This is a genomic window from Solimonas fluminis, from assembly GCF_002930645.1.
In the GTDB taxonomy this organism is placed as follows: domain Bacteria; phylum Pseudomonadota; class Gammaproteobacteria; order Nevskiales; family Nevskiaceae; genus Solimonas_A; species Solimonas_A fluminis.
Map to the genome: position 1 here is coordinate 217,640 of NZ_PSNW01000006.1, position 54,775 is coordinate 272,414.

A 54,775-nucleotide genomic window follows, 5' to 3' on the forward strand; every position below is an offset into this window, starting at 1 on the left:
ACCTCCGGCAGTCCGGGGATGCGACGATCCGGGAACAGGGTCTGGACGGTCGCGTCAAAGCGCAGCATCACCTCCACCTGGTGTCCCCGGGCGCGCAAGGCTTGGATGACCGGCAGGTATTGCGGCAGGTAGTAGAGCTGTTCGGCGTAGAACGCGACCTGCATGTGCGGCGTCTCGTATGGCAATGGCATGACGGAGCCCTGCGGAGAGAGCTGCCTGAATCGGGGTTCTTTGCGTAAGCGACTGATTATAAAGGAGTCGAATCCCGCCGCAATAGGCAGGGGTACGCTCGGGCGATGACTTGCCGTTGCAATCTGCATTACATCGGCACGCAACATTGGCCCGCCATCCTTGTCCTAGCCATGGGATGCCGTATCCCACCGTGTGGCGTTGATGGGTGGCAGGAGCCTGCCGGGCATTTGGCTGGGGCAAGCGCCGCCGGAAGGCCGCGCGGTCGGGTGCGATCCGTAACCAAAGGAGCACACGCCGTGGAAAACCCCGCAACCCGCGCGCTGCGTCCGGATTTCGCGTTCGACGCTTCAAGCTTTGTCTTCGGCAATCGCGCACCGGCTTTCCCTGCGCGGCCGTCGGTGGCCGGCGCCCCGCGTCTTGCAGCACCGCCGGTCGCACTGCTGCTCGCATCCACCCCGCTGCACAGCTTCTGGGCGCTGGGCCTGGCCCATGGCCCACTGCGGCGGCATGACTGCGTGCTGGCCATGATCGACCAGCGCGAGGGCGACCGGGATTTCATTGCCGAAGCGGTGGCGGAGCGCGGCCTCGGGCCGATCCGCGAGGTCCTGAGATTCCCCCGTATCGGCAAGAGCCCATTGGCCAAGATCCGCGGCGCGCGGTCCGTGCTGGCGCAGGTGGCGGAGGCGTCGCGCCGCCTGCAGCCGTCCCGGGTGGTCGTGGGCAATGACCGGCGCGCCGAGTTCTATGCGGCGCTGTCGCAGGCGCCAGAGGCGGTCGGCGGCTATATCGATGACGGCATGTTCAGCTACATGCCGATGCCGAGGGGCAAGACGTCGCCCTGGCTGGAGGCGGTTTCGGGCGGCCTGCGGCGGCAACTCTACGGCTTGCCCGTGGAGCACCCGCGCTTCGTCGGCGGCGCGCGCGTGACGCGCGAGGCCTGGGTGATGCTGCCGGACCTGGTGCACGAGGGCCTGCGCGCCAAGAGCGTCAATCGCATCGAGCCGTCCTGGTTCCAGGAGGAGGGCGTGCAGCAGATCTGCGCCGATGCCGTGGCCCGCGCCGGCGTCGATCCCGCCCTGGTGCGCAGCCTGCGCCTGCTGCTGCTGTTGCCGCATGAATCCTTCCTGCGCCAGCATCCGGAGTTGGCGAGGCATATCGGCGACCTGGCACGGGCTGCCCTGGCGCGCGGCCAGAGTGTCGGCTTCAAGCGCCACCCACGCTCCACGAGCACCGACACCGGCCTGCTGCCGGAGGGTTGCATGGAGATTTCACGCCGCCTGCCGGTGGAGATACTGGCGCCGCTGTTGCAGGGGACGCTGGTGGTGGGGGCGCTGACGACCGGCCTTCTCTCTCTCAAGCACCTGGGCATGCAGATCGAGGTGCGCTCGCTGACGCAGCTGTCGGCGCAGCCGGCCTCCGCGGCGGTCTATGCCGCGGCCGGCATCGTTCCCCTGGAGGGGGCCGTGTGACGGCTTCCGCTGCGCAGGATTCGCGCCCCTCTACCGCGGTGGTGCACCACCACAGCGGGATCGGCGACCTGATCTGCCATGTTCCCTACATCCGCGCCGTCGCGGCGCAGAGCCGTGGCGGCCGCGTAACCGTCATCGCGCGTCCTTCCTGCAAGGCGCCGGACCTGCTGTCCGCGGAGACCTGCGTGGAACGGGTGATCGAGTTCGACCGCAAGCCGCGCAAGAGCGAGCGCCGGAGCGGGCGCCATGACGGGGCGGGCAGCCAGTTCGCCTTTGCCCGCCAGCTGCGCGAGTTGGGTATCCAGCGGATCTTCATCTTCTCCGGCAGGACGCGCTACGCCGTGCTGGCCCTGCTGGCGGGAATCCGCGAGCGTGCCGGCTATGGGTTCTCCGCCGGACAGCGCCTGTTCCTCAACCGGCCGCCGTACATCCGGCGTCATGAAGGGGCGGGCAACTGGGTGTATCCGGAAGCCACGCAGTTCGCCGTCGCCCAGGGGCTGGCCGACGGCCCCTTGCCGCCGCGCCTGGCAGTGCCGGCCGCGGTGGCGGAGGAGATGGAAGGCCAACTACGGCATCTGCCGCGGCCGCGCTACGCCTTTGCGATCGGCGCTTCGCTGGCGTCCAAGCTCTGGCCCGAGGAGCGCTTCGCCGCACTGGCCGAGGCATTGGCCGCCGAGGGCGCCGGCGTGGTTCTGCTGGGAGGGCCGGCCGAGGCCGACTCCGGGCATCGCATCATCGGCAGGGTGCCGGCCGGGTTGAGGGCGAGCATCCATGTGCTGGCGCAGCCCTCGATCATGGTGACGGCCGGTGCGCTGCGCAATTGCGACTACTGCGTCGGCAACGATACCGGCGCGCTCAATCTGGCGGTGGCCTGCGACAGGCCCAGCCTGGGTCTGTTCGGCGCCACCCCGCCGGCACTGGAGGATCCCCTGCTGCATGGCGTCCGCGGCGACGGCATGGCGGCAATCACCGTCGGGATGGTGCTGGAGAAGCTGCAGGCCCTGCCGCCCGGCAGAGGTTGAATTCACGCGGCGGACGGCGGCGGTGTCGCTCTCCGGCGACAGTTCGAGGTGCTGCGGAACCCCGGGAAAACCTGACAGTCCATTCAGATGACGGCTGCAAGGCCGCCATGATAAAAGCGCGCAGCCGCTACCCTTTCAGGCTATACCGGGGACGGCGCGTCAGGCCCCATGGACGGTGGCCGGACTTGTCACGGTATGGCATGGAAGCCAGATGGATCTCGGTCCTCACTCCTACGACAGTGCTGTCGATGGAGCGCCGCGCAACGCGGCGGCGTCCGGTCGCGCCCTGTTCCTGTCGTCCACCCCACTGCACACGTTCTGGTACCTCGGCCTGGCCCATGGGCCGTTCGCGGATCGCGACTGCATGCTGGCGCTGATCGACCAGCCGCCCGGCGCGCGGGATCTGCTGGCCGAGCTTCTGGCGGAGGAGAAGGATGGGCCCTTCTGTCGCGTCGTAAGCTTTCCGGAAATCCAGAGGGGTGCCGCACGCAGACAGGTGGCGCCGGGAGGAGTGCTCGATTCGATACGGGCACTGGCCCATGACTTCGACCCCGGCTACATCGCGGTCGGCAACGACCGCCGCCTGGAGTTCTACGCCGCTCTCAGCGGTTGTCCCCGCGCCGTGCCAGCCTATGTCGAGGACGGCTTGTTCAGCTACATGGCGGCGAAGAAGCCGCACCGGAACGCCGTCCAGCGCTGGTGGGCGGAACTGAAGCAACGCCGACGCAGCGAGCGCTGCGGCATGGCCGTCGAAGAGCCCCGGATGGTTGGTGGCTCCCGGGCGGTGCGCGAGGCCTGGGTGCTGATGCCCGATCGCGTCCACTCCGGCCTGGCATCCAAGCAGGTGCGGCAGATCGAGGCCTCCTGGTTCGCCCGGCCGGACGTCAGGGACATCTGTTCGCGCGTGCTGCGCGGCGCGGGCCTGGAGCCGGGGTGCCTGGCCGACACGCAGTTGCTCATCGTGTTGCCGCATCCCTGTTTCCTGGAGCAGTGGCCGGACATCCGCACGCGCCTGCAGGAGCTCGCTCAAAGCCACGTGCGCCAGGGCGGGCGGGTAGCCTACAAATGCCATCCCCGCTCGCGGGGCCTGCCGATCGACCTGCCGGCGCCGCAGTGTTTCGAGATTCCCCGGCGCCTGCCGGTGGAGATGCTGGCGCCGATGCTGTCCGACATGACGGTCGTGGGAACGTTGACCACCGCCCTGGTGTCGCTCATGCAGCTCGGGCAGAGAATCGAAGTGCGCAGCATCGTTCCCCGCAACTGCACCGATACCGCCACGATCGACATCTACGCCTCCCTCGACATCACGCCGCTGGACTGAGGCAGCCGGCGGCGGAGCGCGCTGCACTGCCTAGCGCGTCCAGACCATGTTGACCTGCCGGCTTGCGGACAACAGCTTGTCCACCGAGGTGGGCCGGATGCCGAACTGGTCGATGACGTTGGGTTTGAGCCCGGCGTCGACCAGCAGTTGGAGCAGGCCCTGGCCGTCATCACCGGAGCGGGTGAGGGACTGCGGCGAGTATTCCATCAGCAGGCAATGGCAGCGGCGCAGCGCTTGCGGCGCCCCCCGAAGCGCTTCGTACCCCTGGCCCTCGACGTCGAGCCTGATGAATCGGATCGGCTCATCGTCCAGGCCGGCCTCGGCGAGATACGAGTCCAGCACCAGCGTCGGCGCCGTGACGATGACGTCGCTGGCCTGTTCGCCGACCGGCAGCAGGGAACTCTCGCCGCGGTTCGGCGTGCTGTCCTGGTACAGGGTTGCGCTGCCCTGGCGGTTGGAGACAGCGGCTTGCACCGGCACGATGCCGGTCAGCTCGTTCAGTGCCAGGTTGTCCCGCAGGAGTCCATGCATGACCGGATCGGGTTCGAAGGCGTGAATCCTGAGTTCCGGCATGGCGCGGCTGAAGACGCAGGAATACCAGCCGAGATTCGCCCCGATGTCGAGCATCACGCTGCCGGGAAGCCCCGGTACCAGTCCGAGCAGGGCCATGGTGATGGGGGCCTCGGTGGCACCGGCCTGGGCAATGAGGCATGCATGACGGTCGCCTGCGATCGCGCGGAAGCGCAGCCCATAGAAGCGCGAAGTGGAAACGATGTGACGCAGGCGCAGGACGGAATTCAGCAGCCTGTAGCGCAGCGAACGCAGCCGGTATTCGGCCTGGCCGATCGGCCGTATCCCGCCGCCCGCGGGAAGGTCGCGGCGGCGCTCCAGCCAAGATGGCTCGTTGGCTTCCAGGCGCCAGTGCGGCTGCATGTCGCGCAAGCCGAAGCGACCGCTGCGCCGCAGCCTCATGCGCAGGTTGTCCCATAGGGACCCCAACACCTCGTGCGGCTTGGGATCGCCATGGAACTTCACGATGGTGGCCTGCTTCAGCATGGCTTCGGCCTTTGCGGGCTCATTGCGATTCAGCTTGGCGGCGCGCTTGAAGCTGATGATCTGGCCCTCGGGAAAGAGGGCCACGCGGTCGGCAAGACCCTTGGCCTGCAGGCAGGCATGGAGGAAGTCCTGGTCGCCCGGCACCTGTTGCGGATACTGCTCCCCGGCAAGGAAGGCCTCCTCGACGATCGACAGGGCTCCGGTGCGGATGCGCATGACCGAGGAGTTGTAGCCGGGGTTGTGCCAGTCGTCGATGATCACGAGGTCCTGCGGCGCACCGAAGGCGAAGTCCAGCAGGGAACCCATGTCCTGCCGTATCACCAGCGTCAGGTCGAGATACAGGAATTCCGGCGAGGGCAAGAGTGCCTTGCCGAACAGGCGCAGCTTCTTGGTGGTCTGGCGCATGCCGGGGCGCTCATAGCGCCGCCAGTCTTCCGGCAGCACCAGGTTGACCGCTTGGGGGACCGTGCGCGGGCGGTCGGAATAGCAGTGCAAGGTGAAGGGGACAGGGCAATGCCGCTGCAGCATGACCTGCAGGCGTTCAATGTACTCGTCGCCATAGGCATCGCCGACGGCAAGGCAGACGACAGCTAACTCGGCAGGCCGCATCGGTTGCCTCGGGTTTCTCGGGTGAAGGCGTCGGGGGCCTGCCGCGCCGGTGGGGTCAAGCTCTGCGCCTGGTGCCGCCACAGGCTCCCGGCCTCCAATGTATCAGAAGGGAAATTCGCAGCGGCCCGCCCGGGCGTTCAACCCGCTGTCGATGCCGCCAGCTCCCGGTACACCCGCAGGTTCCCGTCCGCCATCACCTGGGCGGAGAATTCGTCGATCACCCGCTGCTGGCCCGCCAGGCCCAGGCGGCGGCGCTCGTCGGGCGCCGCCAGCAGGCGTTCCAGGGCCAACTGCAGGGCCGGCGTGTCGCCGGGCGGCACGATCAGGCCGGAGATGCCGTCGGCGACGGCCTCCGGCATGCCGCCGGCGCGGCAGGCGATGATCGGGACGCCGGCGGCCGAAGCCTGCAGCAGCGACACGCCCAGGCCCTCCATCAGCGCCGGGTGGACCAGCAGGTCCAGGCAGCCGAGCCAGCGCGGCAGGTCCTTGCGGAAGCCTGCGAAGCGGACCTGTCCTTCCAGGCCGAGATGGCGCGCCAGTGCCTCGAGTTCCTCGCGCAGCGGTCCCTGTCCGAACACCACGAGGCTGAAGGCATGGCGGGGCTTCAGCGCCGCCAGCGCCTCGAACAGGTAGCGATGGCCCTTGCGTTCGATCAGCTGGGCGACGACGCCGAGAAGGGGGGGCTCCTGCGGCAGGCCGAACTCGGCGCAGAACGCGGCGCGCGGCTCCGGCCGGGCCCAGGGCGCGGCATCGACCGCGCTGCGCACCACGCGGACCTTGTCCGCGGGCACGCCCTCGGACAGCAGCACGTCGGCGATGCCCTGCGAGATGCAGACGACGCGATCGTAGAGGCGGTACTTGAGTTTCACCGCCAGCCGCGACTCGGGATTGTCGACGCGCCGCGAAAGGACCGCCGGCACTCCGGCCTGGCCCGCGGCCAGCCCGCCGAGCACGTCGGCGCCGCGCCGGCTGTGCAGGTGCACCAGCGCCGGCCGTTCGGCGCGCAGGATACGCTTGAGCCGGCCGATGAAGCCGAGGTCCAGGTCGCCGCCGCACGGGGTCTCGATGACCTTCACGGGGCTGCCGGCGAAGTGCTGCCCGATGGCCGCGCCCGGCGGGCAGACCAGCACGTTCTCGACACCGTGCCGCGACAGGCCGGCCAGCAGGTAGGCCACCTGCTGCGCGCCGCCGTACAGATGCATGCCGGTTTCGACGTGGACGATCTTCATGCGAGCCCCAGTAATGTGACGGCCTGCGCGGCGACGCGCGCTGGCGTCAGCTGCTTCATGCAGGTCCAGTCGCCGCCGCAAGTCGGGTGGCGCCGGCAGGGGGCGCAGGGCAGGCCGTCGTACATGACGGCCAAGGGGGAGTCCGCGCCGCGGGTATAGGGGCAGGTGGAGCCGAACAGCGCCAGCGTGGGGCGCCGCATGGCGATGCCGATATGCGTCAGGCCGGTATCCACGCCGATCACCAGCCGGGCCGGAGACAGCCAGCCTCCCAGGTCGGGAAGCCGGGTTTCGCCGGCAAGGTTGAGGCTGCCCGGCGGCAGTTGGGCGTGGATGCGTTCGGCGGCCGGCCGGTCGGCGGGGCCGCCGAAGATCACGAAGGGCCCCAGCCCCTGGGAGGCCAGCTGCCGCGCCAGTTGCGGCCAGTATTCCTCCCGCCAGTGCTTCTGCGGCCGGGTGGTGAAAGGGCAGAGCGCCACGAAGCCGGGGGCCAGGCCCAGGGCCGCCATGGCCTCGGCGATGCGCCCGGACCCTTCCGCGGTGACCACCAGGCGGGGCGGGCCGGCGGGAATCCCCGTCAGCTGCTCGGCCATGTAGCGGTACTCGGAACTGATGTCGGCCGGCTCGCCGCCCTTGGGCAGCAGATGGTGCATCAGTGCCTTGCCCGGCTCCTTGGAGGTGAAGCCGATCCGCGTGGCGCCCCCGGCCAGGCGCGCCAGCATCCGCGACTTGAGCAGGCCCTGGCAGTCGAGCACCCAGTCATAGGCCTGTTCCGTCAACTCGCGGCGCAGCGCCAGCAGGGCGGCCGGCGACTTGAGGCTTTCCTTGGGAATCCTGAGCAGTTGGTCGATGCGCGGGTCGCCCTCCAGGACCCCGGCGAACCCGGACTGGGCCAGCCAGGCGATGTGGGCCTGGGGGTAGCGGCTGCGCAGCCCGTCCAGCAGGCTGGTGGCGAAGACGATGTCACCCAGCGCCGAGAGGCGCACGATCAGGATGCGCGGCTGCGGGCCGCGGACGGGCAGGGAATCGGTCAGGGCCATTACTTGGGGTAGGGCGGGCTCTTTGGCTCCGGGACTGCCTATAATAGAGGGCTTCGGCCGCCCAACGCGGCTAACCCGACAAGATTCCTGACAGGTAAACGATCCATGAGCACGATGGCCGACCGCGACGGCTTCATCTGGTATGACGGCGAACTCAAGCCCTGGCGCGAGTGCACCACCCATGTGCTGACCTACTCGCTGCATTACGGCGTCGGCTGTTTCGAGGGCGTGCGCGCCTACAAGACCCCCAAGGGCACGGCCATCTTCCGCCTGCAGGAGCACACCCGCCGCCTGTTCAACTCCGCCAAGATCCTGGGCATGAAGATGCCCTGGTCGGAGGACGTGCTGAACGAGGCCCAGCTGGAGGTGCTGCGTGCCAACAAGCTGGATTCCGCCTACCTGCGCCCGATGGTGTTCTACGGAGCGGAGGGCATGGGCCTGCGTGCCGACAACCTCAAGACCCACGTGATCGTGGCGGCCTGGACCTGGGGCGCGTACCTGGGCGCCGAGAACATGGAGCGCGGCATCCGCGTCAAGACCAGCTCGTTCAACCGCCACCATCCGAACGCCGCCACGCTGCGCGCCAAGGCCAACGGCAACTACATCAACTCGATGATGGCGCTGAACGAAGTGCTGCGCGACGGCTACGACGAAGCGCTGACCCTGGATACCCAGGGCTACATCGCCGAGGGCAGCGCCGAGAACATCTTCCTGGTGATCCGCGGGGAACTGCACACCCCGGACCTCACCGCCTGCCTCGACGGCATCACCCGCCGCACCATCATCCAGCTGGCCGAGGACAACGGCCTGAAGGTGGTGGAGCGCCGCATCACGCGCGACGAAGTCTACGTGGCCGACGAGGCCTTCTTCACCGGCACCGCCGCCGAAGTGACCCCGATCCGCGAGGTGGACAACCGCCCGATCGGCATCGGCTCGCGCGGTCCCATCACCGAGAAGCTGCAGAAGCAGTATCTCGCGCTGGTGAAGGGCGAGAGCAGCGCCTACCCGCAGTGGCTCAGCCACGTCTGAGTGGCGGGCGGTTCCATCGAAAAAGCCCCGGCGGATGCCGGGGCTTTTTTCGTTCCTGCAGGGCGATACCTCAAGGACACGGATGTAGGAGCCAGCTTGCTGGCGACTTCCCGCCCGGGGTTTCCGGCAAGCTGGCTCCCGCGCCCTCAGGTTGCGGCGGGAAATCCCGGCGCAAAAGCCTCGCGCGGCACGCGCGTAACGTTCACCAGGTACGACACGGCGTGGTACAGCCCCGCCAGCATGGTCAGTTCGATCAGCTGGTCCCCGGCGAAGGCGGCGCGCAGTTCCGCCCACAGGGCATCGTCCACGCCGTGGCGTTCATGCAGGGCATCGGCCAGGCGCAGCACCAGCCGTTCCGGCGGGGCCCATTCAGGCGCGTCGGCGGGGTCGTGCACCGAAGCCCGCAACTGTGCCGGCGTGAAGCCGGCCTTGCCGCCGTAGATCGCCGCATGCACGCCCCATTCGTACTCGGCGCCGCAGCGCGCCGTGCTGCGCAGGATCATCAGCTCGCGCAGGCGCAGCGGGATGCTGCCGCGGTCCAGCAGGCCGCCGGCCAGCATGCGCGCCAGCACGCGGGGGTTGTGCGCCACGGTGCGGAAGATCAGCAGCGGCGGGGCGCCGCGCATCAGTTCCGACAGGGCGGACTCCAGTTCCGGGGCCAGCGGCAGGGGCAGGGCTTCGATGCGGGCCGGGGCAGGGTCGGACATGGGCGTCTCCGGAATGCTACGATAATCGAAGCGTATTGCTTCTGAATTAGTAGCGCAACATGAGCATCATCGACCGTCCCGTCCGCGGCTCCGATTCCGGCCGCCCCATCATGGCGCTGCTGGACCTGCTCGGCAGGCGCTGGACGCTGCGCGTCATCTGGGAACTGCGCGGCGGCGCGCTGTCTTTCCGGGCGCTGCAGGCGGCCTGCTCGGGCATGTCGCCCTCGGTGCTCAACCAGCGCCTGGCGGAACTGCGGGAGGCGCAGATCGTCGAGGCCGGCGGGGATGGCTATGCGCTCAGCGCCCGCGGCCGCGAGCTGCTCGAGCTGTTCGGGCCCCTGCAGCGCTGGTCCGAGGATTGGGCGAGGGCCCTGCGCGACGGGTGAATCCCCTACTGGCAGGAGAGCCGAATTTCCCATCCGCCAATGTGAAAGTCCTGCTTATGATCCCGGTCGAAAGGATTTGGCAGGAGTCGGTACATGGATGGCGGCGGGATGCGGTGGGATGTGCTGTTCCGGAATGCGCTGGTGTTCGACGGCAGCGGCGCCAGGCCGCAGTTGCAGGACGTGGCGGTGCGGGACGGCAGCATTGCCGCGATCGGCAGCGGGCTGCCGGCGCAGCAGGCCCGCGAGACGGTGGAGGTGGGCGGCCGCTGGCTGATGCCGGGCCTGCTGGACATCCACACGCATTTCGATCTGGAGGTGGAGCTGGAGCCGGGCCTGCCGGAGGCCGTGCGCCACGGCACCACCACCGTGGTGGTGGCCAACTGCAGCCTGGGCCTGGCCTACGGAGCGCAGCGCCGCGACGGCGCCGATCCGATCGTCGACTGCTTCGCCCGCGTCGAGAACGTGCCCAAGCACGTGCTGCGCAAGGTCGGCGACCGGGTCCACTGGAACGACTCGCTCGCCTACCTGGAGCACTTCCGCGACCTGCCGCTGGGTCCCAACGTGGTGCCGATGATCCCGCATTCGATGCTGCGCATCGAGGTCATGGGCCTGCAGGCCAGCATCACGCGCGAGCCCACCGCGCAGGAACTGGCGCGCATGAGCCAGCTGGTGGAGAAGGGGTTGCGCGAGGGCTATGTCGGGTTTTCCACGGACGCGCTGCCTTTCCATTTCCTGGCCAACCAGCCCAATACCCAGAAGCAGATCCCGACGCAGTTCGCCCGCTACGGCGAACTGAAGTACCTGACCAACCTGGTACGGCGCTGGGGGCGCATCTGGCAGGCCACTCCCCCCAAGGACAGCAAGATCGGCGTGCTGCGCAATTTCCTGCTGACCTCGGGCCGCTTCTTCGGCAAGCCGCTCAAGGTCACCGCGGTGGCGGCCATCGACCTGGTCACCAACAAGTCGCTGCTGCGCATGGGCCTGCTGCTGTCGCGCATCCTCAATTCGCGCTTCATCAACGGCCATTTCCGCTTCCAGGCGCTGGCGGCACCGTTCAAGCTCTGGAGCGACGGCGTGATCACGCCGATCGCCGAGGAGATTCCCGTGCTGCGCCGGCTCAACGAGCGTGATCTCGGCGACCGCGAGGGGCGCCTGCAGATCATGTCGGACCCGGCCTGGCAACAGGAATTCCGCCGCATGTGGACCCACGGCAAGACCGGCTTCAGCCTGGCCCGCCTCAAGCGCCGCCTGCGCATGGACGACAACGTGCTGACGCGCGAGCTGTCGGACATGAACGTGGAAACCTGCCCGGTCCCGGAGTGGAGCGGCGAAACGCTGCAGCAGGTCTACGAGCGCCTGCAGCGCTGGCAGGCCACGGGCGAGGGCGCCCGCGGCGAGGCCGAGCGCGAGACCTTCGCCAGCTTCCCGAAGCCGGCCGGCGACGACTGCGATTTCCTGCTGCACCTGTTGCGCCGCTTCGACACGGCGCTGCGCTGGTGGACGATCACGGCCAACCGCGACCGCGAGGTCACCAAGGCGCTGCTGTTCAATCCCAAGCTGCTGCCGGGCTTCAACGACAGCGGCGCGCACCTGACCAACATGGCGTTCTACGACGGCAACCTGCGCATGCTGAAGTTCGCGCAGGAGGACGGCATCGACAAGGTCGCCTACGCCGTGCACCGGCTGACGCAGGAGCCGGCCGCGTTCTTCGGCCTGGACGTGGGCACGCTCAAGCCCGGCGCGCAGGCGGATATCGTCGTGATGGACCCGGAAGCACTGCGCGCCTACGACTCCGACGCGGGTGTGCGCTACATCTGGCGGGACATCTTCGAGGCCAACCAGCTGGTCAACCGCTCCGACGGCGTGGTCAGCCATGTGATGATCGGCGGCCGCATGGCCTGGCGCGACGGCGCCTATACCGATCTGCACGGCCGCGAGCGTCTGGGACGCGTGCTGCTCGACCGCGAGCACGAAGCCCGGCAGGCGGCACCGCTGGCGGCCTGAACCCGGCTGGCGGGCGTTCGCCCGCCATTCGTCGTGGCAATGTGACCGGCCGCACACGCGGCACTCAAGGCGCATGCGCAGGCGCCGATAAGCGGGCGATCTCCTATCAACCGGGAACCGCCCATGTCCGCCGAAGACCGTTTCTACCGCAGTGTCGTCGATGCCCTCACGCATGACCGCCTGACGCTGCCGACGCTGCCCGAGGTGGCGCTGCGCATCAGCGACATGAGCCGGCGCGAGGATGTGTCCGTCAATCTCCTGGCGGCGGAAATCGCCAAGGATCCGGCGATGGCCGTGCGCCTGCTGCGCGTGGCCAACAGCGCCATCGCCCAGGCCGGCGGCCGGCGCATCGACAACCTCGCCCAGGCGGTGACGCGCCTCGGCCTGCAGATGACGCGGCTGCTGGTGACGGGCCTGGCGGTGGAGCACTTGTTCGTGTCCAAGTCGCCCTGGCTGCAGCAGCGCCTGCGCCGCAGCTGGACGCGCAGCACCGAGGTGGCCGCGCTGGCGCAGGTGCTGGCCAAGAACTGCACCGTGCTCAAGCCCGAGATCGCGATGCTGGCCGGCCTGGTGCACGAGATTGGCGTGCTGCCGATCTTGCGGCTGGCCGAGTCGCAGGCGGAGCTGAGCGAGTCGCCGGCCGCGCTGGACTCCGTGCTGCGCCGCCTCTCGGCGCGCGTCGGCCGCCTGGTGCTGCAGGCCTGGAACTTCCCCGAGGCGCTGATCGACGTGCCCTACTACCAGGAGGACATCTACCGCACCCACACCGGCCCCGCGGACTACCTGGACGTGGTGATCGTGGCGGTGCTGCAGCTGCAGGGCGCGCACGACCCCTCGCTGGCGCGCATCGACCGGCACGCCGTTTCCGCGTTCACGCGCGTGGACCTCTCGCCGGATCTCTCGGTGCTGGAGCTCGCCGATTATCTGGCTGAGTACGACGCCAATCGGTCCGGGCTTGCCGCATAGACGTAAGAAATACTCTACTTTGGCCGTAGGTTGTCCACTGATACCCAGTATGAATGATCTACATCACCGGCAAGAGGAGAGTCACGGGATGAAATCGGCAACCTGGGCATGCGCGCTGCTGGCCTTGACGATGAGCGCGACGGCGGCAGCCACCGACGGCAACTACACGGTGGGGCCGACCCTGATGGCGCCGAAGACCATCGGCACCGTGGTGAAGATCCACGGCAACAACCTCGTGCTGGCGGCCAAGACCGCGGCCTTCGACGTGACGCTGGAGCACAACGGCCTGGTCCGCACGTTCACGGTGGTGCGTCCCGAGCCGGCGGTGGCCGGCAGCCCGATGATGCTGGTGCTGCACGGCCGCGGCGGCAATGCCGAGGGCCAGGCCACCATCACCAACCTCTCCAAGTCAGTCGCCGCGCAGGGCTACTGGGCGGTGCTGCCGCAGTACTACGACAACACCTGGGACGACAATCCCGGCCTCAACCCGGGCCTGGACGACGTCGGCTTCGTTCGCCGCATCCTCGACATCATGCAGGAAGACTTCGGCGTCAGCGCGGCCCGAACCTACGCCGCCGGTTTCTCCAACGGCGGCTTCATGGCGCAGCGCCTGGCCTGCGAGTTGCCGGATCGCATCGCGGCCTTCGGCTTCGTCGCCACCAGCATCACCCGCGGCCTCTACAACGCCTGCGCGCCGGCAGTGGCGCGGCCGGTGATGTTCGTGCACGGCACCAGCGATCCCATCGTCCCCTGGGCCGGCAACAGCTCCCTGGCCCTGCAGTCGGTGGACAGCGCGGTGGGCCTGTGGACCGCCAAGCTGGGCTGCGGCCTCAACCCGGCCCAGCAGACGCTGGACAGCGCCAACGACGGCACCAGCATCGACCTGTTCCGCTACGGCTGCGGCACGAAGGAAGTGCGGCTGTACCGCGTCAACAACGGCGGCCATACCTGGCCGGGCGGTACGCAGTACCTGCCGGTGAACCTGATCGGCAAGACCAGCAATGACATGCAGGCCACCGATGAGATCTGGAACTTCGTGAAGGGCTACCAGCGCTGAGAGCGGCCTGAACGCCGGCCCGGCCGGGCCGGCACGACCTGTGCAGGGGATTCCGCGTCACCCGACCGGAATCCTCTTGTGCTGCCTCGCCTGCTGTTCCCCGTCTGTGCGGCCACACTGCTGTGCGCCTGCAATTCCTCCACGCCTTCCTCTTCCGCCGATCCCGGCACCGAGCCTTTCGTGCTGGAAGAGGCGACCGTCGCCGATATCCATGAGGCCTTCGCCGGCCGCCGCAGGCTGGCCGACGGCTCGCGCCTGAGCTGCGTGGCGCTGCATGACCTCTACGTCGCCCGCATCCTGGCGATCGACGACACGCCCCAGGCTGGCGGCCTGCCGGTGCAGTCGGTGCTGCGCATCAACCCGGCCGCCAGGGCGGAGGCGGCGGCGCTGGATGCGCTCTACGAACACGATCACGGCGTCGGCAAGCGCCCGCTGCATTGCGTGCCGATGCTGCTGAAGGACAACTACGACACCTACGACCACCCCTCCAGCTCGGGCTCGTACTCGATGCTGGGACACCAGTCCTCGGTGGACGCCCATTCCGTGGCGGGACTGCGCGCCGCTGGCGCACTGATCCTGGGCAAGGCCAACCAGGACGAATTCGCCTTCACGGTCGGCGGCACCAGCGGCCGCGGCCCCTTGACGCGCAATCCCTACGACACCCGCCAGAGTCCGGGCGGTTCCAGCTCCGGCACGGGCGCCGCCATCGCGTCCAACTTCGCCGCCATTGGCACCGGCACCGACACCTGCATGTCGATCCGCTTCCCCTCCTCGGTCAACGGCCTGGCCGGCATCCGCCCCAGCGTGGGCCTGGTGTCGCAGCACGGCGTGTTTCCGCTGACGCACTCGCGCGATGCGCCGGGGCCGATGGCGCGCACGCTGCACGACGCGGTGCTGGCGCTCAATGCCATGGCCGGTCCCGACCTGCGCGATCCCAAGACCCTGGAGTACGAGAATCCCGCCTTCCCGCAGCGCCCCTCCGACTACACCCGCTTCCTGGACCGCGCGCAGTACGGCCTCAAGGGCCGCAAGCTGGGCTTCGTGCGGAGCTTCGGCTCGCTGGATTCGGCCGGCAGCGGCGAGCACCTGGCGTTGATCGAGGCGGCCATCGCGCAGATGCGCGCCCTGGGAGCGGAGGTCTACGACGTGGAGTTCCCGGACTTCGTCTCGGTGGCGGCTTCGGCCATGCACTACGAGTGGAACGAATACTTCCGCCAGTTCGAGGCCGAGAACGGCCGTGCCGCGCCGCGGCGCTGCCTGACGGCGCTGAACCCCGGGGACAATACCTGCTCGCTGCTGGCGGTGGACGGCATCCTAGAGACCGGCCTGGTCAGCCCGGTGGCGCTGGTGGCGGTGGCGTCCTCGGCGCTGGAGGACTCGCGCCAGGGGCCGGACCCGGCCAAGCTGGAACAGCATCGCCTGACCCGCGATTACGTGCAGCAGCTCATGGATCACTATCCGCTGCCAGGCGGCGGCGAGGTGCGCCTCGACGCGCTGCTGATCCGGCCGGGCTCGAGTCCGCGCACCTGCGACTTCGGGTCCACCACGCAGAATCCCTCGGTGGTGGTGCCGGTGGGCATGACCGCGGACGGCGTTCCCAAGGGTATCGAGGTGCTGGCGCGCAAGTGGGACGAGCCCACCGCCATCGGCGTCGCCTACGACTACGAGCAGGCCACCCATCACCGCCGCGCACCCTCGCTGCGCAGCGATCCCCTGCAGGGCACGCGCCTGTCGGCGGAGTTCAACCGCCTGCGCGAGGGGCTGCTGCTGCCACTGCTGGACCAGGATCCCTGGTCGCTGCCGCTGGCCGAGTACCAGGCGGTGATCCGCGAGTATGTGACGGGCTTTGCCGAGGTGCCGGGGCCGTGAAGGCTATTGCACCGCGCTTTCGCGTTGCGCCGCCACCGGTGCCGGCATGAAGGAGGTATCCACGCGATAGCGCTGCGGCTTCTCCGGGTCGATGAACACCGGCACCTGGCGCATTCGCCTGAGCTTCTGCGGGTCTTCCGCCAGCGGCTCGCTCTCGTAGAAGTACTCGATGCCGCTGCGCGTGTCCTTCCACTTCGCACGCAGCACGTAGTGCAGGCCCAGCTCGCGCTGCACCATGGAGTCGAAGGGATCGCGGACCTGGCCATTGTGCGTCAGGGTGTATTTCCCGTCCTGGCTTTCCAGCGAGAAGTTGCCGACGCCGCGCGGCAGTGCCTCCAGCAGCACCTCCGGCCGCAGTTCGACCAGCTCCGCCATGATGCGCGAGCCGCCGCTGTCCAGCCGGTCGCTTCCGCCGCGCCTGCCGCCCCAGCCGCCCATGAACAGCAGCGGCAGCGCGAAGAAGCCGCCGAACACGCCCAGCAGCAGAGGGAACAGCCAGTTGTCGATGAAGATGTCCAGGCGGGCGTCCTGCGGACGGTCCGGGTTGAACCAGACGCGGATGCGGTCGCCCTCGCGGTAGTTCCTGTGCAGGTCGGAGCCCGCGCTTTCCACGCGGCGCTTCACGCCGCCGCCGGCATCGAATTCCACCACCAACGCCGGCACGTCGCCGCGGATCTCCACCACCCTGCCCACCGCTTCCTGGGCGAACTGCCGGTCCCACAGCGCGCGGCCCAGCAGCCAGGCGGCGCCGAGCAGGCAGGGCAGGGAGATGGCCAGCAGCACGAGGCGCATGCCGCGGTCCGTCTGGGCGCCAAGGGGATGTCTCATTAGCCGTCTCCCGTCATCAGGCGCCGAGCATCGCGCCGCCAGGGCCGGCGGTCAAAGATGGGGGCTGTCATCCGCTTCCCGGCCGCAACGATCGGGAAGCGGATGACCGACCCCGGCGTCACGGCCCGAACAGCTCCTTGCGCTGCTCCGGCGTCAGCTCGCGCAGCCGGCGGATGTTGGCCTCGGGGATGCCATCGATGTCCGGGTGCGCGTCCACCGCCGCCTCCACGCTGTCTTCCCGCAGCAGGTGCAGCATCGGGTAGGGCGAGCGGTTGCTGAGGTTCTCCGGATCGTCCGGTCCGGTGCCGGCGAACTGGTACTGCGGGTGGAAGCTGGCCACCTGGTAGGTGCCGTCCCACTCGAAGCTCTGCAGCAGCTCGTCGGCGCGGTCCAGGAAGTCGTTGTAGTCGAGGAAATCCGCCAGCATCTGCGGGGCGACCACGAGGGTGGTTTCCAGTTGCTCCGGCGGCGTCTCGTCCAGGCGCGCGAGTTCCAGCTGCAGGTCGGTCAGCAGGTCCAGTTCGGTGGTCGCGGCGCTGACGAACACGCGAAGCTGTCCGGCGCGCACCGGCCGGGCCGCGAAGGGGCAGAGGTTGAGGCCGATGACGACCCGGTCCAGCCATTGACGCACGGCGGATTCGATCTCATTCATGGGAGGCGGGTCTCGTGCTGCCGGGTGGATCAGGCCATTCTAAACGGCTGTGCCCCGGCTTTCCCCTGCCGGATCGTTCACAATACCGCATGAAATCCCCCAAAGCCCTGCAGCCGCTGATCGATGACGGCATCGTCGACGCGGTGCTGCGACAACTCAAGAGCGGCAAGGAAGCTTCCGTTTTCCTGGTGTCCTGCGGCGGTGCCGTCCGTTGCGCCAAGGTCTACAAGGAAGCCGAGCACCGCGGTTTCCACAAGCTGGCCGAGTACCAGGAAGGTCGGCGTGCCCGTGGCAGCCGCGATGCACGCGCCATGGGCAAGGGCAGCCGCCACGGCCGCCGGGAGCAGGAAGCCGCCTGGAAGAACGCCGAGGTAGAGGCCCTGTATCGTCTGGCCGCCGCCGGCGTGCGGGTACCCCAGCCCCATGGCTACTACGAGGGCGTGCTGCTGATGGAAGTGGTGCGCGGAGCCGACGGCGAGGTGGCGCCGCGTCTCAACGATGTCGCCCCCGAGCCGGACGTGGCGCGCGCCTGGCATGCCTTCCTGGTGCGCCAGATCGTGCGCATGCTCTGCGCCGGCCTGATCCACGGCGATCTCTCCGAGTTCAACGTGCTGCTGGCGGAGGATGGCCCGGTGATCATCGACCTGCCGCAGGCGGTGGATGCTTCCGGCAACAACAACGCCTTCCGCATGCTGCGCCGCGACGTCGACAACGTGACCGCCTACTGCGGCCGTTTTGCTCCGGAGCTGCTCGATACCGAGTACGCCTTCGAGATATGGAAGCTCTACCAGGACGCCGAGCTCAAGCCGGACAGCCCCCTGACCGGGCGCTATGTCCATGACGACACCGCTGCCGACGTCGAGGGCGTGCTGCACCAGATCGCCGAGGCGCGCGCCGAGGCGGAGGCGCGCCAGCGCGGGCGCGAGGCGGCCGAAGCCGACGATTAGGGCCGTTTGACGCTACGGACGTCGCAGCAGCGTCCATGGCATCGACAGGCCTTAGCGCGGCGGCTCCGCCGGAGCTTCGGCCGACGGCGGGGCCGGCGGCATCTGGCCGGGGTGGGCCATGGCATCGTCCAGCTTGCGGCCCAGCGAGTCCGGCGAAGCCTTCTCCTTCCGGTCCAGGCAGCGCAGGTAGCGCTCGTGGTCGCGCTTGTAGCGCGCCAGCTCCGATTCGTAGCGCTCCATGCCCCACTTGTCGTGCTCGCTGAAGGGCTCGGCGGGCTTCTCGCCGTCGATGCAGGCCAGTTCGGCCTTCTCGGGCTTCTTGCCCGCCATGGCGAGCAGGGGCAGGGCCAGCAGCAGGCAGGCCAGGGGGGTGAACAGACGCTGGGACATGATTCTCTCCATCCGCGGGGCACGCGGGACGCGCAGCCTAACCCGGCGGGTTCATCTTTGCAGTGGCGCCGGTCTTGCCGGGCGCGGGCGGGCAGACGGCCTTGGCGGTAACCCGCAGGCGCTGTTCGCGCAGCTGTTCCCAGGGATCGACGTAGGGGGCCACCGTCTCCGCCATGTCCTCGCTGGTGTACGGGAAGCAGCTCCAGTGCTGTTCCGGCGGCATCACGCCCCGCGCTTCGGCGGGCTGCGGGCCCTGCCGCAAGGCATGAGCCATCTCGAGGGGATACAGCAGGTGGCTGCGTCTGGCCCCGCCGAAGCCGAGGCGTTGCAGCCAGGATCGCGGAGGGAGGCGCGAGTAGACTGCCATGCGCATCTGCTCGGTGCCCTGGTCGATGCGGCCCGCCTCCAGCAGCGCCCAGGCATAGGTGCGCGACAGCTCGTGGGTGGACTGCCGCAGGCTGCGGCCCACCGGCGAGGCTTCGATCACGGTGACGGCATCGGCCGGGCGGCCATGGTGCATGAAGTACCAGGCCTGCGCGCGCAGCACCCGGCGCAGTTCGCAGCGGCAGTCGTCGGAGCGCTCGGCCAGATAGCGCGTTTCCGCCAGCAGGGTCTCTGCGGCCTGGGGATCGCCGTTCAGGTCCACCCATTCGGCGAGGCGCAGCCGCGCCTCGATACGGCCGGCCGGCTGCTTCGGCATCAGCGATTCCGCGCGCTGCAGGGCGGCCTGCAAGGCCGCGATGCGCTGCGGCAGCGGCGCATCCGGATGCAGGTCCTGGACGCTGCGCAGCCAGCGGCGCTGCAGGCTCTCCAGGTCATTCTGGAATCCCTCCCGGCCCTCCGCCACCAGGCTTTCCAGTTGCCGGGCCTGTTCCTCGCCCTCGGCGTCCCAGGCGAGCAGCGAGCGCAGGTCCACCCGGCGTGGGTCCTCGGGCGGCAGCGCCGCGGCGGCGGCCTGCAAGGCCTTCAGTTCGTCCGGCCCGGCGTCCTCGTCCTCGCCATAGCGGGCATAACGTTCATCGAACAGGCGCTGCTGTGCGCTGCGGCCGTCATCCTCGGGCTGCGGCGGCGCGGCAAGATGGCCGTAGGCGGCATAGCCGCCGCTACCCCAGAGTGCCAGCAGCAGACCCAGTACCAGGGCCGATTCCCAGGCGCGAGGGCGGCGGATCCGGCGGCGTTCCATCACCGCCTTGACCAGGGGGTACTGGCGCAGGAAGCCCAGCGGGCCGAACAGTTCCTGCGCCCGCCCGAACAGTTGCCGCAGCTGTTCTTCATGCGGAAGTCCGTCCTGCCAGCGGGATTCCAGGCGCGAGACACGCCACTGCTGGAGCAGGCCCACGCCCAGCAGCAGGACGAAGACGGCAAACACTGCGCTCTCCAGCCATAGCGCGAGGGCCGCCATGGCGGCGACGCTGAGGGCCGAGAACAGCAGGCGCGAGCGCGGCCAGCGGCTGAACAGCGACAGTTCCACCAGCTGGCCGCCGTCCAGCGGCGTCAGCGGCAGCAGGTTGAACAGGTTGATCAGCACGGCCATCCAGGCCGCCATCTGCCAGTCGAAGCCGCCGGCCGAGGGGATGGCGCCGCCCCACCACCACAGCAGTGCGGCGCCGAGCAGCAGCCCGGGCACGGGGCCGGCCAGCAGCACCAGGGCCTGCTTCCAGGCCGGGATGTCGCGCGGCCTTCCCGTCACCATCGCTCCCAGGAAGGGGATGAAGAACATGCTCATGTCGCGGTAGCCGAAGGCCCGCATGGCCAGCGCATGCCCGCCCTCGTGCAGCAGCAGGATGGCCAGCACGGCCAACGCACTCTGCCAGCTGAAGGCCCAGCCCCAGAGCAGCAGCGACAGCGCTGCACTCAGGACCAGGACGCTGGCCTTGAGGCTATGGCGCGAGGCGCGCCGGGCCAGTTCCGCCTCGGCCTGGATGTAGCTCTGCGTCGCATAGTCCGGCTGGTGGCTGCCCTCGGTGGCGGCGGAGACGTAGGGCACCGCCAGCTTGCGGCGTACGCCCATCCAGCGCCAAGCCAGTCCTGCGGCCGCGCGCAGGCGCGGATGCAGGACGCCGCCGGACTCCTGCAGCAGCCCCTGGCGGAGCAGCATCGGGACATAGTCGCCGTAGGAGGCTGCATACCGGCGGCAGATTTCCTCCTCCGGCAGGTCCGCCATGGCGACGCCGGCGATCCGGGCCTGGTGGACCTGCCAATGCGCGGTCGGGCTGGCGGCCCAGGCATCCACCAGCTTCTGCCCGGGCGGCTGGGCCAGCGTCAGCCAGCCGATGCGGTTCACCGTCAGCAGAAGGCTTCCGTCCTCGGCCTGGCTGAGGAAGCTGAGGGGATAGCCGGCGAAGCTGGCCGGCATCAGCAGCAGGCTGGCATAGGCCGGCTCGGACTGGTGGCGCAGCAGCAGGGCGGGGTGGCTCCGCGGTCCGTTCTCCACCAGGCCGGACGCGATGGGACGGAAGCCCAGGGCCCGCACCTCGTCGATCGCAGCCTGCTGGTCGGGCGGGAGGTCTTCCGGCAGTTCGCCGAACCGCAGCCGCTGCGGATGCAGCGACAGCCGCAGCATCTGCACCAGCATGACCAGGAAGAACAGCAGCTGGATTCCCAGCCAGGCGCCCAGGCAGATCAGCAGCAGGTTCAGCACAGCCAGGGTCGGTTCCATCCGTTGTCCATCGGGCGGCTCCGCGATCCGGAGCCTCATCGGCCGGAAGTCTGCCCGAGCACGGCGCCGCCCGCATCTTCGTACACTGTCGGCCGGGATTCCACGGAGCGGAGCATGCAGGTCTGGCTGAAGCGGGGCGGCGTACTGCTGGCGGTGCTGCTGGCGCTGGCCTTTGTGATCCATCGGGTTGTGCCGGGGATCGTCGAGGGCGGCATGAACCAGGTGCTGCAGCCGCCGCCTTACCGTGCCACGCCGCAGGCGCAGGCCCTGCACGCGCGCCTGGCGGTCGCGGACCTGCATGCGGACCCGCTGCTGTGGGGGCGTGATCTGCTGAAGCGCAGCAACCGCGGCCAGACCGATATCCCGCGGCTGGCCGAGGGCGGCGTCGCGCTGCAGGTCTTCGCCGTGGTCAGCAAGACGCCGCGCGGGCTCAACATCGAGCGCAACGATGACCGCAGCGACAACATCCTGCCGCTGGCCATCGTGCAGGGCTGGCCGCCGCGGACCTGGGGCAGCCTCCAGCAGCGCGCGCTGTACCAGGCCCGGCGCCTGCACGGCATGGCGGCGCGCTCGCAGGGCCGCTTCGCGGTGGTGGGTACGCAGGGCGAGCTGCGGGATTTCCTGGCCCGTCGCGCGCAGGACCGCGGCCTGGTCGCCGGCGTGCTGGCCATCGAGGGCGCACAGGTGCTGGAGGGCGATCCCGCCAATGTCGACGCGCTGTTCGATGCCGGCTTCCGCATGATGTCGCCGACGCATTTCTTCGACGACGAGATGGCCGGCTCCGCGCACGGCGTGGAGAAGGGCGGGTTGACCGACAAGGGCCGCGAGATGATCCGGCGCATGGAGCAGCGCCGCATGATCGTGGACCTGGCACATGCCTCTCCCAGGACCATCGACGAGGTCCTGGCCATGGCCACGCGGCCGGTGGTGGTGTCCCATGGCGGCGTCAAGGGCACCTGCGACAACCGCCGCAATCTCAGCGACGCGCAATTGCGTCGCATCGCCGCCAACGGCGGGCTGGTCGGCATCGGCTACTGGGAGACCGCGGTCTGCGGCCGCGATGCCCAGGCGGTGGCACGCGCGATCCGTCACGTGGTCTCGACCGTCGGCCTGCAGCACGTCGCCCTGGGCTCGGACTTCGACGGCGCGGTGGCCGTGCCCTTCGATGCCACCGGCCTTGTGTTGGTGACGCAGGCGCTGGTCGAAGCCGGCTTCGGCGAACCCGAGATCGCCCGCATCATGGGCGGCAACCAGCTGGAATTCCTGGCGAAACAGCTTCCGGAATGAGGGTTCGGCCGAACGACTGATTCGTCATCGGCAGGTCACCAATCCCCCTCCAAAAGGGCGATGTGGGGCGCCGGTGGCCTGAGCAGACTGGGGAATCGCCCACTTCGCCAGGCACGCCCATGTCCACGCCCGAAGCCGCCGTCTCCCTTGCCGATGCCACCCCGCCGCCGATGGTACGCGGCCTGCCGCTGATCGGCAGCACGCTGGAGATGGCGGCGGACCCCGCGCGCTTCTTCGTGAAGTGTTATCAGGAGTACGGCTCCGCGTTCCGCGTCAACGTCTTCGGCAACCACCTCACGGTGATCGCCGGCGCCGAGGCGGCCAACTTCATGGGCACGCGCGAGGGCAAGGACTGCCTGCGCTCGCGCGAAGCCTGGGAGCCGCTGGTCAAGGAGTTCGGCGCCTCCAAGATGCTGTCCGCCACCGACGGCGAGCTGCACAAGCAGTTGCGCGCCATCATGAAGCGCGGCTTCTCCAAGGAATCGATCAAGGGTCGCTACCAGGAGGTGCTGGACATCACCGCCAACAGCCTGGACCGCGACTGGAAGGTCGGCTCCATGGTGCCCGTGGTGGAGGCCATGCAGTATCTCGTCGTGGACCAGCTCGGCATGGTGCTCACCGGCAAGACGCCGCGCGAGTACGTCAAGGACATCCGCACCACGATCCTCTACATCCTCAACGTGCTGGTCACGCGCCAGCGCCCGCAGTTCATGATGAAGTTCCCGGAGTACAAGCGCGCCAAGGCACGCATGTTCGAGCTGGGCCGGCAGATGATCGCGGACTACCGCGCCAAAAAGAGCCCCACGCCGGAGGAGTACAAGACCCTCATCGACGACGTGATGGACGCCCACGCGCGCGATCCGGAACTGGTGCCGGAAGGTGACCTCATCATGCTGATGACCGGCCCCTACGTGGCCGGCCTGGACACCGTGGCCAACACCACCTCGGCCATCGTCTACACCGTGCTCAAGCATCCCGGCGTGCTGCCGCGCATCCAGGCGGAGGTGGATGCGTTCTTCGCCAAGGGGCCGGTGAACGAGGACGAGTTCATGAAGAGCCTGCCGCTGCTCAACGGCGCCATCATGGAAACCATGCGGCTGTTCCCGATCGCCGTGGCGCAGATCCGCACCGCCAACAAGGACTTCGTCTTCGGCGGGCACCGCATCAACGAGGGCGAGCTGATCTACCTGGGTACCGCCGTGCCGCACTACCAGGACCAGTTCTATCCGGATGCCGAGAAGTTCGACATCGAGCGCTATACCAAGGAGCGCGCCGAGCACATGCAGGTGGGCGCCTATTCGCCCTACGGCCGCGGCCACCACACCTGCCTGGGCAAGAGCCTGGCCGAGGTGTTGCTGGCCATGACCATGGCGCAGCTGTTCCACCGCTTCGACCTGGAGCTGCCGAGCCCAGGCTACGTGCTGAAGACCAAGACCGCGCCGACGCCGGGGCCGGCGATGAGCTTCAAGGTGCGGGTGAAGGGACGGCGGAAAAGCTAGGACTTTCTAGGCTTATATAACGGCTGCAAGCATGAACGAACTAAGCTTGATTGCTGGCTGCCAACAACTCACGGCGTCGCTCTGATGCTTTCTTTCCTAGTGCGGTCAGTAGCCTTGGCAGTTCAGCGTGATTATTGTCACTCTTGTATGGCAGTACATAGAGTCGCCTAAGCTTCTTATTCCACTCTATTAGGCGGTCATGGACTTTCCCGCCAACTAGCATGTAGTGCGGCCGTGCAGTTGGAAAGCTTTGCGCATACTGTTCCACCAGTAAGCTAATAGCCGGGTCCGTCATGGAGAATCCGACGAAAAGAAAGGTGTGAGTGAGCAATAGGACCCGTAGAAATTCGTTATATGCCCAATTGCCGAATGCTCGGTCTGCATAGTCTGACTTCGTGAATACCATGCTGTCAGGATCATCGATCGAGCCATGCAGCTTAATTAAAAATTTTCCCTTCACGTCCCGCAGTGCAGCGAACGCCTTATGATCAATCTTTGTAGTGACCTGGGGAAAGTGGGTAGCACTTCCGGAAAATTGCTCCCAGGCGCTTTCCAATAATTTGTCGAAATTTGTTGTAACTACGATGCGTTGCTCTAACTTGACCAGCGCCTTATGGAGAGCCGATGGTTCTCCCACCTGCTGATACTCCTGCTTAAGTAGATCGGTCCACTCGGTTCCGAGAGCCTCGCGAATAAGATCGCAGGCCATTAGATAGTCCCGTTGTTCCAGCGATTGCTTCACAAGGGACTTCAGCGATTTGTCTTTGATTTTTCCAGCAGCGAACTGAAGGAAAGGCTCCCATTGGCGAATCTGCTGTCCGGCGCGAGTTTTGCAGCTGGCTGAAACCCCTGACCCAAGGAATAGCACGACCTTTTGTCGTGCTAGATCGTCGACAAGGTCGGCATTGAAGTCCATGATCTTGCTACTCACCACAGTACTTTCTAGCGGGCGCCGGCAACAAGATTCTTGAGAAAGTGGGTCCCGATGTTTTGATATAGGGTACGTGCCTGCTTGCGAAGGCCTGTATAGCTACCCTTCAAGGTAACGGTGATCATTGGCGTATGAAGGGTCTGCGATTTCGGCGCCAAGCTGGCCAGATGCTTGATGTCACCCAAATGAGGATCACTATTCTTGATCGACAGGTGATTCAAATTTTGCTTTACCTGTTCTGGAATGGTCTTGCTGATAGCGTTGTATGCTTCGACTATACGAGTTCCATCTTTCTCAAGTCGTTCTTTGTGTTGCTGCGTGACATACCCGAGGAACGATGGCCTGCTGCCAGTTGTAACCTTCGGGAGTTCCGAGGGGTCCTCTGCCAGTTTTAGGCCATTATCTAGATCGCGCTGCCAAATCTTTAAGGCATCACCAATGTTCTTGATTGCCCAGATCGAGAAAATGTCAATGGACATGGGAACAACGAAATGGTTGGCCGCTAGAAGTACCGAGCGGTTGATGGCTCCTAGAGACGGGCCCATATCGAAGAAGACAATATCGTAGTTTGTCGCCTTCTTAATGAGATCCGAGAACACGAAGGTTGTGCGAAGGCCGCGTGTGCCCCCTGATTTAGCGTCTCGCCAATCCTGGGCTAGAAGGTCTTCTTTTAGTGCTAGCCGAGGGTCCCCTATGACAACATCGAATCCAAAGCTCGGGATTTTTCTAACGGGTAAAGTGGCGGAATAACCTTTTCCTATGGAAAGGGGATGAATGACACTAAAAATACTTTTTATCGCGTCAGAATCTCGATAGGTCTCAATGAAATCCTCGTCGCTTAAGACGTATTGGGTCAAATTACATTGAGGATCGGCATCGACCACTAGAATCTTCAGTCCCCATACTAAGGACAACTGAGCCGCCAAATTGGCAACAAGGGTTGTTTTTCCAACGCCTCCCTTGTTGTTGAAGAAGCAGACCGAACGCGTACCTTTGACGCGAAGTGCGTTAATTAATTTCGTCACTTCTCCGGACACGGCGGGGAAATTTGCCTTCCGAGATTTATGCGGTTTGCCAGTGCTCATTTTCACATTCGAACTAGGTGTATGTGTGCAGTAAGTCTTGCATATTCTGGGGGGGGCAGCGAATTTTGACTTCGTGCCTCATCGATTACCGGCACCCTCCACGATCTCGCGCAGCGTCCGCTTCACATCATTGCGCCGATACCCCAGCAGCTTCGTCTCCGCCGCATCCGGCTCGTAGTAAATGGTGCCGCCGCGCCCGGCGTAGAGCACCATGTCGGGCAGCATCGGGTGTTCCCGGTCGATCACCTCCAACTGGCCGCTGCGGCCGGCGGCGCGGAAGAATTCGCCGAAGTAGTCCTGGAAACTCAGGTTCTCGTCGCCCACCAGGTAGGCCTTGCCGTTCTCGCCGTGGAACAGCGCGCTGGCCACGGCTTCCGACAGGCTGGTGGTGGAGATGAAGTTGACGCCACCGGGCATCGCGAACGCCGGCACCTGCGGGATGCGGCCCAGGGCATAGGCGGCGTGCGCGGCCAGCGCCGGCACCGCGAGTCCCGGGATATGGCCGACCACGAAGGGTGCGTTGACGCTGCAGACATGGAAGCGGTCACTGGCCTGGGCGCGGGCGCCGTCGCAGGCCAGCTTGCGGCCGCGCACGTAGCTGATCTTCTCCACCAGGTCCGGCTGCGCCTGCGGGTAGAAGCTGCCGATGTAGACCGCGCGCCGGATGCCGGCCTTGCGCGCCCGCTCGAAGTAACGCGGCACGCCTTCCACGTTGGCGCGCTGCCAGTGCGCGGACTCGTCGGTGCCGGGCGGCACATGGCGGATGTCGTTGCCGGCGGCGAAGACCATGGCGTCGAAGCCGGTCAGGGCCTGGTCGTCGCTCTCCGCGAGATAGTCGATCGGGATGAAGGGCAGCTTCGACAGCGGCGAGCCTGCCGTCACCGCCGCCGGCTTTCGTGCGGCGAGGGTGACCGTGTGGCCGAGGTTGGCGAGGTGCAGGGCGGCGTGGCCGCCGATCAGGCCGGTGCCGCCAAGGACGAGAATCTTCATTGGTCTTTTCCCCAAGCTTCTTTGAACCCCTCTCCCTCCGGGAGAGGGGTAGGGGTGAGGGGCGCGGGTTGATCAGAGAACCGCTGCCGCCAGCGGAGTGCGTCCCTCATCCGCCGCTATGCGGCACCTTCTCCCGAGGGGAGAAGGAAGATGAACGCTACGCCGGCCGCTTCTGGCCGCCACAAAGGATGTCCGTCACCCGCTCGGTGTCCATGTATTCCTTGAACTCCACGACCTTGCCGTCGCGGAAGCGCATCAGGAAGTGGTACTGGTTGGTGTAGGTCTGGCCGGAGACGTGGGCGCCCTCGGACTCGGCTTCCACCGCCACGCGTTCGCCCTCGGCGGTCATGGCCTTGATGGTGAAGCGGATGCCCTGCGGGAAGACCTGGTAGATGCCGCCCGCCGCGGCGGCGATCTGGTCGCGGCTGTAGGTGCCGGAGATCAGCGTGTTGCCCATGGTCACGCAACGGCCGTCGTCGGCGTAGGCCTGGATCAGGGCCGGCACGTCGCCGCGGTTGAGGATGTCGAAGAAGGCTTGCGCCGCCTGCCTGTTGCGCTGCTCGATGCTCATGGCTCCCCCGGGACAGGTTTTTCCGAGGACCAAGACTGCGGCCCGTCCGGGGGCGGCGCACCCCCGGAACGGACTAGAAGCGGGGTGCTACTGCCGCGTGACGGTGACCGTGGCCGCCTCGGGGGTCGCCTGGCGCAGTACGAAGCCGTAGCGGCCCAGCTGCTTCTTCGGAGCGCTGCCGGTGGCCAGGCGCAGTTCCACGGCCTTGGCGCCGATGAAGCCGCCGCGCAACTCCAGGATCGGCGCCAGTTCCCCGGCCCAGACGCACTGCAGGCCCTGGCGGCAGCGGGAGTCCTCCACGCGGTCCAGTTCCAGGCTCAGGCCGTCGTCGAAGCGCACGGTCTGGCCCACGGCTAGGGTCTGGGTGCTGCCGAAGGCGGCCGGCGGGGCCTCCGGCTGATGGGCGCAGCCAGAGAGGGCCAGCAGCAGGGCGGGGATCAGGCTCTTGTGAAGGTTCACGGGGCAGCACCGGTGATGGGGAAGTCCGCCACGGAAAATAGCAGCCCCGGGGCGTGGAGTCGCCCTCCGGGCCCCGGGCGGCTCGCCCGGCTCCCGGCTCGCGCGGCAATCATGGGACAATGCGCGCCAGGCCGGTCCGCCCTCCGAACCCGATACCGATGTTAAGACTCACCGAACTCACGCTGCCGATCGAGCACCCGCCGGAAGCCCTGGCCCCCGCCATCCAGAAGCGCCTGCGCCTGCCGGACGGCGCCCTGCTGGGCTTCACGGTGTTCAAGCGCAGCTACGACGCGCGCAAGAAGTCGGAGCTTTGCTTCGTCTACACGCTGGACTGCGAGCTGCGCGACGAGGCCGCGATCCTGGCCAAGTTCAAGGACGACCGGAATGTCGGCCCGGCGCCCGATACCTCGTACAAGCCGGTGGCGGCGGCCCCGGCGGGCCATGCCAACCGCCCGCTGGTGATCGGCTTCGGCCCCTGCGGCATCTTCGCGGCCCTGGCGCTGGCGCAGATGGGTTTCCGCCCGATCGTGCTGGAGCGCGGCAAGCCGGTGCGCCTGCGCACCCAGGACACCTGGGGGCTGTGGCGCAAGAGCGTGCTCAACCCGGCCTCCAACGTGCAGTTCGGCGAGGGCGGGGCGGGCCTGTTCAGCGACGGCAAGCTCTACAGCCAGGTCAAGGACCCGAAGTTCCACGGACGCAAGGTGCTGCAGGAGTTCGTGAAGGCCGGCGCGCCGGAGGAGATCCTCTATGTCAGCAAGCCGCATATCGGCACCTTCCGCCTCACGGGCGTGGTCACCCGCATGCGCGAGGAGATCGAGTCCCTGGGCGGCGAGGTGCGCTTCGGGCAGCAGGTCACCGACCTGCTGATCGAGGACGGACAACTCCGCGGCGTGACGCTGGCCGGCGGCGAGACCCTGCGTGCCGACCACGTGATCCTGGCGCTGGGCCACAGCGCCCGCGAGACCTTCCGCATGCTGCATGCCCGCAAGGTCTTCATGGAAGCCAAGCCGTTCTCGGTGGGCTTCCGCATCGAGCATCCGCAGCCGGTGATCGACCGCGCGCGCCTGGGCCGCTACGCCGGGCACCCGCTGCTCGGCGCGGCCGACTACAAGCTGGTGCACCACGCCGCCAACGGCCGCTCGGTCTACAGCTTCTGCATGTGCCCCGGCGGTACCGTGGTGGCGGCCACTTCGGAGCCGAACCGCGTCGTCACCAACGGCATGAGCCAGTACTCGCGCAACGAGCGCAACGCCAACGCCGGCATCGTCGTCGGCATCTCGCCGGAGGACTATCCGGGCGGCGTCGCCGCGGGGCCGCTGGCCGGCATCGCGCTGCAGGAGGAGCTGGAATCGCGGGCCTACCTGCTGGGTGGCAGCAACTACCAGGCGCCGGCGCAGCTGGTGGGCGACTTCATCGCCGGCAAGCCCTCCACCGCCCTGGGCGGCGTGGAGCCCAGCTACAAGCCCGGCGTGCGCTTAGGCGATCTCGCCCCGTCGCTGCCGGAATATGCCATCGCGGCGATCCGCGAGGCCCTGCCGGCCTTCGACAGGCAGATCAAGGGCTTCGCCATGCCGGACGCGGTCCTCACCGGCGTGGAGACCCGCACCTCCTCGCCGCTGCGCATCACCCGCGGCGAGGACTACCAGAGCCTCAACACCCGCGGCCTGTATCCGGCGGGCGAGGGCGCGGGCTATGCCGGCGGCATCATGTCCGCGGGCATCGACGGCCTGCGCGTGGCCGAGGCCCTGGCGCTGAGCCTGCTGTCCAGGCCCGCCGCGGCCTGAGCGCGGCATGGCCGCGATCCTCTGCCCGCTGTGCCGCGAGCCGCTGCAGCGCCAGGACAAGACCTGGCGCTGCCTGAAGGGGCACAGCTTCGACGTGGCCCGCGAGGGTTACGTGAACCTGCTGCCGGTGCAGCACAAGAACAGCCGCGACCCCGGCGACGATCCGCAGATGGTGATGGCGCGCCGCGAGTTCCTGCAGGCCGGCCATTACCGGCCGCTGCTCGATGCCCTGCTGGCGCTGGCCGCGCCGCTGCAGCCCCGGGACCTGCTCGACATCGGCTGCGGCGAGGGCTACTACACCGGCGCGCTGGCCGGGGTGTCGGCGCAGGCCACGGGCATCGACATCGCGCGGGCCGCGGTCCGTGCCGCCGCCAAGCGCCATCCCGGGGTGACCTGGCTGGTCGGCAGCGGTGCCCAGTTGCCCGTCGCCGACGGGTCGGTGGACCTGGTCTGCAACATCTTCACGCAGATGCATCTGGCGGAGATGCACCGGGTGCTGCGGCCCGAAGGCCATGTGCTGGTGGTGACACCCGCCGCCGGGCACCTGCGCAGCCTGCGCGAGCGCCTGTTCGACGAGCTGCGCCCCCATGACCCGGACAAGTTCCTGGCGGCCTTCGAGGGGCGTTTCGAGCTGCGCTCGCGCCAGGAACTGCAGTTCCCGCTGAGCCTGGCGCAGCCCGGCCTGGGCCAGTTGCTGCGGATGACGCCCTATGCCTGGAAGGCGAAGCCCGAGCGCCGGGCGGCCCTGGAGGCCAGCGAGGGCCTGGAAACCGGGGCGGCGTTCTCGCTGATGCTGTTCCGGCGGCGCGAGCTGCCGGCCGAGGCGGCCGGTGCCCTATCCGCGGAACCGGTCACATCCGGTCCATGGCGCCGGCGCGGCGTGGACTGAGGTTTCACGCGGTGCTGGCATAATCCGGCAACCGCATTCCTCCATACGAGCGCCCCCGCCATGGCCGGCAGCAGCCTTCTAGCCCTGATCGACGACATCGCCACCATCCTCGACGACGTGTCGGTGATGACCAAGGTGGCCGCCAAGAAGACCGCCGGGGTGCTCGGCGACGACCTGGCGCTGAATGCGCAGCAGGTCACCGGCGTGAAGGCCGACCGCGAGCTGCCGGTAGTCTGGGCGGTGGCCAAGGGCTCGGCGGTGAACAAGCTGATCCTGGTGCCGGCCGCGCTGGCGATCAGCGCGCTGGCCAACTGGGCCATCATGCCGCTGCTGATGCTCGGCGGTGCCTTCCTCTGCTTCGAGGGCTTCGAGAAGCTGGCGCACAAGTTCCTCCACAGCAAGGAAGAGGACCGGCAGCACCACAAGGAACTGGTGGAAGCCGTGGCCGATCCGGCGGTGGACATCGTGGCCTTCGAGAAGGAGAAGGTGAAGGGCGCCGTGCGCACCGACTTCATCCTGTCGGCGGAAATCATCGTGATCTCCCTGGGCACCGTGGCGACCGCCGCCTTCAGCAAGCAGGTCACCGTGCTGGTGCTGATCTCGGTCCTGATGACGGTGGGCGTCTACGGCCTGGTCGCCGGCATCGTCAAGCTCGACGACGCCGGCCTGTACCTGAGCCAGCGTGCCAATGCCGGCGCCAAGGCCCTGGGCCGCGGCCTGCTGGCGCTGGCTCCCAAGCTGATGAAGTTCCTCTCCGTCGTCGGTACGGCGGCGATGTTCATGGTCGGCGGCGGCATCGTCGTGCACGGCGTCCCGGCCCTGCATCACGCCATCGAGCACCTCGGCCACGGCGTTCCCGGGGTGCCGACGCTGCTGAACCTGCTGGCGGGCGTGGTGATCGGCGGCGTGGTGCTGCTGGGCGTCAACGCCGTGAAGGGCGTCGTCGGTCGCGTGCGCGGCAAATCCGCGCAGGCCTGAGCTCACCAGGGGCCGCCGAGCTCGTAGCGGCAGAGTTCCGCCGGCCGCGAGGCGTCGTCGGCATCGGTGATCAGCCAGCCGCCGTGCCAATCGTCCAGCGCGGCGATGCCTTCCACCTTGCGCAGGCTCAGTTCCCCGGAGGGGTCCTGCAGCGGTGCCCAGCGCGCGCCATCGGCATCGATGATGCCCAGCGCTGCGCCGCTGATCGGGCCGTCCGCCACCGCGTCGTTGGTGTGTTCCGCTGCGGCCAGGTAAAGGATGCATCCCCCTTCGATCAGCGCGGCGTCCGTGAGATGCAGCCTCACGCCGCCGATCTCGCCCAGGTCCAGCCGGCGCAGTTCCAGCAGCTTCGGCGCTGCGCCCGCGAGCACGGTTGCCGGCAGATCCAGCCAGGCATCGGACTCGGCGGCCGTGCCACGGTGAAACAGCCGCAGGCGATCCCCGATGTAAAGCGCGCCCTCGATGTTCGGCCGGCCGCCCAGGGCCGCCTCCATGAACTCGTACAGCGCATGGTCTTCGCGCAGCCGTACGCTGCCGTCGGCGCGCAGTTGCGCCGTTCGGCGCCGGTTGGGCCTTGATCCGGAGCCCAGCAGCCAGATCGTGCCGTCGGGCGTGCGCAGCAGCGCCTCGTAGTCCGGCTTCTCCTTCTTCGGTAGAGCGCCACCATGGCCTTCCAGCACCTGCAGGCGGACCTGCAGGGTCCGGGGCTCAATCCAGGCGACGGCGCGTGCATCGTCCTGCAACGCCAGCAGGCGAGGGCCTACGGCGAGCAGGCCGGAGCCGGCGCGGACACCGGAGAGTGGCGTCACGCGGCTGAGCCGCGCGATCAGCGCCGGGTCCTGGCGGGCGATAAGTGCAGGAACGGAAGTCATGGAGGCAGCCTGCCGGCCGGTTGCGGTACTGTCCAGTCGGTAGGGTGGGCAAACATATTTTCGTTTGCCCACGCGTCAGGGAGCCAACCGCGTGGGCAAACGAGAAGACGTTTGCCCACCCTACGAACAACAAAAAAGGGCGGATCGTCCGATCCGCCCTTGGACTTTCCGCAGAGGCAGGCCTACATGTTGCGGCGGTACTCGCCGCCCACGTCGTACAGCGCGTGGCTGATCTGGCCCAGGCTGTTGTACTTCACCGCCTCCAGCAGCGACTCGAAGATGTTCTTGCGGTCGCGCGCGGTGCGCTGCAGGTTCTTCAGGCTGTCCGGGCCGTAGGCGTTGCGGTTGCGGCGGTAGGCCTCGACGTTGCCGATCTGCTGGCCCTTCTCCTCCTCGGTGGAGCGGATCAGCTCGATCGTGGTCGCGATCTCGCCGCCGTGGTCCTTGGGCAGGAAGGTGTTGACGCCGATCAGGGGCAGCGAGCCGTCGTACTTCTTGTGTTCGTAGTACAGGCTCTCTTCCTGGATCTTGCCGCGCTGGTACATGGTGTCCATGGCGCCCAGCACGCCGCCGCGCTCGGAGATGCTCTCGAACTCCTTGTACACGGCCTCCTCGACCAGGTCGGTGAGCTGGTCGATGATGAAGCTGCCCTGCCAGGGGTTCTCGCAGAAGTTCAGGCCCAGTTCGCGATTGATGATGAGCTGGATCGCCACCGCACGGCGCACGGATTCCTCCGTCGGCGTGGTGATGGCCTCGTCGTAGGCGTTGGTGTGCAGCGAGTTGCAGTTGTCGAACAGCGCGTACAGCGCCTGCAGCGTCGTGCGGATGTCGTTGAACTGGATTTCCTGGGCGTGCAGCGAGCGGCCGGAGGTCTGGATGTGGTACTTCAGCATCTGGCTGCGTTCGTTGCCGCCATAGCGCTCCTTCATCGCGCGCGCCCAGATGCGGCGAGCCACGCGGCCGATGACGGAATACTCCGGGTCCATGCCGTTGCTGAAGAAGAACGACAGGTTGGGCGCGAAGTCGTCGATCTTCATGCCGCGGGCCAGGTAGTACTCCACGAAGGTGAAGCCGTTGGCCAGGGTGAAGGCGAGCTGGCTGATCGGGTTCGCGCCGGCCTCGGCGATGTGGTAGCCCGAGATCGACACCGAGTAGAAATTGCGGACCTTGCGCTCGACGAAGGACTGCTGGATGTCGCCCATCATGCGCAGCGCGAACTCGGTGCTGAAGATGCAGGTGTTCTGCGCCTGGTCTTCCTTGAGGATGTCCGCCTGCACGGTGCCGCGCACGGTGGACATGGTCTCGGACTTGATCCTGGCGTAGGTCTCCGCGTCCAGCAGCTGGTCGCCGGTCACGCCCAGCAGGGCCAGGCCCAGGCCGTTGTTGGTGGGCGGCAGCTCGCCGGAGTAGGTCGGGCGGGTCTTGCCCTGGAACAGCTCGGCGATCTTCTTCTCGGCCGCGGCCCAGCGCGCCGGGTCGGCCTTCAGGTACTTCTCCACCTGCTGGTCGATGGCGGTGTTCATGAACATGGCCAGGATCATCGGCGCCGGGCCGTTGATGGTCATGGAGACCGAGGTGCTGGGCGCGCAGAGGTCGAAGCCGGAGTAGAGCTTCTTCATGTCGTCCAGCGTGGCGATGCTGACGCCGGAGTTGCCGATCTTGCCGTAGATGTCCGGGCGGGTGTGCGGATCCTCGCCGTAGAGCGTCACCGAGTCGAAGGCAGTGGACAGCCGCGTCGGCGCGCCGGGCTGGCTCAGGTAGTGGAAGCGGCGGTTGGTGCGCTCCGGCGTGCCTTCGCCGGCGAACATGCGGATCGGGTCCTCGCCGACGCGGCGGTAGGGGTAGATGCCGGCGGTGTAGGGGTAGCCGCCGGGCAGGTTCTCCTTCAGCAGGAAGCGCAGCAGCTCGCCCCAGCTTTCGTAGTGCGGCGCGGCCACCTTCGGAATCTTCTGGTGGCTCAGCGACTCGATATAGTTGTCGCCCTTGACCGGCTTGCCGCGCACCTCGTAGGTGTACTGCGCGTCGGTCACGCCCTTGAGGCGCTCCGGCCAGGCGCGCAGCAGGTCCACGGAGGAGGGCTCCAGAGACTTCAGCGCCTCGTTGTAGCGCTGGCGCAGCGTCAGCAGGGTCTTGTCGCCGCCGCTAGTCAGGTCCTCGTTGGCGTAGAAGTCCAGGGCCTTGGGCAGCTTTTCGTCACCCAGCTCCTTGAGCGACTCCCAGAGGTTCTGGGCGCGGTTGGCGGCCTCGTCCTGGCGCTCGGCGTCCTTGTTGATGCCGCGGCCCTGCTCGGCGATCTCGGCCAGGTAGCGCACGCGGCTGCCCGGGATCAGGATCGTGGCGCGCGGCTCCTTCAGCGAGGTGTCGAGGTCCGGCGTCCACTTGTCCTCCGGCAGGCCGAGCCTGGTGCGCAGCAGGCGGCAGAGATTGCTGAACATCCAGGTCACGCCCGGATCGTTGAACTGGCTGGCAATGGTCGGGTAGACCGGCACCTCGTCGTCCTTCAGCTCGAACTTCACGCGGTTGCGCTTCCACTGCTTGCGCACGTCGCGCAGCGCGTCCTCGGCACCCTTGCGGTCGAACTTGTTCAGCACCACCAGCTCGGCGAAGTCGATCATGTCGATCTTCTCGAGCTGGCTGGCGGCACCGTATTCGCTGGTCATCACGTAGACCGGGAAGTCCACCAGGTCCACGATCTCGGAATCGCTCTGGCCGATGCCGGCGGTCTCCACGATCACCAGGTCATAGGCCTGGCCGCGCAGGAAGGCGACGCAGTCCTTCAGCACGGTGTTGGTGGCGGCATGCTGGCGGCGCGTGGCCATGGAGCGCATGAACAGGCGCTTGCTGCGCAGCGAGTTCATGCGGATGCGGTCGCCCAGCAGGGCGCCGCCGGAGCGGCGGCGGGTGGGGTCCACGGCCAGCACGGCGATGCGCATCTGCGGGAAGGCCTGCAGGAAGCGCAGCAGCAGCTCGTCCACCACGGAGGACTTGCCCGCGCCGCCGGTGCCGGTGAAGCCGATCACCGGCGTCTTGGCGCCGGCCAGCTGCCATTCCTTTCGCAGGCGGGCGAGCTCGGACTCCGGCAGCACGCCTTCCTCGATGGTCGAGAGCATCTGGCCGATGCTGATCTCGTCGTCGGCCGAGACCTTGGCCGGCACGCGCGTGTCCAGGCGGTGCTTGTGGGCGCGCTCGACCAGGTCGTCGATCATGCCGGTGAGGCCCAGCTTGGCGCCGTCGTTGGGGTGGTAGATGTACTCCACGCCCTGGGAGTGCAGCACCGCGATCTCCTCCGGCGTGATGGTGCCGCCGCCGCCGCCGAACACGCGGATGTGCGGGGCGCCGCGCTCGGCGAGCATGTCCACCATGTACTTGAAGAATTCATTGTGGCCGCCCTGGTAGCTCGACAGCGCGATGCCGTCGGCATCCTCCTGCAGCGCGGCGCGGACGATGTCCTCCACCGACCGGTTGTGGCCCAGATGGATCACCTCGGCGCCCTTGCCCTGGATCAGGCGGCGCATGACGTTGATCGCGGCATCGTGGCCGTCGAACAGGCTGGCGGCGGTGACGAAGCGCAGCGGCGTGGCCTCGCTGGTCTCGGTCTGGCGGGTGGCGGAAGCGGGCTGGGCGGTCATGGCAGATCCTGGCAATCGGGAAACTCCGGAACGTTAAGCCAGCGCGGCGTCCGGGGCGATGCCCAAAAGCATCTTGTTTAGTGACAGAATTTGCCATATGAATCCTGTCCGACATCCCCGTACCCCTGCCCATGGCCCGGCCCGCTGAATCCCGCGGCACCATTGCCGTGGCCTTCGTCCGGCAGGCTTTGCAGGCCGTCGCCCGGCGCGGCCTGGATCCGGCGCTGGCGCTCGAAAAAGCCGGCCTGGCGCCGGACCTGCTGGCGGACGACCGGGGCCGGGTCGGCCCGGCGGTCTTCGGCAGCCTCTGGCTGGGCATCGCCGAACTGCTGGACGACGAACTGTTCGGCCTGGATTCCCGCCCGATGCGGGTGGGCAGTTTTGCCACTTTGTGCCATCTGATGCTCCATACGCCGGACCTGCGCACGGCCCTCGTCCGGGGGGCTCGGCTGGTCAACCTGCTGCTGGCCGATACCCGGGTGGAACTGGAGTTGGAAGGGCCGGAGGCGGCGCTGTGCTTCGTGGAGCAGGGCACCCGCGCCCGGCAGGCGCAGGTCTTCGCCCATGAAACCCTGTTCGTGATGCTGCACGGCCTGATGTGCTGGCTGGTGCGCCGCCGCATCGTGATCCACGAGGCCGGGTTCTCCTATCCGCCGCCGGAGTGGCGCGACGAGTACCTGCTGATCATGGGGGAGACCCTGCATTTCGGGCGCCCGGTGACCCGCTTCGCCTTCAGCGCCGCGGACCTGGATGCCCCGGTGGTTCAGACCGAGGCCAGCGCCCGCGAATTCCTGCGCGGCGCGCCGCACAACTTCCTGCTCAAGTACAAGGACCCGCAGAGCGTGGCGCACCGCGTGCGCCGCCTGCTGCGCGAGATTCCGCCGGAGCAGTGGCCGGACTTCGACGGACTGGCGCGGCAACTGCGGCGGCACCCCACCACGCTGCGCCGCCGCCTGGAGGAGGAAGGTTCCTCCTACCGCATCGAGAAGAGCGCCCGCCGCCGCGACCTGGCGCTGGAATACCTGGCCGATCCGCGGCGCAGCGTGCTGGACGTGGCCCAGGCGCTGGGCTTCGCCGAGCCCAGCGCCTTCCACCGCGCCTTCCGACAGTGGACGGGGGTGAGCCCGGGGGAGTACCGGAGGAAGGCGGGACTGAAGGGCTGAAAGGTGCTCTCAAAGCCCTCTTCGCCGATCTGCTGGGCCCCTTCGTCTCGCCTGCCGTGGTGCCTCTCCCGCCGGGAGAGGTCGGCGTTTGGCGCCGGGTGAGGGGCGCCGCCGGATGCGACCGGTGTTCCTTACCAACCCCTCTCCCGGACGGAAAGCGGGCCAGGCAAGGGCTTCCGCAGATTGGAGAACCCAAAAAAGAACCCCCTGCAAAAGGGTGCAGGGGGTGATGGGAGTTTGAGTTCCCTCTTCCGCCTGGCGGGAAAGGGGGACAAGGGCTTCAGCGCGGCGCCGAAGGTGCCGTGCCGGTGCCGTCCCAGGGCTGGCGCGGCGGCTCGCAGGCGGACGGGTCCTTGGCGCAGCGCTCTTCACGGGCGGCCCGGCGCTTTTCCATCTTCGCCTTGCAGCCGGCATCGGCCTCGCAGCGCGCCTTGAGGGCTTCGCGGTGCTTCTGGCGCTCGGCCTTGCACTGCGTGGGATTCTTGGCGCATTCGGCCTTGCGGGCTTCGCGCTGGGACTTGTGCTGTTCCAGCTTCGCCTTGCAGTCGGCATCGGCCATGCACTTCTCGTGGCGCTCCTTGCGGTGGGCGCGGCGTTCCTTCCTGCATTTCGCCGGATCGGCTGCGCACTCGGCCTTGCGTGCCTCGTGCCGCTGCTTGATCTCCTCGCACTTCTGCGGGTCGGCGTCGCATTTCTCCTGCAGCTTCTGCTGCCAGGACTGCGCCGCGGCGGTGCCGGGCACGGGCGGCTGGTCGGGCGTGGCGGCGAGGGCCGGCAGGCTCAGGGAGGCCAGGCCGAGTGCCAGTGCGGCCGTGAGGGTCTTCAGGTTCATCGGGTTCAGTCCTTGGGGGAGACATCCGGTACAACGGCCGCCCGCTGCCGGCGTTGACAGCGCGGCTGACCCCGGCAGCCAATGCTGTACGCCCGCTGAATGCACTAGTCTTCGCACCATGAGTTCCGTCCATACCGCCTATCTCGTCGTCGGCATCATCGCCGCCGGCATGGGCGTGATCGTGCTGATGAGCGATCCGCGCAGCGGCGCCAGCCGGGCGCTGGCGATGGCCATGCTGCTGCTCGGCCTGCGCCTGGGACTGAGCCTGTTCGAGCATGCCGGCGACACCGCCTGGCAGCTCCAGGCGGCGGCGATGGCGCGCCTGCTGGAGGCCGCCAACATCCTGGTGGGCATCGAGTGGGCGCGGCGCATCGCCGTGCTGTCGGCGGCGCGGCTGCAGCGCACGATCCAGGTGCTGTTCCGCGTCTCCCAGCTGCTGGGCCTGATCTATGGCGCGATGACGCTGGGCTACATCGCCATCGCGCCCGAGGCGGCGCTGCAGGACGCGCCCGGGCTGATGCGCCTGAGCGGCCTGGAGTGGGCGGTATTCACGCCGGTGCTGGGCAGCAGCATCCTGCTGGCCGGCATCGCCATCGTCCTGCTGCTGCTGGTGAGTGCCGACCCCGCCGAGTGCGGCCGCCTGCGCGCGCTGGTCATTTCCGCTCCCTTCCTGCTCGGCGGCCTGGTGCTGGCGGAGCGCTACGTGCCTGTGTCCATCGCGGTGGGCCTGCTGGTGTTCCTCGGCGGATCGGTGCGCTACTACATCGTGCAGGCGCAGCGCGGCGAGTTCATGCGCCAGTTCCTGTCGCCGCAGGTGGCGCGGGTGGTGAACCTGCAGGGCATGAGCCAGGTGATGCGCCGCGAGCGGCGCCAGATCAGCGTGGTGGTCTGCGACCTGCGCGGCTTCACGCGCTTTGCCGCCGAGCGCGTCTCGGACGAGGTGATGGACCTGCTGCAGCGCTTCTACCAGCTGGCCGGCGAGGTGGCGTCGCGGCACGGTGGCACGGTGAAGGACCACGCCGGCGACGGCCTGCTGGTGCTGGTGGGGGCGCCGCTGCCGGTGGCGGACCATGCGCAGGCCGCGGTGCGGCTGGCACTGGAACTGATGCGCGAGGCGCAGCCGCTGCTGCGGCGCGAGGGCGAGCTGGGCCTGGGCATCGGCGTGGCCACGGGTCATCTCACCGTGGGCGCGATCCAGGGCGCGGGCCGCCTGGAATACGTGGCGGTGGGCAATGCGGTGAACCTGGCCGCACGGCTCTGCCAGCGTGCCGAGGCGGGAGAGGTGCTCTGCGACCGCCGAACCCACGAGGCGCTGCGGGAGCTGCCGGAATTCCCGGCCCAGGCCCGCGAGCCGGAGCAGTTCAAGGGCTTCGACGACCCGACGCCGGTCTATGCGTTGACGGCGGCCTGAACCCGGCTAGCGGTGCTCTTCGCGGTCCTTCTGCTCGATCGCGGTGCGCAGCTGCGTCAGGTTCTCGCGCAGCATGTCCGACACCAGCTCGTCGGTGCGCGGGTCCTTCAGAACCTGCTCGATGACGCGCATGGCGGCGTCGATCACGCTCTCCACGATGTCGTTGTAGAACGGCAGGCGCTTGAGCCGCCCGGCCTGCTCGTCCTCGCGCAGCTTCTCCAGGATCATCGCGCGCAGTTCGCTCTGGTTTTCCTCCAGCGCGCGGGAGATGTTGCGGGTGTAGGTGCCGCGGGCCATCACGGCCGCCACCTCGTCCAGGACCGCCACGGTGACGGCGCCGCTGATCGAATCGACGATGGCCTTCTTGAAGCGCTTGACCAGGCGGTAGGTGAACTCGTCGCCCAGCGCCCGGTCGGCGGCCATGCCGAAGCGGCCCAGCAGGATCAGGATGCGGATCACGCGGAACAAGCGGAAGCCGCGCAGCGCCGGCGAGGAGATCGGGATCATGCCCAGGATCTCGTACCAGTTGCGCCCCAGGTAGCCGCGCTTCCAACCGTCCTCGCGCCAGCGCCACAGGAACTCGGCGGCGAAGATCGCGCAGATCAGGTAGTCGGTGCGCAGGATCCACTGCCGCTGCGCCTCGGTGACCGGGCCCCAGGTCTCCCAGCTGAGCAGGCCGATGGACAGCAGCGCCAGCACCAGCATGACCCAGTCCAGCGGCCGGATGCGGCGGGCAACCTGGAGCGGGGTGGGGAGGGTGGACTCGTCGGTCATGGGCGGTCGGAGGTGGATTGTTGCCGTTCGCCCTGAGCTTGCCGAAAGGGGGATGGCGACTCGTTGACCGCGCGGTTACCGATCCGTTCACGCTTCGGCAGGCTCAGCGCGAACGGATTATGACGCCGGGCCTACGGCGCAGGCGACTGCAAGGTCAGCGCGCAGGCCTGGCCCACGTCCAGCACGCGCATGGCGCGCCCGGCGCCCAGCCACAGGGCCACGGACATGGTCAGCTCCACGATCTCGGCGTCGCTGTAGGCGGCGCGGAAGCGCTGCCAGAAGGCATCGTCGGCGCGCATGGCCACGTGGTCCAGCGCAAAGCGTTCGGCGAACTCGGCGGCCAGCTTCTCCCGCTCCGAGTACCCGGGGGCGTTGCGCCAGCCGGCGACGCCGGCATACAGCGCCTCGTCCACGCCCTGGCCGGGGCCCTGCTCCTGGCGCGCGTTGCGGCAGACCTCGCATTCGTTGATCTGCGCAATGCGCATGCGTGCGATCTCGCGCACGCGCAGCGGCAGCCGTGCCTTGCCGTAGACCGCCTCGCTGTAGGCCACCAGGCCCGCGCCCATGTCGGGCTGCAGCTGCATCCAGCTGCCAAGATCGTCCTGCACGTCGATGCGGGCCATGCTGAGTCCTCAGGTCATCTTCAGCGCTTTCTTCATCCAGTCCGGCATGCCGTGGTCGTAGCAGTGCTGCTCCGAGCGTTCCACGATGCGCCAGCCCTCCGGCGTGCGGCGATAGCGGTCGATGTACCAGAGCCCCAGGAACATGGTCTCGGTGCCACCGTCCGGCTTGGGCACCACCATGGGATTGAAGCAGGCGATGCGGCCGCTGCCGCCGTCGCCGTCGACCTGGAAATCGAAATTTCCGACGAAATGCATGAAGGACGGAAAATGCTTCAGCGCCTCCGGCAGCCAGGCCTTGACCTTGGGGTAGGGGCCATCGATGCCACCCATCGCGCGGTAGTCGATGTAGGCGTCCGGCGTGAACACCGTGTCCAGCCGGTCGAAGGCCCGCGCGTCGATGGCGTTGGCATAGCGGGTGACCAGATCCTGCAGCTCGATCCGGTCGGACATTTGCTGCAGGGAGAGGGTCATGGCGTCATCACCATGTCGCTCTTGCCCCAGAAGGCGCGCATCGAGGTGAACTTGCCGGCGTCGTTGAACGTCATGACGTCGATCACCTGGATGTGGGCCTTGCCCTCGGGCATGTTCAGCTTCACGTCGAAGGCCATGGCCGCCGAGTTGCCGTGGGAGGTGCGGATGGGGGCGGCCAGGGCCAGCTTGGCACCGGTGGCCACGGCCATCTTGTAGAACTTGAGGATCTCGGCCTTGCCGCTCTTGACCGCCGAGCCCACCGGGTCTTCCACCGTGGCGTCGTCGGCATAGAGGTCGGCGATGGCCTGGGGATCGGAGACGTTGAAGGCATCGATATAGGCCTGCATCGCCTGGCGCATCTGCGTTTCGCTGGTCATTGGGTCTGTCGGATCGGTAGGGCTGGTGGCGCCGCGCGGGTAGGGCGGGCGCGTGAGCGCGCCCGCCGGGCAGCGGATGGGTTGCATTTACATCTTGATCGGCAGGCTTTGGAAGATGGATCATCCATATGGATGAGGCACCTGGACCGCAGTCCGGTGACCCTTGCAGAGGCCAGCTTCCGGTCGCCCCTGGCGACAAGAAAACCAAGAAAAAGCCAGCCGGAAGCGTACGACGAGGAGAGTTTGATGGTAGCTTTGGCGAATGCGAGTGCCGCCCGTTTCCGGGCCCGGCAGGAGAACAGCGTGGCTCCCACGAGGGCTGTCGCCGCAACCCAGATGATCGAGGTGGACAGGCTGGATCGCCTGCTGGGGGCCATCTACGACGGCCCCACCGAATCGCCCCCCTGGAATACTGCACTGCAGCAAATGCGCGAGGCGCTCAGCGCCGCCCATGTGACGCTGATGCTGCGCCCGCCGTCCTCCGAGTCCCATGGCGTGATGATCAACACCGGCCAGGTGACCTCGCAGGGCGTCGAGTCCTACGAAACCCATTTCTTCGCGCTGGACCCCTTCGTGCGCCTGCCCGAAGGCGAGGTGGTCACCGCCGAGGAGCTGATCGGCTCCCAGCAGTGGCTCAAGAGCGCCATGTACCAGGAATACCTCAAGCCCCTGGACATCCGGCACCTGCTGGGCGCCGACATCTACACCAAGGAAGGCATCGAGTGCCGCCTGCGCATCACCCGCTCCGATGACGCCGAGGCCTTCTCCGCCGAGGACAAGGCGCTGGTCAAGCTGCTGCTGCCGCACCTGAAGCGCTCCATCCGCCTGCACGCCAAGCTCGACTACCTCGAGTGCGACCGCCAGCTCTTCGCCGGCGCCGTCAACCGCATGCTGGTGGGCATGGTCACCTTCGCCCAGGACGGCTCGATCCTGGAACTGAACCAGGAAGCCCAGCGCATCCTGGCCGAGAAGGACGGCATCGTCCGCAGCGGTACCGGCATCGCCCTGTCCAGCAACCACGAGAACCGCGACCTGCAGCGCATGATCCGCCAGGCCCTGACCGGTGGCCCGGTCGAGGAGCCGGTGGAAGGCCCCTCGGTGGTCGAGGCCATGTCGGTGACGCGTCCCTCGGGCCGCGCCAAGCTCGGCATCGTGGTGCGCACGATCCCGCTGGGCGAGTTCACCGGCGCCAAGCAGCGCCCGGCCGCCGCCGTGTTCCTGCGCGACCCGGAGTCCAGCGGCACCCAGCCTTCGCAGGAAGTGGTGCGCCGCCTGTTCGGCCTGACCCGCATGGAGGCCGCCCTGGCCCTGCTGCTGGCCGAGGGCCTGACGCTGGACGAGGCCGCCGAGAAGCTCAACGTGCGCCGCAACACCGCCCGCACGCACCTGCGCTCGATCTTCTGCAAGACCGGCGTGACGCGCCAGACCATGCTGGTGCGCATGCTGCTCAACAGCGTGATCTCGCTCGGCTGAGCGTCACCGCATCAACGAAAAAGCCCGCCAACCGGCGGGCTTTTTCGTTGATGGGTCTCACGTTCGATGGATCGAAAGCACTGGAAAAGTGTGACTTTTGTCCTTGTTGCTTGCTTCGCGTGACTCATTTTCTCATGCGGCACCCGTATCATTTCACCAGCTGAAGTGTCCTTCGGGGGAAGGGCAGGCATCGACATTCAAAAAAGTACCAGCAGATTGTTTGGTCAATTGGGGGGATTATGAAGTTTGTTCGAATCACCGCGGTGGCTGGCACGCTAAGTGCCGTGGTTGCTCTTTCCGGTTGCGCGACGGCATTGACTTCGACGCAGAAAAGCGAACTGCGAGGTTACGAAGCCAAGGGGCTGATGGTCCAGGAAAAAACTCCTTCGACGGGAGCGGTACTTGGAATTCTTCCAGGCGGTGGGTCCTTCTATGCACAGGAGCCTTGGCTCGGAGTTGTCAATCTGCTGATGTGGCCGCTCTCCGTGCTCTGGGATCCGTTCAGTGGCTATCAGGGGGCCGAAGCTATCAACTACCGTGAGACGAAAGCGGTAGTTGGAAAATCAATGAACAAGGAACTACAGGCCTTGGCTGATGAGAAAGCCATGGGCAGCCTCAGCGAGGAACAGTATGTGCTGCGCCGTCGCGAGATCGAAAAGAAATATTCACCTGATGCCTGAGTAAGGTCGCGAAAGCTTGCCGTCAGAAAGCTCTGACCGTTTCAGAATCCGACGCACTAATACACTTAGAGAGTATTCATGAAAAAGTTCGCATTCCTTGCGATGGCTGTTTTGCTGGCAACTGGTTGCTCCACCATGACGCCAGCGCGCTACTCGATTTCGGTCGATAACAATGTGGTCTTGAAGCAGTACGCTGGTGCTACGGTAGAAGTAGCTACGATGACTGCCGCAGACTCCTACAATGCCAATTGCCGGCTCATGGGGCCAATTGAAGCGGCAGATGGCATGTCCATACCGGAGTTTGTGCAGAAAGCGTTCAACGATGAATTCAAGTTTGCCGGCATTCATTCAGGTTCAGGCATCAAGCTGGATGGCTCTCTGACCAAGATTAGCTTCTCTTCCACTTCGGGCTTGGTCAACGGAACCTGGGACTTAGGGTTGACGCTGAAATCCAGCAACGGACGCTCCATGATGGCGGAAAGTTCGTATGGATTCAGGAGCGGTTTTGATGCTATCACCGCCTGCAATCAGACCGCCCAGGCTCTTGGGCCTGCGGTTCAGGATTTGATCAAGAAAGTCGTGTCAGACCCACAGTTTGCTACGTTGATTCGCTGACCTGAGCCAACGCAGGTGAAAGCCGTTTCTCGGCGATGAAAGGAAAAGCCCGCTATTTGGTGGGCTTTTCCTTTTCACAACAGTCGGGTTCTGACATTCGCATGGTTAGGCTGGCGTATCCCAACGGTCATGCCGCTCGCGCCGCTCCTGCCGGTAGTTGGTGACCTCCAGGCGGATGCCGTCCGGGTCCTGGAAGAAGATCGCGCGGTAGTCGGGGGCATATTCCGGGTAGCGCTTCGGCTCGCTGACATCCACGCCTGCCGCACGCAGTGCCGCGGCGGCGCTGTCCACGGCGGCTTCCGTGTCCACGCGCAGGCAGAGGTGGTGCAGGCCCGGCGCATAGGAGTCGTGGTGCCCGCCGCGCGCGGGCCGCAGCACGAAGCCGAACAGGCGGTTGTAGTACTGCACATGCGGATCGCCGCCGATCGCGAAGCGGTTCTTGCGGAAGCCCAGCGCCGTCATCGCGCGGTCGTAGAAGGCTTCCGAGGCCGCCAGGTCGGAGACGGCGAGGTAGATGTGGTCGATGCCGGTGACCTCGGTCATCGCGTGCTCCAGCGCTGGCGGATCCGGGCGGCCAACTGCTCGGCCCAGAGCGCATAGGCACCGGGCCCCGGATGGAATCCGTCGCTGGCCATCAGCTCCAGGTCGCCGGGGAACTCGGCCGCCAGGAACTCGCAGTCCGCATGCTGGCTGGCCCAGTCCCGCAGGCCCAGGTTGTAGCGCCGGGCCTGCGATCCCAGGTACCAGCGCAAGGGCTGCGGCAGCGCCGGGAAGACATGCATCGGCGGTAGCGCCGACAGCAGGATATGCCGCGCCTGGAACTGTTCGCGCAGCAGGTTCACCAGCTGCCTCTGCTGTTGCAGCCACAGCCGGGTGGGGGTGAGGCCGGTGACGTCGTTGACACCCAGCGAGGTGACCACCACGTCGTAGGCCGCGCGCGGCAATTCGCGCAGTTGCTGCAGCGCCTGGGCCGTGGTGTGCCCGGTCGTGGCCACCAGCTTCCAGCGGACGCGGAAGTCCGGCGCCAGCAGGGTTGCCAGCCGGCCCGAAAGCGCCTCCGCCTGTTGTTTCGCGCCGACCCCGGCCGCCGCCGAGTCGCCGGCGATCAGCAGCCGCAGCGGCGGTCCCTGGCCGATCTCTCCCTCGCGCTCCCCGTCCGCCTCCGGCAGGCGGGGGGTCACGCGCCGTACGTGGCGGCCCTGCAGCAGGAGCAGCGGGCCGAGACCGATGGTGGCGAGGGTATGGCGCATGAGTCAGGTGTGGGCGAGCACCAGGCCGGAGACGTAGAGGGCGTTGGCCAGCAGGATGCCGCGGAACGGCAGGCTGAAGAAGTACAGCCGGCCCAGCGGGATATAGGCCAGCAGCGTGACCAGGCCCAGGCCGCTGAGGAAGGCCGAGCCGAACAGCAGTTCCGGCCAGGCCAGCCCCAGGTAGCCCCAGACCAGGCCGAACAGCATGGCGCTGTAGCTGTGGGTGGCGTTGAAGCCGATCCAGGCGCGCCAGATCGTGGTCTCGCGCGTGATCACGGGCGAGACCGCCTTCATGTGCTCGATCAGCGAGGGGTCGCGCGGCAGCAGCTTGGGCCCGAAGAAGGTGAACACGAGATGGGCGGTGCCCAGGGCCAGCATGATGAGTGCGCCGGCGGCGACCAGGACCCCGGGGATGTTCACGCCGGCACCGCCAGGTGCTTCTGCAGTTCGGCGCGCTGGGCTTCGGGCACCGGCGCCGACTGCTGCGCGTCGAAGTCGAAGGCCACCATCACCGCCTTGCCGCGGGCCACCACGCGGTCCTTCTGCCAGGCCTCGTGCAGCACGGTGAAGGACTTGGTGCCGAGCTTCTCGATGGAGGTCCGGATCGTGACTTCGGCGCCGTAATAGGTCTGCGCGACGAAATCCACCTCGATGCGCGCCAGGATCAGGGTCAGGCCGCGGATCGGGAAGGCCGGGGAGAAGATGCGCAGCACCGGCTCGCGCGCCGTCTCGAACCAGCCGGTCATGACGGTGTTGTTGATGTGCCCGAAGGCGTCGGTTTCGTAGAAGCGCGGGGAAACGGTCAGGCTGAACATGGCGATGGCGAAAGGGGACTTCCCCAAGGATATCCCCAGTCCGTGTCCAATGGCTGGACAGGCCCCGGCTATTCCACGATGGACTTGAAGCCCATCAGGTCGCTGAGGTCCACGCTCTGGTCGATCTCGTCCAGGACCCAGCCCTGCGGGGTGCGGATGAATTTCCACAGCTCGCTGAAATCTTCCGGCTTGTCCTTGCTGCCCTTGGCCACGGCTCCGGTGGAGAGGCGGATGTGATAGTCGATCATCGATCCTTCCATGCAGGCCCAGAGGCGATCCTTCGCGTTGTCGCGGAAATCGGCGATCTCGACGATCGTGGCCTTGGACAGGTTGACGCATTCCAGGATGTTGCGGGTGCCGTCCTGGATCATCTGGTCGGTCTGCAGCTTGTGCTTGCGGTAGAGGCGCTCGCTCATGCAGTCCCGCGCCAAGTCCTGGTTGCGCAGGGTCCAGGCGTTCTGCACCTTGAAGAATACCTGCTCGATGCGCGCCTTGAGCTCGTCCGGGTCCCAGGCCTTGTCCCGGGCCGCCAGCGCCAGCGCAGCCCTGGCTTCACGGCTCTTGCGCCGCAGCAGCCAGGTGACGATGCCGGCATAGACCAGCAGGAGCGGATAGAGGATCACGACCAACCCGCCGCCGCCCCGTCCTCCGCCACCGCCCCCGGCTCGGGCATGGGCCTCTTCCCCGGCCAGGACGAGCATGGCCAGCAGCAGGGCCAGTATCCCGTTGGCGGACAGTCGCTGCATGAGGGGCATCGCGGACACACTCCTATGGTGCCGCAAAGCCTAGTCCGGGTGACGTGCCCGGACCAGAGGTCCTTGTCGGCCCGCGCCTGCCGTGTATCCGCTGCGCCGCAACAGGCCGGCCGGCCCGGCCCAGAATGCCTCCGCCGCCAGGGATGGCCCTTGCGTGGATGCGAACCGGGGAATCCATGCGTTACGCCAAGCAGAAGCTGATCGAGATGCAGCGGTGGCACCGCTTCCGCCTGGCGGCCATTGCCGTGCTGAGCCTCGCCGCGGCCGGCTTCTTCCTGTACTGCCTGTACAGCATCGCGGACCAGTCCCTGGATCGTCTGGAGCAGACGCTCGTGCCGCCGGGCAATGCGTCCTAGGGAAACTCTGAAGAAGTTGCCGTTCGCCCTGAGCCCGTCGGAGGGTGGACGGTAAACCGGTGAGCAACGGTGGGAAAAGTCCGCCCGTGCTTCGATCCTTCGACAGGCTCAGGACTTCAGCACGAACGGACTTTTTCAGAGCTTCCCTAACGGAAGTCGCGCGACTCCAGCGTCATGCCGCCCAGCCAGCGGCTGTAGTCCCGCGCCTTTTCCATCACCACGTTGATGACGCCGTCGGCGGCCTGCAGCTTGCCGCTGACCACGACCAGCGTGGAGCCGATGATCTCGTGGCGCAGTTCCTCCTGCGTCCGCGGCCAGACGATCAGGTTGGCCACGCCCGTTTCGTCCTCGATCGACATGAAGATCACGCCCGAGGCCGTGCCGGGGCGCTGGCGGTGGGTGACGATGCCGGCGACGCGCACGGTCTGGCCGCTGCGCAGGCCCGGCAGCTCGGCGGCTCGGCGCACGCGCAGGCGGTCGAGTTTCGGGCGCAGCACCGCCAGCGGGTGGCGCCGCAGCGTCAGGCCGGTGCTGCGGTAGTCGGCGACGATGTCCTGTCCTTCCGTGGGGGTGCGCAATTCCACGGGAGCCTCCACGGCGGCATGGCCGGCGAGCATGCCCGGCAGGCGTTCGCTGCCCAGCGTGGCCCAGCGTGCGCGGTGGCGATGCCCGCCAAGCGCGGCCAGCGCGTCGGCGCGTGCCAGGGCATCCAGCGACTTGCGCGAGAGCTTCAGGCGGTGCGCCAGGTCGTCCACGCTGGAGAAGGGGCGCCCGCGGCGTGCCTGCATCAGCGCCAGGCCGTCTTCCTCGGAGAAGCCAGAAACCATGCGCAGGCCCAGGCGTACGGCCGGGTGCCTTGCAGCGGGCGGTTCCAGCGTGCAATCCCAGTCGCTGTGCAGGACGTCCACCGGCCGGAATTCCACGCCGTGGCGGCGGGCATCGGCCATCAGCTGCGCCGGCGCGTAGAAGCCCATCGGCCAGCTGTTGATCAGCGCGGCGCAGAAGGCGGCGGGGTGGTGGCACTTGAGCCATGCCGAGACGTAGGCCAGCTTGGCGAAGCCGGCCGCATGGGATTCGGGGAAGCCGTAATCGCCGAAGCCGAGGATCTGCTGGTAGATGCGCTCGGCGAACTCCTGCGTGTAGCCGTTCTTCAGCATGCCGCCGATCAACTTCCCCTGCAGGTGTTCCAGGCCACCACGGCGCTTCCAGGCCGCCATGGAGCGGCGCAGGTTGTCGGCCTCGCCCGGCGTGAAGCTGGCGGCAACCATGGCGATCTCCATGACCTGCTCCTGGAACAGGGGGACGCCCAGGGTTCGTTTGAGAACCTTTTCCAGGGCTTCACTGGGATAGTCGACCTTCTCCTTGCCGGAGCGGCGCCGAAGGTAGGGATGCACCATGTCGCCCTGGATCGGGCCCGGACGCACGATGGCCACCTGGATCGTCAGGTCGTAATGCGACGCAGGCTTCAATCGCGGCAGCATCGACATCTGCGCGCGAGACTCCACCTGGAACACGCCGACAGAATCGGCCTTGCCGAGCATGTCGTAGGTGGCGTGGTCGCCGTCGGCGATGTCCTGCATGCGCCGGGGCGCGCCGGGAAGGGGCGCGAGCAGGTCGAAGCAGCGCCGCAGCGCGCTGAGCATGCCCAGGGCCAGGCAATCCACCTTCAGCAGCTTGAGCGATTCCAGGTCGTCCTTGTCCCACTGGATGATCGTGCGGTCCTCCATCGCCGCGTTCTCCACTGGCACCAGCGTATGCAGCGGCGCCTCGGAGATGACGAAGCCGCCGACGTGCTGCGACAGGTGGCGCGGGAACTCCAGCAGTTCCTGCACGAAGGCCAGGAGGTTCCTCGACATCGGCGCTTCCGGGTCGATGCCCAGTTGCCCGAAGCGCTCCACCATCTTCGCGGCGTCGTCGAACCAGTACATCGACTTGGCCAGCGCGTCGATGTGGTCGGGACTGAAGCCCAGGGCGCGCCCCACGTCCCGCAACGCGCTGCGCGGTTGGTAGCGGATCACGGTGGCCGCCAGCGCGGCGCGCTCGCGTCCATAGCGCCGGTAGACGTACTGCATCACCTCCTCGCGCCGCTGGTGCTCGAAGTCCACGTCGATGTCCGGCGGCTCGCCGCGCTCGCGCGACAGGAACCGGCCGAACAGCAGGTTGCTGATGGCGGGGTCCATCTCGGTGACGTGCAGGGCATAGCAGACGGCCGAGTTGGCGGCGGAGCCGCGGCCCTGGCACAGAATCCCCATTTCGCGCGCCTCGCGCACGATGTCGGCTACCGTCAGGAAATAATGCTCGTATCCCAACTCCTCGATCAGCTGCAGTTCCTGATCCAACTGTTTTCCGACCTTGGGAAGGGTGCCTCCTGGCCAGCGCCTGATGCTGCCTTCCTGCACCAGGTGGCGAAGGTATCCGATGGGGGTATATCCAGGCGGAACCACCTCACGGGGATAGCGGTAGCGCAACTCGGTGAGCTTGAACGTGCATCGCTCTGCGATCCGCAAGGTCTCCGCCAGCAGCTCCCGCGGATACAACTTTCTTAGCGTCTCCAGTGGCCGCAGATGGCGCTCGCCATTGGGAAACAGCTCGTGCCCGGCCTCCGCGACGCTGCAGCGCAGGCGGATCGCCGTCATCACGTCGTGCAGCCGCCGCCGCTCGCGCACGTGATAGTGCACGCCACCCGTGGCCGCGCAGGGAAGGCCGGCTTCGCGTCCCAGGACGAGCAGGGTATCCATCCGCTCCGCGTCATCGGCCTGCAGCAGCTGCGTGATGCCGATCCAGCCACGCGATGGGAAATGCTCACGCAGCCAATGGGCGTCGCTCCCGCGGATCACGCTACCTGGAATCCAGATGGCGAGGCAACGGTCCAGTCCCTGCTGCAGGTCGGCGCGCTCCAGGCGGTAGCTGCCCTTGTCCGCCTGGCGGCGTGCCAGGGTGATCAGGCGGCAGAGCTGCGAATAGGCATCATGGTCCGGTGCCAGCAAGACCAGCTGCAGGCCATCGGGCAGGCGGAACTCCGAGCCCACCAACAGCTTGAGCCCGGCCTCCTGCGCGGCATCGTGCGCGCGCACGATGCCGGCCAGGGAGCATTCATCGGTGATCGCCAGGGCTGCATAGCCCAGCGCCTGCGCGCGGTCCACCAGTTCCTTCGCATGCGAGGCGCCGCGCTGGAAGGAGAAGTTGCTGAGGCAGTGCAGCTCGGCGTAGCTCATGGCGAGATCGGCGCGAGGTGGGTTCAGGCGGCAGGAAACGTCATGCCGGCTTTCGCCGGCATGACGCGAGGTCCATGGCTCACCCGTCGCGCGGGCCGATCCAGAAATGCGGATTGTGGGCCACCTCCCAGAGATGGCCGTCGGGGTCGCTGAAGTAGCCGGAGTAGCCGCCCCAGAACACCTTCTGCGCCGGCTTCACCAGGCGGGCGCCCGCCTCCAGGGCCTGCGCCATCATGGCATCGACCTCATCCTCGGACTCCAGGTTGTGCGCCAGCGTGAAGCCGGAGAAACCGTTGCCTGCAGCGGGGATGCCGACGTCTTCCGCCAGCGCCTCGCGGCCGTACAGGCCCAGCCAGCTGCCGTTGAGGCGAAAGAAGGCGACGTTCGGGTCCGAGTTCATGCGCGGCAGGCCCAGGCCCTGCTCGTAGAAGCGCACCGACTCCGCCATGTCGCGCACGGCCAGGGTGATCATGCTGATGCGGGGTTTCATGGGCAGGGCTCCGGAGATGTCGGGGCGAGGCTGGAACAGTTTCGCCAGCACCTGCTCCAGGGCCTCGGAGAGCTTCACCGGCTCTTCGGGCGGGCGCAGTACCCGCGTGTTCCAGAGCAGTTGCTGCAGTGCCTGGTCGTCCCAGGACTGGAAGCGGGGAGCGGGATATCCGGAAGTGCCGGGAAGATCGTTCATCGTCAGGCCCAGAGTCCGTGCATGAACCAGTTGCCGTTCAGCGCGTCGCGGTACACCCAGAGCTGCGAGCCGCTGTCGGATTCGGCGAGGAAGTAATCGCGCTGCGCATCGGCGCCGTCCCACCAGCCGCCCTCGATGCGCTCGGGGCGGCCGCGCAGGCGCGGCGGCTGCTGCAGGGGCTGCGGACGTGCCAGCAGCCAGAAGGGACGGGGCGGGAAGGCCGCCTGGCCGGGCTGCGGCTGGCGCGCGGCATGCCAGCTGCGCTCGGGCAGGTGCTCGGCGCGCAGCCCAAGGAAGCGGATCGCGTCGGCGCCCAGACGCGCCTGCAGCTTTTCCAGCAGGCCCAGCCACTCGCCGTCCTGCTGCAGGCGCTGGTCGAACAGGTCGCCCTGGTGCAGGTCGGGCACCAGGAAGCGCTCGGCGCGCAGGGTCAGCGCCAGCGAGGGGGCGGGCAGCGCCAGGCGCTCCAGCCGCTCGCGCACGACCACCAGGAAATGCGCGGCGTCGCGCGCGGGCGCGGTCAGGCGCAACTCCATGCGCGTGCGCGGATGGCCCTCGTGCTCGAACTCGAAGGTGAAGTGCTGCACGGCGCTGTCGCGGGCGCGCAGGTAGCCCTGGAATTCGGTCAGCGCTCGGCGGATCGGGAACAGCAGGCCCTCGGTGCTTTCGATGGCGCCGAGGAATTCCATGCGGCGGCGGTAGACCTTGGGCGGCTGGTAGCGCTCGCGCGCGTCGGGCCGCTGGCCCAGCAGGCGCTGCAGGTAATCCGGCAACGCGGGGCCGAAGCGCCGCGCCAGGCCGTCGGCCGGCAGGCGCAGCAGTTCCGCCAGCGTCTTCACGCCGCTGCTGGCCAGGCCCTCCACCGCCTCGGGAAAGGGCAGCCAGCCCAGCGGGTAGTAGCCCAGGCGCTCCTGCAGGTCGCGCGCCTTCAGGATGGGCCCGTCCTCGGCCTGCGCGTTCCAGGCCGCGGCCTCCGGCGTGGGCGCCACGCCGAGGCCGGCGCTGTAGCCCAGCCCCTGCAGCGAGGTCTGCAGGCGCGGCAGCAGCGACTCCAGGCCGCCGAAGTATTTCAGGCTGGAGCCGATCTCCAGCCACAGCAGCCGGCGGGGCGCATCGAAGAACAGCTCGCTGCCGAACTGGCAGGCCCAGTCGGCCAGGTGCTGCAGCGCCTGCTTCTCGGCGCGCGGCTGGCGCTCCACCACGCGCAGGCCGGGCAGCAGGCCCTGCGCGGCGGCGACGGTCATGCCGGGCCCGATGCGCTGGCGCACCGCCGCCTCGTTGACGGCCAGCAGGATGCGCTTGCCGCCACGCCGCTCATGGACGGCGAGCGGCGTCTCGGGGGGCGGGCCCAGCGCTTCCAGCGGCAGGGCGGGCAGGTGCAGGCAGAGCCATAGCATGGCGGATGGCCCTGGGGTCTATGTGAGGGCTGCACGACGGACGGGGGAGGTTGCAGGTGCCAGGAAGTCCGACGCCCGTGGAGGAGCCGTTCGCCGGAATGGGTCCACCTGCAACACGCCCGGCCGTCCGCCGCGCGCCTTCAGCAAATCGATCCGCAGTTTTCCGTTCTGCGGGTTGAGCGCCATGCGCACCGCCGCCGTGCTGGGCGCGGCGAGGGCGGACATGGGGCGGAACAGGAACAGCAGCGCCTGGCTGGCCTCGGCCGCGAGCTGCAGGCGGCGCAGATCCAGCGGATCCACGCTGGCGCCCCAGTACAGCACCGCGCTGACCGCGCCGCTGCGCAGGCTCTGCTCGGCGGCCCACTGCGCTTCGTCCCCGGCGGCGTCGATCCAGGCGACGCGCTCCAGCGGCAGGCCGCTCTGCGCCAGCGAGGGCGCATAGGGCACGAAGGGCGGCTGTACGAAGGCCACGCGCTTCTCCTGGGCCAGGCGGCGCAGTGCCGGCAGCAGCAGCGAGACCTCGCCGATGCCCGGTGCGGCGGTGAGAATCTCCACCAGGCTGCCGCGCGGCCAGCCATGGCCGGGCAGCTGGCGGTCCAGCGCCAGGTGGCCGCTGGCCACGGCGGGCACGGGGGCGTTTTCGACGCCGACCCAGACGCCGCGGACCTGCCGCAGGGGATCCAGGCGCGGGTTCATCAGGACTCCGGCGTGTCGCGGTTGAGGCGGATCAGCCCGGCGAACAGGCCGACGATCTCGCAGCGCTGGCGGCCTAGGTCGATCACGATCGGCGCGTAGGTCTGCTGGTCGTCGTTCTCGGACAGCAGGGTGATCATCTGGCCCTGCTGGCGGTAGCGCTTGAGCGTCAGCGTGGGTTCGCCGGTGAGGCGGTCCTCGATGGCGACGGCAACGATCTGGTTGCTGCGCGCAGTGGCCTGCTGGTGGATGCCCACCAGGTCTCCCGGCAGGATGTGGGCGCGCTCCATCGAGCGGCCCTGCACGCGGTAGAGGAAGTCGGCGCGGGGCTGGAACAAGGCAGGGTCCACCCGCAGCTGTTCCTCGATGTGATCCGGCGCCAGCACCGGCGAGCCGGCAGCGATGCGGCCTACCAGGGGCAGGCGCCAGGGATCGTTGGCGGCCAGCGCGTCGGCGTCCAGGATGCGGATGCCGCGCGAGGTGTCGGGCAGCAGCTCGATCAAGCCCTTGGCGGCGAGGGCACGCAGGTGCTGGTCCGCGGTCTGGCGCGTGATGCCCAGCGCTGCGGCGATGTCGCCGCGCGTCGGCGGCAGGCCGGATTCCCGCGCGCGGCGCAGGATGAAGTCCATCAGGTCCTGCTGTCTGGCGGGGAGCTTGTGCATGGCAGGCACGATATACCTGACAGGCGTCAGGCATCAAGGCAGGTGCCGGAAAAACCCTTGCGGAGCACGCCGAGCCTTTGATTCCGGTATGGATTTACCTGCGGCAAGGGCTGGCCTTTCATCGT

52 protein-coding genes (1 of these 52 only partly in view) are annotated in these 54,775 nt (G+C 67.7%); 21 read left to right on the forward strand and 31 right to left on the reverse strand.

The window, feature by feature from the left end:
- Window positions 1–164 carry the 5' portion of a CDP-glycerol glycerophosphotransferase family protein gene (locus C3942_RS12755; RefSeq protein WP_104230720.1) on the reverse strand. It extends 895 nt beyond the left edge of the window, so the window shows 164 of its 1,059 coding nt (coding positions 1–164); it begins with the start codon at window positions 162–164; its stop codon lies beyond the left edge, outside the window.
- Between the two features lie 324 nt (window positions 165–488).
- Between C3942_RS12755 and C3942_RS12760 the strand changes: the two genes are divergently transcribed.
- The 3 genes from C3942_RS12760 (at window position 489) to C3942_RS12770 (ending at window position 4,004) form a co-directional block, all read left to right on the forward strand.
- Window positions 489–1,661, forward strand: a complete 1,173-nt coding sequence (locus C3942_RS12760) for a hypothetical protein (RefSeq protein ID WP_104230721.1) — start codon at window positions 489–491, stop codon at window positions 1,659–1,661.
- On the forward strand, window positions 1,658–2,683 hold the full coding sequence (locus C3942_RS12765) for a glycosyltransferase family 9 protein (protein WP_207766076.1): 1,026 nt from the start codon (window positions 1,658–1,660) through the stop codon (window positions 2,681–2,683). Before C3942_RS12760 ends, C3942_RS12765 begins: the two co-directional genes overlap by 4 nt.
- Before the next feature lie 211 nt (window positions 2,684–2,894).
- Entirely contained in the window at window positions 2,895–4,004 is a 1,110-nt protein-coding gene (locus C3942_RS12770) for a hypothetical protein (RefSeq protein ID WP_104230723.1), read from the forward strand.
- 30 nt (window positions 4,005–4,034) lie between these two features.
- On the opposite strand, the gene C3942_RS12775 is transcribed toward C3942_RS12770, so the two are convergent.
- The 3 genes from C3942_RS12775 to C3942_RS12785 form a co-directional block, all read right to left on the reverse strand.
- A complete protein-coding gene (locus tag C3942_RS12775; protein ID WP_104230724.1) occupies window positions 4,035–5,669 on the reverse strand; it encodes an FkbM family methyltransferase in 1,635 nt (544 codons plus the stop codon).
- Window positions 5,670–5,806: 137 nt separating this feature from the next.
- Entirely contained in the window at window positions 5,807–6,898 is a 1,092-nt protein-coding gene (locus tag C3942_RS12780; RefSeq protein ID WP_104230725.1) for a glycosyltransferase, read from the reverse strand.
- Window positions 6,895–7,935, reverse strand: a complete 1,041-nt coding sequence (locus C3942_RS12785) for a glycosyltransferase family 9 protein (RefSeq protein WP_104230726.1) — start codon at window positions 7,933–7,935, stop codon at window positions 6,895–6,897. Before C3942_RS12785 ends, C3942_RS12780 begins: the two co-directional genes overlap by 4 nt.
- A gap of 105 nt (window positions 7,936–8,040) precedes the next feature.
- On the opposite strand from C3942_RS12785, the gene C3942_RS12790 reads away from it, so the two are divergent.
- Window positions 8,041–8,964 carry a branched-chain amino acid transaminase gene (locus C3942_RS12790; protein WP_104230727.1) on the forward strand — a complete coding sequence of 308 codons (924 nt, stop codon included), beginning with the start codon at window positions 8,041–8,043 and terminating at the stop codon, window positions 8,962–8,964.
- 146 nt (window positions 8,965–9,110) lie between these two features.
- On the opposite strand, the gene C3942_RS12795 is transcribed toward C3942_RS12790, so the two are convergent.
- Window positions 9,111–9,671, reverse strand: coding sequence for a carboxymuconolactone decarboxylase family protein (locus C3942_RS12795; protein WP_104230728.1), 561 nt, complete (start codon window positions 9,669–9,671; stop codon window positions 9,111–9,113).
- A 59-nt stretch (window positions 9,672–9,730) separates the two neighbouring features.
- On the opposite strand from C3942_RS12795, the gene C3942_RS12800 reads away from it, so the two are divergent.
- From C3942_RS12800 to C3942_RS12820, 5 genes are all read left to right on the forward strand, one after another.
- Window positions 9,731–10,057 (forward strand): winged helix-turn-helix transcriptional regulator, encoded by a 327-nt coding sequence (locus tag C3942_RS12800; protein WP_104230729.1) that lies wholly within the window; start codon window positions 9,731–9,733, stop codon window positions 10,055–10,057.
- A gap of 93 nt (window positions 10,058–10,150) precedes the next feature.
- Entirely contained in the window at window positions 10,151–12,061 is a 1,911-nt protein-coding gene (locus tag C3942_RS12805) for an N-acyl-D-amino-acid deacylase family protein (RefSeq protein WP_104230730.1), read from the forward strand.
- A 123-nt stretch (window positions 12,062–12,184) separates the two neighbouring features.
- Complete coding sequence (locus C3942_RS12810; RefSeq protein WP_104230731.1) at window positions 12,185–13,027, forward strand: HDOD domain-containing protein; 843 nt, start codon at window positions 12,185–12,187, stop codon at window positions 13,025–13,027.
- An 88-nt stretch (window positions 13,028–13,115) separates the two neighbouring features.
- Window positions 13,116–14,084, forward strand: a complete 969-nt coding sequence (locus C3942_RS12815; protein WP_104230732.1) for a CE1 family esterase — start codon at window positions 13,116–13,118, stop codon at window positions 14,082–14,084.
- Between the two features lie 78 nt (window positions 14,085–14,162).
- Window positions 14,163–15,953 carry an amidase family protein gene (locus tag C3942_RS12820; protein ID WP_104230733.1) on the forward strand — a complete coding sequence of 597 codons (1,791 nt, stop codon included), beginning with the start codon at window positions 14,163–14,165 and terminating at the stop codon, window positions 15,951–15,953.
- Between the two features lie 3 nt (window positions 15,954–15,956).
- Here C3942_RS12820 and C3942_RS12825 read toward each other — a convergent pair whose 3' ends face one another.
- The gene (locus C3942_RS12825; RefSeq protein ID WP_104230734.1) at window positions 15,957–16,781 is read right to left on the reverse strand and encodes a DUF3592 domain-containing protein; all 825 of its coding nucleotides are present in this window, start codon (window positions 16,779–16,781) and stop codon (window positions 15,957–15,959) included.
- Window positions 16,782–16,899: 118 nt separating this feature from the next.
- Window positions 16,900–17,433: a DUF1415 domain-containing protein gene (locus C3942_RS12830; RefSeq protein ID WP_104230735.1), complete on the reverse strand. Its 534-nt coding sequence runs from the start codon at window positions 17,431–17,433 to the stop codon at window positions 16,900–16,902.
- Window positions 17,434–17,522: 89 nt separating this feature from the next.
- Here C3942_RS12830 and C3942_RS12835 point away from each other — a divergent pair, with 89 nt between their 5' ends.
- Window positions 17,523–18,380, forward strand: coding sequence for a PA4780 family RIO1-like protein kinase (locus tag C3942_RS12835; RefSeq protein ID WP_104230736.1), 858 nt, complete (start codon window positions 17,523–17,525; stop codon window positions 18,378–18,380).
- Window positions 18,381–18,431: 51 nt separating this feature from the next.
- Here the strand turns inward: C3942_RS12835 and C3942_RS12840 are convergent, their stop codons facing one another.
- Both C3942_RS12840 and C3942_RS12845 read right to left on the reverse strand, forming a co-directional pair.
- Window positions 18,432–18,770, reverse strand: a complete 339-nt coding sequence (locus tag C3942_RS12840; RefSeq protein ID WP_104230737.1) for a hypothetical protein — start codon at window positions 18,768–18,770, stop codon at window positions 18,432–18,434.
- 37 nt (window positions 18,771–18,807) lie between these two features.
- Window positions 18,808–21,429 (reverse strand): site-2 protease family protein, encoded by a 2,622-nt coding sequence (locus tag C3942_RS12845; RefSeq protein WP_104230738.1) that lies wholly within the window; start codon window positions 21,427–21,429, stop codon window positions 18,808–18,810.
- Between the two features lie 114 nt (window positions 21,430–21,543).
- On the opposite strand from C3942_RS12845, the gene C3942_RS12850 reads away from it, so the two are divergent.
- The gene (locus C3942_RS12850) at window positions 21,544–22,716 is read left to right on the forward strand and encodes a dipeptidase (RefSeq protein ID WP_207766077.1); all 1,173 of its coding nucleotides are present in this window, start codon (window positions 21,544–21,546) and stop codon (window positions 22,714–22,716) included.
- Between the two features lie 119 nt (window positions 22,717–22,835).
- Window positions 22,836–24,215, forward strand: a complete 1,380-nt coding sequence (locus C3942_RS12855) for a cytochrome P450 (protein WP_104230739.1) — start codon at window positions 22,836–22,838, stop codon at window positions 24,213–24,215.
- A gap of 40 nt (window positions 24,216–24,255) precedes the next feature.
- Here C3942_RS12855 and C3942_RS12860 read toward each other — a convergent pair whose 3' ends face one another.
- The 5 genes from C3942_RS12860 to C3942_RS12880 form a co-directional block, all read right to left on the reverse strand.
- The gene (locus tag C3942_RS12860) at window positions 24,256–25,131 is read right to left on the reverse strand and encodes an SIR2 family protein (protein ID WP_133164300.1); all 876 of its coding nucleotides are present in this window, start codon (window positions 25,129–25,131) and stop codon (window positions 24,256–24,258) included.
- A 26-nt stretch (window positions 25,132–25,157) separates the two neighbouring features.
- Window positions 25,158–26,231, reverse strand: a complete 1,074-nt coding sequence (locus C3942_RS12865; RefSeq protein WP_104230741.1) for a ParA family protein — start codon at window positions 26,229–26,231, stop codon at window positions 25,158–25,160.
- A 78-nt stretch (window positions 26,232–26,309) separates the two neighbouring features.
- Entirely contained in the window at window positions 26,310–27,221 is a 912-nt protein-coding gene (locus C3942_RS12870; RefSeq protein WP_104230742.1) for an NAD-dependent epimerase/dehydratase family protein, read from the reverse strand.
- A gap of 157 nt (window positions 27,222–27,378) precedes the next feature.
- Window positions 27,379–27,792: a nuclear transport factor 2 family protein gene (locus tag C3942_RS12875; RefSeq protein ID WP_104230743.1), complete on the reverse strand. Its 414-nt coding sequence runs from the start codon at window positions 27,790–27,792 to the stop codon at window positions 27,379–27,381.
- Window positions 27,793–27,879: 87 nt separating this feature from the next.
- Window positions 27,880–28,251, reverse strand: a complete 372-nt coding sequence (locus C3942_RS12880) for a hypothetical protein (RefSeq protein WP_104230744.1) — start codon at window positions 28,249–28,251, stop codon at window positions 27,880–27,882.
- 158 nt (window positions 28,252–28,409) lie between these two features.
- Here C3942_RS12880 and C3942_RS12885 point away from each other — a divergent pair, with 158 nt between their 5' ends.
- Genes C3942_RS12885 through C3942_RS12895 form a run of 3 tightly spaced genes read left to right on the forward strand, consistent with a single transcriptional unit; the run spans window position 28,410 to window position 31,902 of the window.
- Window positions 28,410–30,035: an NAD(P)/FAD-dependent oxidoreductase gene (locus C3942_RS12885; RefSeq protein ID WP_104230745.1), complete on the forward strand. Its 1,626-nt coding sequence runs from the start codon at window positions 28,410–28,412 to the stop codon at window positions 30,033–30,035.
- A 7-nt stretch (window positions 30,036–30,042) separates the two neighbouring features.
- A complete protein-coding gene (locus C3942_RS12890; RefSeq protein ID WP_104230746.1) occupies window positions 30,043–30,924 on the forward strand; it encodes a putative RNA methyltransferase in 882 nt (293 codons plus the stop codon).
- Between the two features lie 60 nt (window positions 30,925–30,984).
- Window positions 30,985–31,902: a DUF808 domain-containing protein gene (locus tag C3942_RS12895; protein WP_104230747.1), complete on the forward strand. Its 918-nt coding sequence runs from the start codon at window positions 30,985–30,987 to the stop codon at window positions 31,900–31,902.
- 2 nt (window positions 31,903–31,904) lie between these two features.
- Here the strand turns inward: C3942_RS12895 and C3942_RS12900 are convergent, their stop codons facing one another.
- Window positions 31,905–32,774, reverse strand: coding sequence for a DUF6929 family protein (locus tag C3942_RS12900; RefSeq protein WP_104230748.1), 870 nt, complete (start codon window positions 32,772–32,774; stop codon window positions 31,905–31,907).
- A 182-nt stretch (window positions 32,775–32,956) separates the two neighbouring features.
- On the reverse strand, window positions 32,957–36,403 hold the full coding sequence (locus C3942_RS12905) for a methylmalonyl-CoA mutase family protein (RefSeq protein ID WP_104230749.1): 3,447 nt from the start codon (window positions 36,401–36,403) through the stop codon (window positions 32,957–32,959).
- 131 nt (window positions 36,404–36,534) lie between these two features.
- Between C3942_RS12905 and C3942_RS12910 the strand changes: the two genes are divergently transcribed.
- The gene (locus C3942_RS12910; RefSeq protein WP_104230750.1) at window positions 36,535–37,566 is read left to right on the forward strand and encodes an AraC family transcriptional regulator; all 1,032 of its coding nucleotides are present in this window, start codon (window positions 36,535–36,537) and stop codon (window positions 37,564–37,566) included.
- Between the two features lie 280 nt (window positions 37,567–37,846).
- On the opposite strand, the gene C3942_RS22310 is transcribed toward C3942_RS12910, so the two are convergent.
- Window positions 37,847–38,398 (reverse strand): hypothetical protein, encoded by a 552-nt coding sequence (locus tag C3942_RS22310; protein WP_165797440.1) that lies wholly within the window; start codon window positions 38,396–38,398, stop codon window positions 37,847–37,849.
- A 118-nt stretch (window positions 38,399–38,516) separates the two neighbouring features.
- On the opposite strand from C3942_RS22310, the gene C3942_RS12920 reads away from it, so the two are divergent.
- Complete coding sequence (locus C3942_RS12920) at window positions 38,517–39,809, forward strand: adenylate/guanylate cyclase domain-containing protein (RefSeq protein WP_165797441.1); 1,293 nt, start codon at window positions 38,517–38,519, stop codon at window positions 39,807–39,809.
- A gap of 6 nt (window positions 39,810–39,815) precedes the next feature.
- On the opposite strand, the gene C3942_RS12925 is transcribed toward C3942_RS12920, so the two are convergent.
- The 4 genes from C3942_RS12925 to C3942_RS12940 all read right to left on the reverse strand — a co-directional run bounded on the left by C3942_RS12925 (window position 39,816) and on the right by C3942_RS12940 (window position 42,054).
- Complete coding sequence (locus tag C3942_RS12925; protein ID WP_104230753.1) at window positions 39,816–40,583, reverse strand: ion transporter; 768 nt, start codon at window positions 40,581–40,583, stop codon at window positions 39,816–39,818.
- 131 nt (window positions 40,584–40,714) lie between these two features.
- Window positions 40,715–41,206, reverse strand: a complete 492-nt coding sequence (locus C3942_RS12930; RefSeq protein WP_104230754.1) for a carboxymuconolactone decarboxylase family protein — start codon at window positions 41,204–41,206, stop codon at window positions 40,715–40,717.
- 9 nt (window positions 41,207–41,215) lie between these two features.
- Window positions 41,216–41,677 carry a nuclear transport factor 2 family protein gene (locus C3942_RS12935; protein ID WP_104230755.1) on the reverse strand — a complete coding sequence of 154 codons (462 nt, stop codon included), beginning with the start codon at window positions 41,675–41,677 and terminating at the stop codon, window positions 41,216–41,218.
- Window positions 41,674–42,054 carry a nuclear transport factor 2 family protein gene (locus C3942_RS12940; RefSeq protein ID WP_104230756.1) on the reverse strand — a complete coding sequence of 127 codons (381 nt, stop codon included), beginning with the start codon at window positions 42,052–42,054 and terminating at the stop codon, window positions 41,674–41,676. The genes C3942_RS12935 and C3942_RS12940 overlap by 4 nt, the downstream gene beginning before the upstream one ends.
- A gap of 336 nt (window positions 42,055–42,390) precedes the next feature.
- Here C3942_RS12940 and C3942_RS12945 point away from each other — a divergent pair, with 336 nt between their 5' ends.
- From C3942_RS12945 to C3942_RS12955, 3 genes are all read left to right on the forward strand, one after another.
- Entirely contained in the window at window positions 42,391–43,527 is a 1,137-nt protein-coding gene (locus C3942_RS12945) for a helix-turn-helix transcriptional regulator (protein WP_436286241.1), read from the forward strand.
- Between the two features lie 239 nt (window positions 43,528–43,766).
- Window positions 43,767–44,207, forward strand: coding sequence for a hypothetical protein (locus C3942_RS12950; protein ID WP_104230758.1), 441 nt, complete (start codon window positions 43,767–43,769; stop codon window positions 44,205–44,207).
- A 78-nt stretch (window positions 44,208–44,285) separates the two neighbouring features.
- Entirely contained in the window at window positions 44,286–44,822 is a 537-nt protein-coding gene (locus C3942_RS12955; protein ID WP_133164301.1) for a putative periplasmic lipoprotein, read from the forward strand.
- Between the two features lie 105 nt (window positions 44,823–44,927).
- Here the strand turns inward: C3942_RS12955 and C3942_RS12960 are convergent, their stop codons facing one another.
- The 5 genes from C3942_RS12960 to C3942_RS12980 form a co-directional block, all read right to left on the reverse strand.
- Window positions 44,928–45,365 (reverse strand): VOC family protein, encoded by a 438-nt coding sequence (locus C3942_RS12960; protein ID WP_104230760.1) that lies wholly within the window; start codon window positions 45,363–45,365, stop codon window positions 44,928–44,930.
- Complete coding sequence (locus C3942_RS12965) at window positions 45,362–46,072, reverse strand: SGNH/GDSL hydrolase family protein (protein ID WP_104230761.1); 711 nt, start codon at window positions 46,070–46,072, stop codon at window positions 45,362–45,364. Before C3942_RS12965 ends, C3942_RS12960 begins: the two co-directional genes overlap by 4 nt.
- A 3-nt stretch (window positions 46,073–46,075) precedes the next feature.
- Complete coding sequence (locus tag C3942_RS12970) at window positions 46,076–46,492, reverse strand: LIC_13387 family protein (RefSeq protein WP_243393596.1); 417 nt, start codon at window positions 46,490–46,492, stop codon at window positions 46,076–46,078.
- Window positions 46,489–46,887, reverse strand: coding sequence for an acyl-CoA thioesterase (locus tag C3942_RS12975; RefSeq protein ID WP_104230762.1), 399 nt, complete (start codon window positions 46,885–46,887; stop codon window positions 46,489–46,491). Before C3942_RS12975 ends, C3942_RS12970 begins: the two co-directional genes overlap by 4 nt.
- A gap of 68 nt (window positions 46,888–46,955) precedes the next feature.
- Window positions 46,956–47,633 carry a Tim44 domain-containing protein gene (locus tag C3942_RS12980; RefSeq protein WP_165797442.1) on the reverse strand — a complete coding sequence of 226 codons (678 nt, stop codon included), beginning with the start codon at window positions 47,631–47,633 and terminating at the stop codon, window positions 46,956–46,958.
- Between the two features lie 185 nt (window positions 47,634–47,818).
- Between C3942_RS12980 and C3942_RS12985 the strand changes: the two genes are divergently transcribed.
- On the forward strand, window positions 47,819–47,998 hold the full coding sequence (locus tag C3942_RS12985) for a hypothetical protein (RefSeq protein WP_104230764.1): 180 nt from the start codon (window positions 47,819–47,821) through the stop codon (window positions 47,996–47,998).
- 146 nt (window positions 47,999–48,144) lie between these two features.
- Here the strand turns inward: C3942_RS12985 and C3942_RS12990 are convergent, their stop codons facing one another.
- From C3942_RS12990 to lexA, 5 genes are all read right to left on the reverse strand, one after another.
- Window positions 48,145–51,213 carry an error-prone DNA polymerase gene (locus C3942_RS12990; RefSeq protein WP_104230765.1) on the reverse strand — a complete coding sequence of 1,023 codons (3,069 nt, stop codon included), beginning with the start codon at window positions 51,211–51,213 and terminating at the stop codon, window positions 48,145–48,147.
- 79 nt (window positions 51,214–51,292) lie between these two features.
- Window positions 51,293–51,703 carry a VOC family protein gene (locus C3942_RS12995; protein ID WP_104230823.1) on the reverse strand — a complete coding sequence of 137 codons (411 nt, stop codon included), beginning with the start codon at window positions 51,701–51,703 and terminating at the stop codon, window positions 51,293–51,295.
- A 197-nt stretch (window positions 51,704–51,900) separates the two neighbouring features.
- On the reverse strand, window positions 51,901–53,295 hold the full coding sequence (locus C3942_RS13000; protein WP_104230766.1) for a Y-family DNA polymerase: 1,395 nt from the start codon (window positions 53,293–53,295) through the stop codon (window positions 51,901–51,903).
- A gap of 18 nt (window positions 53,296–53,313) precedes the next feature.
- A complete protein-coding gene (gene imuA, locus C3942_RS13005; protein ID WP_104230767.1) occupies window positions 53,314–53,991 on the reverse strand; it encodes a translesion DNA synthesis-associated protein ImuA in 678 nt (225 codons plus the stop codon).
- Window positions 53,991–54,650: a transcriptional repressor LexA gene (gene lexA, locus C3942_RS13010; RefSeq protein WP_104230768.1), complete on the reverse strand. Its 660-nt coding sequence runs from the start codon at window positions 54,648–54,650 to the stop codon at window positions 53,991–53,993. Before lexA ends, imuA begins: the two co-directional genes overlap by 1 nt.
- Window positions 54,651–54,775: the final 125 nt, after the last annotated feature.

Excerpts from the sequence above, each read along its gene's own strand:
- C3942_RS12770 (WP_104230723.1), top strand. The coding sequence starts at position 2,895 with ATGGATCTCGGTCCTCACTCCTACGACAGTGCTGTCGATGGAGCGCCG.
- C3942_RS12775 (WP_104230724.1), bottom strand. The coding sequence starts at position 5,669 with ATGCGGCCTGCCGAGTTAGCTGTCGTCTGCCTTGCCGTCGGCGATGCC.
- C3942_RS12780 (WP_104230725.1), bottom strand. The coding sequence starts at position 6,898 with ATGAAGATCGTCCACGTCGAAACCGGCATGCATCTGTACGGCGGCGCG.
- C3942_RS12785 (WP_104230726.1), bottom strand. The coding sequence starts at position 7,935 with ATGGCCCTGACCGATTCCCTGCCCGTCCGCGGCCCGCAGCCGCGCATC.
- C3942_RS12790 (WP_104230727.1), top strand. The coding sequence starts at position 8,041 with ATGAGCACGATGGCCGACCGCGACGGCTTCATCTGGTATGACGGCGAA.
- C3942_RS12795 (WP_104230728.1), bottom strand. The coding sequence starts at position 9,671 with ATGTCCGACCCTGCCCCGGCCCGCATCGAAGCCCTGCCCCTGCCGCTG.
- C3942_RS12800 (WP_104230729.1), top strand. The coding sequence starts at position 9,731 with ATGAGCATCATCGACCGTCCCGTCCGCGGCTCCGATTCCGGCCGCCCC.
- C3942_RS12805 (WP_104230730.1), top strand. The coding sequence starts at position 10,151 with ATGGATGGCGGCGGGATGCGGTGGGATGTGCTGTTCCGGAATGCGCTG.
- C3942_RS12810 (WP_104230731.1), top strand. The coding sequence starts at position 12,185 with ATGTCCGCCGAAGACCGTTTCTACCGCAGTGTCGTCGATGCCCTCACG.
- C3942_RS12815 (WP_104230732.1), top strand. The coding sequence starts at position 13,116 with ATGAAATCGGCAACCTGGGCATGCGCGCTGCTGGCCTTGACGATGAGC.
- C3942_RS12825 (WP_104230734.1), bottom strand. The coding sequence starts at position 16,781 with ATGAGACATCCCCTTGGCGCCCAGACGGACCGCGGCATGCGCCTCGTG.
- C3942_RS12830 (WP_104230735.1), bottom strand. The coding sequence starts at position 17,433 with ATGAATGAGATCGAATCCGCCGTGCGTCAATGGCTGGACCGGGTCGTC.
- C3942_RS12835 (WP_104230736.1), top strand. The coding sequence starts at position 17,523 with ATGAAATCCCCCAAAGCCCTGCAGCCGCTGATCGATGACGGCATCGTC.
- C3942_RS12840 (WP_104230737.1), bottom strand. The coding sequence starts at position 18,770 with ATGTCCCAGCGTCTGTTCACCCCCCTGGCCTGCCTGCTGCTGGCCCTG.
- C3942_RS12845 (WP_104230738.1), bottom strand. The coding sequence starts at position 21,429 with ATGGAACCGACCCTGGCTGTGCTGAACCTGCTGCTGATCTGCCTGGGC.
- C3942_RS12850 (WP_207766077.1), top strand. The coding sequence starts at position 21,544 with ATGCAGGTCTGGCTGAAGCGGGGCGGCGTACTGCTGGCGGTGCTGCTG.
- C3942_RS12855 (WP_104230739.1), top strand. The coding sequence starts at position 22,836 with ATGTCCACGCCCGAAGCCGCCGTCTCCCTTGCCGATGCCACCCCGCCG.
- C3942_RS12860 (WP_133164300.1), bottom strand. The coding sequence starts at position 25,131 with ATGGACTTCAATGCCGACCTTGTCGACGATCTAGCACGACAAAAGGTC.
- C3942_RS12865 (WP_104230741.1), bottom strand. The coding sequence starts at position 26,231 with ATGAGCACTGGCAAACCGCATAAATCTCGGAAGGCAAATTTCCCCGCC.
- C3942_RS12870 (WP_104230742.1), bottom strand. The coding sequence starts at position 27,221 with ATGAAGATTCTCGTCCTTGGCGGCACCGGCCTGATCGGCGGCCACGCC.
- C3942_RS12875 (WP_104230743.1), bottom strand. The coding sequence starts at position 27,792 with ATGAGCATCGAGCAGCGCAACAGGCAGGCGGCGCAAGCCTTCTTCGAC.
- C3942_RS12885 (WP_104230745.1), top strand. The coding sequence starts at position 28,410 with ATGTTAAGACTCACCGAACTCACGCTGCCGATCGAGCACCCGCCGGAA.
- C3942_RS12890 (WP_104230746.1), top strand. The coding sequence starts at position 30,043 with ATGGCCGCGATCCTCTGCCCGCTGTGCCGCGAGCCGCTGCAGCGCCAG.
- C3942_RS12895 (WP_104230747.1), top strand. The coding sequence starts at position 30,985 with ATGGCCGGCAGCAGCCTTCTAGCCCTGATCGACGACATCGCCACCATC.
- C3942_RS12900 (WP_104230748.1), bottom strand. The coding sequence starts at position 32,774 with ATGACTTCCGTTCCTGCACTTATCGCCCGCCAGGACCCGGCGCTGATC.
- C3942_RS12905 (WP_104230749.1), bottom strand. The coding sequence starts at position 36,403 with ATGACCGCCCAGCCCGCTTCCGCCACCCGCCAGACCGAGACCAGCGAG.
- C3942_RS12910 (WP_104230750.1), top strand. The coding sequence starts at position 36,535 with ATGGCCCGGCCCGCTGAATCCCGCGGCACCATTGCCGTGGCCTTCGTC.
- C3942_RS22310 (WP_165797440.1), bottom strand. The coding sequence starts at position 38,398 with ATGAACCTGAAGACCCTCACGGCCGCACTGGCACTCGGCCTGGCCTCC.
- C3942_RS12920 (WP_165797441.1), top strand. The coding sequence starts at position 38,517 with ATGAGTTCCGTCCATACCGCCTATCTCGTCGTCGGCATCATCGCCGCC.
- C3942_RS12925 (WP_104230753.1), bottom strand. The coding sequence starts at position 40,583 with ATGACCGACGAGTCCACCCTCCCCACCCCGCTCCAGGTTGCCCGCCGC.
- C3942_RS12930 (WP_104230754.1), bottom strand. The coding sequence starts at position 41,206 with ATGGCCCGCATCGACGTGCAGGACGATCTTGGCAGCTGGATGCAGCTG.
- C3942_RS12935 (WP_104230755.1), bottom strand. The coding sequence starts at position 41,677 with ATGACCCTCTCCCTGCAGCAAATGTCCGACCGGATCGAGCTGCAGGAT.
- C3942_RS12940 (WP_104230756.1), bottom strand. The coding sequence starts at position 42,054 with ATGACCAGCGAAACGCAGATGCGCCAGGCGATGCAGGCCTATATCGAT.
- C3942_RS12945 (WP_436286241.1), top strand. The coding sequence starts at position 42,391 with ATGATCGAGGTGGACAGGCTGGATCGCCTGCTGGGGGCCATCTACGAC.
- C3942_RS12950 (WP_104230758.1), top strand. The coding sequence starts at position 43,767 with ATGAAGTTTGTTCGAATCACCGCGGTGGCTGGCACGCTAAGTGCCGTG.
- C3942_RS12955 (WP_133164301.1), top strand. The coding sequence starts at position 44,286 with ATGAAAAAGTTCGCATTCCTTGCGATGGCTGTTTTGCTGGCAACTGGT.
- C3942_RS12960 (WP_104230760.1), bottom strand. The coding sequence starts at position 45,365 with ATGACCGAGGTCACCGGCATCGACCACATCTACCTCGCCGTCTCCGAC.
- C3942_RS12965 (WP_104230761.1), bottom strand. The coding sequence starts at position 46,072 with ATGCGCCATACCCTCGCCACCATCGGTCTCGGCCCGCTGCTCCTGCTG.
- C3942_RS12975 (WP_104230762.1), bottom strand. The coding sequence starts at position 46,887 with ATGTTCAGCCTGACCGTTTCCCCGCGCTTCTACGAAACCGACGCCTTC.
- C3942_RS12980 (WP_165797442.1), bottom strand. The coding sequence starts at position 47,633 with ATGCAGCGACTGTCCGCCAACGGGATACTGGCCCTGCTGCTGGCCATG.
- C3942_RS12985 (WP_104230764.1), top strand. The coding sequence starts at position 47,819 with ATGCGTTACGCCAAGCAGAAGCTGATCGAGATGCAGCGGTGGCACCGC.
- C3942_RS12990 (WP_104230765.1), bottom strand. The coding sequence starts at position 51,213 with ATGAGCTACGCCGAGCTGCACTGCCTCAGCAACTTCTCCTTCCAGCGC.
- C3942_RS12995 (WP_104230823.1), bottom strand. The coding sequence starts at position 51,703 with ATGAAACCCCGCATCAGCATGATCACCCTGGCCGTGCGCGACATGGCG.
- C3942_RS13000 (WP_104230766.1), bottom strand. The coding sequence starts at position 53,295 with ATGCTATGGCTCTGCCTGCACCTGCCCGCCCTGCCGCTGGAAGCGCTG.
- imuA (WP_104230767.1), bottom strand. The coding sequence starts at position 53,991 with ATGAACCCGCGCCTGGATCCCCTGCGGCAGGTCCGCGGCGTCTGGGTC.
- lexA (WP_104230768.1), bottom strand. The coding sequence starts at position 54,650 with ATGCACAAGCTCCCCGCCAGACAGCAGGACCTGATGGACTTCATCCTG.